This window comes from Brevibacillus sp. NRRL NRS-603 (assembly GCF_003013445.1).
Classification (GTDB): Bacteria; Bacillota; Bacilli; order Brevibacillales; family Brevibacillaceae; genus Brevibacillus; species Brevibacillus formosus.
This window is the reverse complement of the sequence record NZ_PXZN01000029.1, coordinates 1-57,671: the sequence shown is the minus strand read 5'-3', so window position 1 is coordinate 57,671 and position 57,671 is coordinate 1. Positions and strand designations below refer to the sequence as shown.

At 47.8% G+C, this 57,671-nt stretch carries 63 protein-coding genes (1 of these 63 running past the window's edge); 59 read left to right on the top strand and 4 right to left on the bottom strand.

Annotation, left to right across the window (positions count from 1 at the left end; genetic code table 11):
- From C7R94_RS21355 to C7R94_RS21260, 20 genes are all read left to right on the top strand, one after another.
- On the top strand, positions 1–23 hold the final stretch of the coding sequence (locus C7R94_RS21355; protein WP_106784449.1) for a CD1247 N-terminal domain-containing protein. The gene continues 457 nt to the left of window position 1, outside the view; the window shows 23 of its 480 coding nt (coding positions 458–480); its start codon lies beyond the left edge, outside the window; the stop codon is at positions 21–23.
- A gap of 138 nt (positions 24–161) precedes the next feature.
- The gene (spoIIIAA, locus tag C7R94_RS21350) at positions 162–1,124 is read left to right on the top strand and encodes a stage III sporulation protein AA (protein ID WP_106784447.1); all 963 of its coding nucleotides are present in this window, start codon (positions 162–164) and stop codon (positions 1,122–1,124) included.
- Positions 1,112–1,630, top strand: coding sequence for a stage III sporulation protein SpoIIIAB (gene spoIIIAB, locus C7R94_RS21345; RefSeq protein ID WP_012686020.1), 519 nt, complete (start codon positions 1,112–1,114; stop codon positions 1,628–1,630). The genes spoIIIAA and spoIIIAB overlap by 13 nt, the downstream gene beginning before the upstream one ends.
- Before the next feature lie 16 nt (positions 1,631–1,646).
- The gene (spoIIIAC, locus tag C7R94_RS21340; RefSeq protein WP_007725726.1) at positions 1,647–1,850 is read left to right on the top strand and encodes a stage III sporulation protein AC; all 204 of its coding nucleotides are present in this window, start codon (positions 1,647–1,649) and stop codon (positions 1,848–1,850) included.
- Positions 1,851–1,863: 13 nt separating this feature from the next.
- On the top strand, positions 1,864–2,253 hold the full coding sequence (gene spoIIIAD, locus C7R94_RS21335) for a stage III sporulation protein AD (protein WP_016739903.1): 390 nt from the start codon (positions 1,864–1,866) through the stop codon (positions 2,251–2,253).
- Positions 2,254–2,269: 16 nt separating this feature from the next.
- The gene (gene spoIIIAE / locus C7R94_RS21330) at positions 2,270–3,466 is read left to right on the top strand and encodes a stage III sporulation protein AE (RefSeq protein WP_106784445.1); all 1,197 of its coding nucleotides are present in this window, start codon (positions 2,270–2,272) and stop codon (positions 3,464–3,466) included.
- Positions 3,467–3,474: 8 nt separating this feature from the next.
- Complete coding sequence (gene spoIIIAF, locus C7R94_RS21325; RefSeq protein WP_047068843.1) at positions 3,475–4,152, top strand: stage III sporulation protein AF; 678 nt, start codon at positions 3,475–3,477, stop codon at positions 4,150–4,152.
- Between the two features lie 31 nt (positions 4,153–4,183).
- Positions 4,184–4,879 carry a stage III sporulation protein AG gene (gene spoIIIAG, locus C7R94_RS21320; RefSeq protein WP_106784443.1) on the top strand — a complete coding sequence of 232 codons (696 nt, stop codon included), beginning with the start codon at positions 4,184–4,186 and terminating at the stop codon, positions 4,877–4,879.
- A gap of 13 nt (positions 4,880–4,892) precedes the next feature.
- Complete coding sequence (locus C7R94_RS21315; RefSeq protein ID WP_106784441.1) at positions 4,893–5,567, top strand: SpoIIIAH-like family protein; 675 nt, start codon at positions 4,893–4,895, stop codon at positions 5,565–5,567.
- Between the two features lie 207 nt (positions 5,568–5,774).
- Positions 5,775–6,272, top strand: a complete 498-nt coding sequence (gene accB / locus C7R94_RS21310; protein WP_047069477.1) for an acetyl-CoA carboxylase biotin carboxyl carrier protein — start codon at positions 5,775–5,777, stop codon at positions 6,270–6,272.
- 16 nt (positions 6,273–6,288) lie between these two features.
- Complete coding sequence (gene accC / locus C7R94_RS21305; RefSeq protein WP_047068847.1) at positions 6,289–7,644, top strand: acetyl-CoA carboxylase biotin carboxylase subunit; 1,356 nt, start codon at positions 6,289–6,291, stop codon at positions 7,642–7,644.
- Between the two features lie 69 nt (positions 7,645–7,713).
- A complete protein-coding gene (locus C7R94_RS21300; RefSeq protein WP_012686027.1) occupies positions 7,714–8,130 on the top strand; it encodes an Asp23/Gls24 family envelope stress response protein in 417 nt (138 codons plus the stop codon).
- Positions 8,131–8,283: 153 nt separating this feature from the next.
- Entirely contained in the window at positions 8,284–8,841 is a 558-nt protein-coding gene (gene amaP, locus C7R94_RS21295) for an alkaline shock response membrane anchor protein AmaP (protein ID WP_106784438.1), read from the top strand.
- A gap of 12 nt (positions 8,842–8,853) precedes the next feature.
- Positions 8,854–9,066, top strand: a complete 213-nt coding sequence (locus C7R94_RS21290) for a DUF2273 domain-containing protein (protein WP_012686029.1) — start codon at positions 8,854–8,856, stop codon at positions 9,064–9,066.
- 47 nt (positions 9,067–9,113) lie between these two features.
- Complete coding sequence (gene nusB, locus C7R94_RS21285; RefSeq protein ID WP_069844622.1) at positions 9,114–9,518, top strand: transcription antitermination factor NusB; 405 nt, start codon at positions 9,114–9,116, stop codon at positions 9,516–9,518.
- A 19-nt stretch (positions 9,519–9,537) separates the two neighbouring features.
- Positions 9,538–10,500: a tRNA (adenosine(37)-N6)-threonylcarbamoyltransferase complex transferase subunit TsaD gene (locus C7R94_RS21280; protein ID WP_106784436.1), complete on the top strand. Its 963-nt coding sequence runs from the start codon at positions 9,538–9,540 to the stop codon at positions 10,498–10,500.
- A gap of 88 nt (positions 10,501–10,588) precedes the next feature.
- Positions 10,589–11,443: a bifunctional methylenetetrahydrofolate dehydrogenase/methenyltetrahydrofolate cyclohydrolase FolD gene (gene folD, locus C7R94_RS21275; protein ID WP_106784434.1), complete on the top strand. Its 855-nt coding sequence runs from the start codon at positions 10,589–10,591 to the stop codon at positions 11,441–11,443.
- A 112-nt stretch (positions 11,444–11,555) separates the two neighbouring features.
- The gene (xseA, locus tag C7R94_RS21270; protein ID WP_106784432.1) at positions 11,556–12,938 is read left to right on the top strand and encodes an exodeoxyribonuclease VII large subunit; all 1,383 of its coding nucleotides are present in this window, start codon (positions 11,556–11,558) and stop codon (positions 12,936–12,938) included.
- Positions 12,907–13,161, top strand: a complete 255-nt coding sequence (xseB, locus tag C7R94_RS21265) for an exodeoxyribonuclease VII small subunit (RefSeq protein ID WP_047068855.1) — start codon at positions 12,907–12,909, stop codon at positions 13,159–13,161. Before xseA ends, xseB begins: the two co-directional genes overlap by 32 nt.
- Positions 13,158–14,060 (top strand): polyprenyl synthetase family protein, encoded by a 903-nt coding sequence (locus tag C7R94_RS21260; RefSeq protein ID WP_106784429.1) that lies wholly within the window; start codon positions 13,158–13,160, stop codon positions 14,058–14,060. Before xseB ends, C7R94_RS21260 begins: the two co-directional genes overlap by 4 nt.
- Positions 14,061–14,113: 53 nt before the next feature.
- Here the strand turns inward: C7R94_RS21260 and C7R94_RS21255 are convergent, their stop codons facing one another.
- A complete protein-coding gene (locus C7R94_RS21255) occupies positions 14,114–15,808 on the bottom strand; it encodes a M3 family oligoendopeptidase (RefSeq protein ID WP_106784427.1) in 1,695 nt (564 codons plus the stop codon).
- A gap of 248 nt (positions 15,809–16,056) precedes the next feature.
- Here C7R94_RS21255 and dxs point away from each other — a divergent pair, with 248 nt between their 5' ends.
- The 8 genes from dxs (at position 16,057) to C7R94_RS21215 (ending at position 25,396) form a co-directional block, all read left to right on the top strand.
- Positions 16,057–17,943, top strand: a complete 1,887-nt coding sequence (gene dxs / locus C7R94_RS21250; protein ID WP_106784425.1) for a 1-deoxy-D-xylulose-5-phosphate synthase — start codon at positions 16,057–16,059, stop codon at positions 17,941–17,943.
- Positions 17,940–18,758: a TlyA family RNA methyltransferase gene (locus tag C7R94_RS21245; protein WP_047068859.1), complete on the top strand. Its 819-nt coding sequence runs from the start codon at positions 17,940–17,942 to the stop codon at positions 18,756–18,758. The genes dxs and C7R94_RS21245 overlap by 4 nt, the downstream gene beginning before the upstream one ends.
- Before the next feature lie 127 nt (positions 18,759–18,885).
- Positions 18,886–19,743, top strand: coding sequence for an NAD(+)/NADH kinase (locus tag C7R94_RS21240; protein ID WP_106784423.1), 858 nt, complete (start codon positions 18,886–18,888; stop codon positions 19,741–19,743).
- Positions 19,744–19,748: 5 nt separating this feature from the next.
- Positions 19,749–20,198: a transcriptional regulator AhrC/ArgR gene (gene ahrC, locus C7R94_RS21235; protein WP_047068862.1), complete on the top strand. Its 450-nt coding sequence runs from the start codon at positions 19,749–19,751 to the stop codon at positions 20,196–20,198.
- Positions 20,199–20,214: 16 nt separating this feature from the next.
- Positions 20,215–21,939 carry a DNA repair protein RecN gene (gene recN, locus C7R94_RS21230; RefSeq protein ID WP_106784421.1) on the top strand — a complete coding sequence of 575 codons (1,725 nt, stop codon included), beginning with the start codon at positions 20,215–20,217 and terminating at the stop codon, positions 21,937–21,939.
- Positions 21,940–22,178: 239 nt separating this feature from the next.
- On the top strand, positions 22,179–23,513 hold the full coding sequence (gene spoIVB, locus C7R94_RS21225) for a SpoIVB peptidase (RefSeq protein ID WP_088907136.1): 1,335 nt from the start codon (positions 22,179–22,181) through the stop codon (positions 23,511–23,513).
- A 260-nt stretch (positions 23,514–23,773) separates the two neighbouring features.
- Positions 23,774–24,562, top strand: coding sequence for a sporulation transcription factor Spo0A (gene spo0A / locus C7R94_RS21220; RefSeq protein ID WP_007720793.1), 789 nt, complete (start codon positions 23,774–23,776; stop codon positions 24,560–24,562).
- A gap of 162 nt (positions 24,563–24,724) precedes the next feature.
- Positions 24,725–25,396 (top strand): hypothetical protein, encoded by a 672-nt coding sequence (locus tag C7R94_RS21215; protein WP_106784418.1) that lies wholly within the window; start codon positions 24,725–24,727, stop codon positions 25,394–25,396.
- 183 nt (positions 25,397–25,579) lie between these two features.
- On the opposite strand, the gene C7R94_RS21210 is transcribed toward C7R94_RS21215, so the two are convergent.
- Positions 25,580–26,017, bottom strand: coding sequence for a hypothetical protein (locus tag C7R94_RS21210; RefSeq protein ID WP_106784416.1), 438 nt, complete (start codon positions 26,015–26,017; stop codon positions 25,580–25,582).
- 95 nt (positions 26,018–26,112) lie between these two features.
- Between C7R94_RS21210 and C7R94_RS21205 the strand changes: the two genes are divergently transcribed.
- The 3 genes from C7R94_RS21205 (at position 26,113) to C7R94_RS21195 (ending at position 28,126) form a co-directional block, all read left to right on the top strand.
- A complete protein-coding gene (locus tag C7R94_RS21205; RefSeq protein WP_106784414.1) occupies positions 26,113–26,583 on the top strand; it encodes a hypothetical protein in 471 nt (156 codons plus the stop codon).
- 114 nt (positions 26,584–26,697) lie between these two features.
- Positions 26,698–27,276 carry a beta-class carbonic anhydrase gene (locus tag C7R94_RS21200; protein WP_197237513.1) on the top strand — a complete coding sequence of 193 codons (579 nt, stop codon included), beginning with the start codon at positions 26,698–26,700 and terminating at the stop codon, positions 27,274–27,276.
- On the top strand, positions 27,269–28,126 hold the full coding sequence (locus C7R94_RS21195; RefSeq protein ID WP_106784408.1) for a metallophosphoesterase: 858 nt from the start codon (positions 27,269–27,271) through the stop codon (positions 28,124–28,126). Before C7R94_RS21200 ends, C7R94_RS21195 begins: the two co-directional genes overlap by 8 nt.
- A 7-nt stretch (positions 28,127–28,133) precedes the next feature.
- Here the strand turns inward: C7R94_RS21195 and C7R94_RS21190 are convergent, their stop codons facing one another.
- The gene (locus tag C7R94_RS21190) at positions 28,134–29,000 is read right to left on the bottom strand and encodes a LysR family transcriptional regulator (protein ID WP_106784406.1); all 867 of its coding nucleotides are present in this window, start codon (positions 28,998–29,000) and stop codon (positions 28,134–28,136) included.
- A gap of 100 nt (positions 29,001–29,100) precedes the next feature.
- Here C7R94_RS21190 and C7R94_RS21185 point away from each other — a divergent pair, with 100 nt between their 5' ends.
- The 9 genes from C7R94_RS21185 to C7R94_RS21150 all read left to right on the top strand — a co-directional run bounded on the left by C7R94_RS21185 (position 29,101) and on the right by C7R94_RS21150 (position 34,886).
- The gene (locus C7R94_RS21185) at positions 29,101–29,910 is read left to right on the top strand and encodes a class I SAM-dependent methyltransferase (RefSeq protein WP_106784403.1); all 810 of its coding nucleotides are present in this window, start codon (positions 29,101–29,103) and stop codon (positions 29,908–29,910) included.
- Positions 29,894–30,268 carry a VOC family protein gene (locus C7R94_RS21180; protein ID WP_047068874.1) on the top strand — a complete coding sequence of 125 codons (375 nt, stop codon included), beginning with the start codon at positions 29,894–29,896 and terminating at the stop codon, positions 30,266–30,268. Before C7R94_RS21185 ends, C7R94_RS21180 begins: the two co-directional genes overlap by 17 nt.
- A gap of 2 nt (positions 30,269–30,270) precedes the next feature.
- Positions 30,271–31,074: a class I SAM-dependent methyltransferase gene (locus C7R94_RS21175; RefSeq protein WP_106784399.1), complete on the top strand. Its 804-nt coding sequence runs from the start codon at positions 30,271–30,273 to the stop codon at positions 31,072–31,074.
- 115 nt (positions 31,075–31,189) lie between these two features.
- A complete protein-coding gene (locus C7R94_RS21170) occupies positions 31,190–31,366 on the top strand; it encodes a DUF2759 family protein (protein WP_083995031.1) in 177 nt (58 codons plus the stop codon).
- Entirely contained in the window at positions 31,367–31,498 is a 132-nt protein-coding gene (locus tag C7R94_RS30870; RefSeq protein ID WP_255577127.1) for a hypothetical protein, read from the top strand.
- A gap of 57 nt (positions 31,499–31,555) precedes the next feature.
- Positions 31,556–32,722, top strand: coding sequence for a putative cytokinetic ring protein SteA (gene steA, locus C7R94_RS21165; RefSeq protein WP_106784396.1), 1,167 nt, complete (start codon positions 31,556–31,558; stop codon positions 32,720–32,722).
- A gap of 25 nt (positions 32,723–32,747) precedes the next feature.
- Entirely contained in the window at positions 32,748–33,302 is a 555-nt protein-coding gene (locus C7R94_RS21160) for a copper transporter (protein ID WP_106784395.1), read from the top strand.
- On the top strand, positions 33,289–33,981 hold the full coding sequence (locus tag C7R94_RS21155) for a glycosyltransferase family 2 protein (RefSeq protein ID WP_106784392.1): 693 nt from the start codon (positions 33,289–33,291) through the stop codon (positions 33,979–33,981). The genes C7R94_RS21160 and C7R94_RS21155 overlap by 14 nt, the downstream gene beginning before the upstream one ends.
- Positions 33,963–34,886 (top strand): UDP-N-acetylmuramyl pentapeptide phosphotransferase, encoded by a 924-nt coding sequence (locus C7R94_RS21150; RefSeq protein WP_233220626.1) that lies wholly within the window; start codon positions 33,963–33,965, stop codon positions 34,884–34,886. The genes C7R94_RS21155 and C7R94_RS21150 overlap by 19 nt, the downstream gene beginning before the upstream one ends.
- Here the strand turns inward: C7R94_RS21150 and C7R94_RS21145 are convergent.
- Entirely contained in the window at positions 34,883–35,143 is a 261-nt protein-coding gene (locus tag C7R94_RS21145; RefSeq protein WP_007720834.1) for a DUF2627 domain-containing protein, read from the bottom strand. The two genes, C7R94_RS21150 and C7R94_RS21145, sit on opposite strands and share 4 nt — an antisense overlap.
- 214 nt (positions 35,144–35,357) lie before the next feature.
- On the opposite strand from C7R94_RS21145, the gene C7R94_RS21140 reads away from it, so the two are divergent.
- From C7R94_RS21140 to C7R94_RS21045, 19 genes are all read left to right on the top strand, one after another.
- Positions 35,358–37,427 carry a sigma 54-interacting transcriptional regulator gene (locus tag C7R94_RS21140; RefSeq protein ID WP_106784386.1) on the top strand — a complete coding sequence of 690 codons (2,070 nt, stop codon included), beginning with the start codon at positions 35,358–35,360 and terminating at the stop codon, positions 37,425–37,427.
- Positions 37,428–37,660: 233 nt separating this feature from the next.
- A complete protein-coding gene (locus tag C7R94_RS21135) occupies positions 37,661–38,752 on the top strand; it encodes a Glu/Leu/Phe/Val dehydrogenase dimerization domain-containing protein (protein ID WP_047068882.1) in 1,092 nt (363 codons plus the stop codon).
- Positions 38,753–38,892: 140 nt separating this feature from the next.
- On the top strand, positions 38,893–40,314 hold the full coding sequence (gene lpdA / locus C7R94_RS21130; protein ID WP_106784384.1) for a dihydrolipoyl dehydrogenase: 1,422 nt from the start codon (positions 38,893–38,895) through the stop codon (positions 40,312–40,314).
- Between the two features lie 18 nt (positions 40,315–40,332).
- Entirely contained in the window at positions 40,333–41,325 is a 993-nt protein-coding gene (locus C7R94_RS21125; protein ID WP_047068884.1) for a thiamine pyrophosphate-dependent dehydrogenase E1 component subunit alpha, read from the top strand.
- A gap of 13 nt (positions 41,326–41,338) precedes the next feature.
- Positions 41,339–42,322: an alpha-ketoacid dehydrogenase subunit beta gene (locus tag C7R94_RS21120; protein WP_007720847.1), complete on the top strand. Its 984-nt coding sequence runs from the start codon at positions 41,339–41,341 to the stop codon at positions 42,320–42,322.
- Positions 42,323–42,342: 20 nt separating this feature from the next.
- Positions 42,343–43,689 carry a dihydrolipoamide acetyltransferase family protein gene (locus C7R94_RS21115; RefSeq protein WP_106784382.1) on the top strand — a complete coding sequence of 449 codons (1,347 nt, stop codon included), beginning with the start codon at positions 42,343–42,345 and terminating at the stop codon, positions 43,687–43,689.
- Positions 43,690–43,932: 243 nt separating this feature from the next.
- Entirely contained in the window at positions 43,933–46,068 is a 2,136-nt protein-coding gene (locus C7R94_RS21110) for a copper amine oxidase N-terminal domain-containing protein (protein ID WP_106784379.1), read from the top strand.
- A gap of 332 nt (positions 46,069–46,400) precedes the next feature.
- A complete protein-coding gene (mce, locus tag C7R94_RS21105) occupies positions 46,401–46,817 on the top strand; it encodes a methylmalonyl-CoA epimerase (RefSeq protein ID WP_106784377.1) in 417 nt (138 codons plus the stop codon).
- Positions 46,818–46,908: 91 nt separating this feature from the next.
- Positions 46,909–48,030, top strand: a complete 1,122-nt coding sequence (locus C7R94_RS21100) for a M20/M25/M40 family metallo-hydrolase (protein WP_047068888.1) — start codon at positions 46,909–46,911, stop codon at positions 48,028–48,030.
- A gap of 147 nt (positions 48,031–48,177) precedes the next feature.
- Complete coding sequence (locus C7R94_RS21095; protein WP_106784374.1) at positions 48,178–49,377, top strand: DUF3866 family protein; 1,200 nt, start codon at positions 48,178–48,180, stop codon at positions 49,375–49,377.
- A 160-nt stretch (positions 49,378–49,537) separates the two neighbouring features.
- Positions 49,538–50,095, top strand: coding sequence for an NUDIX domain-containing protein (locus tag C7R94_RS21085; protein ID WP_106784461.1), 558 nt, complete (start codon positions 49,538–49,540; stop codon positions 50,093–50,095).
- A gap of 4 nt (positions 50,096–50,099) precedes the next feature.
- Positions 50,100–51,272, top strand: coding sequence for an endonuclease Q family protein (locus tag C7R94_RS21080; RefSeq protein ID WP_106784372.1), 1,173 nt, complete (start codon positions 50,100–50,102; stop codon positions 51,270–51,272).
- 67 nt (positions 51,273–51,339) lie between these two features.
- The gene (gene spoIIM, locus C7R94_RS21075; protein ID WP_016739960.1) at positions 51,340–51,966 is read left to right on the top strand and encodes a stage II sporulation protein M; all 627 of its coding nucleotides are present in this window, start codon (positions 51,340–51,342) and stop codon (positions 51,964–51,966) included.
- Positions 51,967–52,060: 94 nt separating this feature from the next.
- A complete protein-coding gene (gene fur, locus C7R94_RS21070; protein ID WP_007720739.1) occupies positions 52,061–52,525 on the top strand; it encodes a ferric iron uptake transcriptional regulator in 465 nt (154 codons plus the stop codon).
- Positions 52,526–52,681: 156 nt separating this feature from the next.
- Positions 52,682–52,921, top strand: coding sequence for a YqzK family protein (locus C7R94_RS21065; RefSeq protein WP_047068892.1), 240 nt, complete (start codon positions 52,682–52,684; stop codon positions 52,919–52,921).
- 93 nt (positions 52,922–53,014) lie between these two features.
- Positions 53,015–53,902: a site-specific tyrosine recombinase XerD gene (gene xerD, locus C7R94_RS21060; protein ID WP_106784369.1), complete on the top strand. Its 888-nt coding sequence runs from the start codon at positions 53,015–53,017 to the stop codon at positions 53,900–53,902.
- Positions 53,903–54,021: 119 nt separating this feature from the next.
- A complete protein-coding gene (deoB, locus tag C7R94_RS21055; protein WP_106784366.1) occupies positions 54,022–55,194 on the top strand; it encodes a phosphopentomutase in 1,173 nt (390 codons plus the stop codon).
- Positions 55,195–55,254: 60 nt separating this feature from the next.
- Complete coding sequence (locus C7R94_RS21050; protein WP_047068895.1) at positions 55,255–56,064, top strand: purine-nucleoside phosphorylase; 810 nt, start codon at positions 55,255–55,257, stop codon at positions 56,062–56,064.
- A 24-nt stretch (positions 56,065–56,088) separates the two neighbouring features.
- Entirely contained in the window at positions 56,089–57,396 is a 1,308-nt protein-coding gene (locus tag C7R94_RS21045; RefSeq protein WP_106784363.1) for a pyrimidine-nucleoside phosphorylase, read from the top strand.
- The last annotated feature ends 275 nt before the right edge of the window (positions 57,397–57,671 follow it).

Here is a 57,671-nt window from a genome sequence, read left to right as displayed (position 1 = left end):
ACAAGAAAACGAATAATCAATGATCCCATTGGGGAAAGCTTGCACTCGTGTTCTAGCACGAGAGCAAGCTATTTTTTTTGCATAAATCTCGTCCACCTCTGCATAGGATGGAGGTAAGTCAAAGTGGACAAAGGCAGAATGCTGCAAAAGGAGGGTACCTGATGAATGAGATCTTGGCGATTTTGCCAGCAACTTTACGCACGATTTTGACGGCCCTTCCTATCGCGGTAAGAGAGAATTTGGAAGAGATTCGGCTTCGGCAAAACCAGCCGCTGGAAGTCCGGTTTGGCCAACAATCCAGCTATGTGACATCGTCGGGGCAAATCACCTCAATACCCGCGCAAGGTTGGCTTTTTTCAGCAGAAGAGGCTGCAAAGCTCTTAAACCAGGTCAGCCAGCATTCTCTCTATGCCTTGGAAGAAGAGTTGAAAAGGGGTTACATCACGGTGGTTGGCGGTCATCGCATTGGCATTGCGGGGAAAGTGGTGCTGGACAAAGGAGAAGTGAAGGGAATCAGAGATGTGACCAGCTTCAACATCCGGATTGCTCGCGAGAAAAAAGGCGCGGCCAAGAAGGTCATGCCGTATTTGTTTGAGGATGGCAAACTGCAAAACACGCTTCTCATCTCCCCACCCCAATGCGGGAAAACAACCTTGTTGCGTGATATCGCACGAACCATCAGCTACGGGAGTGAGTGGTCTTCAAGTCGCAAGGTAGGAATTGTGGACGAGCGTTCTGAGTTAGCGGGATGCTTGCAAGGAGTTCCTCAGCGAGATGTCGGTCCGCGAACGGATGTGCTGGACGCTTGCCCGAAAGCTGTAGGGATGATGATGCTGATTCGCTCCATGTCTCCTGATGTTCTGATTGTGGACGAGGTGGGAAGAGCGGAGGATGGCGACGCAGTCTGGGAAGCGATTCATGCAGGTGTAGCCGTCATTTGCTCGGCGCATGGAGCGAGCGTTAAGGAAGTAGCCGAACGCCCCATGCTGGGCAAGCTGATTCGATATGGAGCCTTTTCCCGCTATATCGTACTCAGCCGCGCAAAAGGTGTCGGAACGATCCAGGCCATCTACGATCAAAGGATGAACCTGGTGGAAAGGGAGAAGGTTGCATGGTCAAGCTGATGGGAGCCGTACTCATCCTGTTTTCGGCGTCGATGGTTGGTTGGCAGATCGGCAAGTATTACGCGAATCGTCCCGTTCAGCTTCGGGCTCTGCTCGTTGCTCTGCAAATGCTCGAAACGGAAATCGTGTTTGGGATGACTCCATTACAGCGGGCGTTTGTGAAGGTCGGTCATCGCGTTTCCGAAGAGGTGGGGAAAGTATTTCTTCTGGCCGCGGAATTCCTTCAGACAGAAAAGGCGCATTCGGCTGAGGAAGCCTTGCAACAAGCCATGAATAGACTCTGGACCCAGACAGCCTTGCGCAGACAAGAGCGAGAGGTGCTTGAGAGTCTAGGTCAGGTACTCGGATCATCCGATCGGGAAGACCAGCAAAAGCATTTGCGCCTAGCTGTCACCCACCTGCGAGGGCTGGAAGAGGAGGCTCGAGCAGAACAGGAAAAGTACGAAAAAATGTACAAGAGTTTGGGCTTTTTAGGTGGACTCTTGGTCGTCATCCTGATGTTCTAAAGGCGAGGTGTTCACAGTGGATTTTGATTTGACACCTGTTTTTCAGATAGGAGCAGTAGGGTTCATTACAGCCATCCTGCATACGGTCCTGAAGCAGGCGGGCAAGGAAGATATTGCGCATTGGGCAACTCTGGTCGGATTCATCATTGTCCTGTACATGGTGTCCCATTACATCGGTGACTTGTTCTCCGAAGTAAAACGCGTCTTCCTGTTCAACTGAGGAGGGGCTCCAGATGGAGATTGTACAAATTGTCGGACTAGGACTGGTGGCTACGATTCTCGCGCTAGTCATTAAGGAACAGAAGCCGATGTTCGCCTTTTTGCTGGCGATCGCGAGCGGAGTCATCATCTTTTACTTTCTCGTCGGAAAAATAGCAGATGTCATTCGGATTTTGGAAAGATTGGCGGTTCAAGCAGATTTGAACCTTGTGTTTCTGGAAACGATTCTAAAAATCATCGGAATTGCCTATATCGCTGAATTCGGTGCACAGATGACCCGGGATGCTGGACAAGGTGCGATTGCTTCGAAAATTGAGCTCGCTGGAAAAGTCCTCATATTGGTTATGGCTGTACCGATCATCCAAATCATTATTGAAACAGTGATCGACTTGTTGCCGGCATAAGGGAGGTGGGATGTCCATGGCACACACTTGCAAGCTGATCCTGTTCTGGTTCCTGCTCCTTGCCTTGTTTCCAGTTACCGTGTCAGCTGCTGCGACAACCACTGTGGCACCCGCATCGGGTCCGATTAATCAAATCGTGCAACAACAGGTCGATCACTTGCAGCTAGACCGAGTTGAACAGTATTGGAATCAGTTGCAGCGCGATTATAAAGGGTACTTGCCCGATTTGAAATCGGAAGGCTTTATCCAAATTCTCATGCAGCAAGGTGAACTCAGTATTTCAGGAGTCCTGCAAGGAATGGGCAAGTTCATCTTTCATGAGATTTTGATGAATGGCAAGCTGCTCAGCTCCATCATTATCATTACGGTCTTCGCGATGATTCTTGAAACGATGCAGAACGCCTTTGAACGCAATGCGGTATCGACAGTAGCGTACTCGATTACTTATCTCGTCTTGATGGTACTTGCGATCAACAGCTTTCATGTCGCCATTACCTATGCAAAAGACGCAATCGCGAACATGTCTGATTTCATGCTGGCCATGATCCCGCTCGTCATCGCGCTGCTTGCTTCGGTAGGCAATCTGGCATCCGCCACAATGTTTCACCCGCTGATTATCTTCATGATCAACACCAGCGGGATGATTATCTCTTATGTCGTGTTCCCGCTTCTGTTTCTATCGGCGATGCTCTCTATCGTCAGCCTGTTTTCTGAGAGGTACAAAGTTACGCAGTTAGCGACCTTGCTACGCAATATTGCAATGGGTGTCCTTGGCTCGTTTCTGACGATCTTTCTCGCCATCATTTCCATACAAGGAGCGACTTCAGCCGTTGCGGACGGGGTTACTCTCCGAACAGCGAAATACATTACTGGCAATTTCATCCCGATAGTAGGCCGTGTGTTCTCCGATGCGGCAGATACCGTACTCAATGCCTCGCTCCTGGTCAAAAATGCGGTGGGCTTGGCGGGAGTTTTGATCCTGATCATGCTATGCGCGTTTCCGGCTTTGAAGATACTGGTACTGGCTCTGATCTACAATCTGTCATCTGCCGTACTCCAACCGCTTGGAAACAGCCCGATCATCAGTGCGTTAGGTACGATTGGGAAAAGTCTTTTGTTCGTCTTCGCTGCTTTGGCAACGGTCGGCTTGATGTTCTTCCTAGCGATAACGATCATTATTGCGGCGGGCAACATCTCCATGATGGTTCGGTAGGTGATGAGATGACGTGGTTAACACTGTGGTTGAAAAAAATTATCCTGCTCGTCCTTTTGGCTGCCTTCCTCGATCTGATCCTGCCCAATACGACACTGCAACGCTACGTAAAAATGGTGATGGGCTTGATTCTCCTGCTGACGATCATTTCCCCTGTGTTCAGTCTGTTCAGCCTCTCGCAGGAAGATTTGGCCTTTCGTCTGGATCGATACCAACAAGAGCTGAACAAGCCTGCTTCGGCAGAGTGGAAACGCATCACTGACAAGCTGCTCGGTCAACAAAACGAACAGATGACCGCTTACGTCCAGTCACAGGTAGCGTCCTCAGTAAAAGCCAGTGTCAAAGAGCAGTATGGCGTAACTGTCGAAGATGTCACGATTACCGTCAATCAGCAAAATCCGGAACAGCCCACCCTTGAGCGAATCGAGCTGGTAGTCGGTGACGCGAACAAGGAAGAGCAAAAAGGGCAGAGCACGATTGAACCGATTAAACCTGTCCAGCCTGTTGAAATTACGATTGGCAAACCCATTGAAATACAACCTGATCCCAAAACAGAAATGGCAGCAACAGCTCATCATGACAATCCTCTTTACGCCCAAATCACAAACGATGTCGCCAAAGAGTGGGGGCTCTCGAAGAGCCAGGTCGTCATCAAAGACGAATCGAGAGAAAGAGAGAAACAGTAGCGGATCCAGTCAGTGAAGCGAGGTGAAAACAATGAACCAATTATGGGAAAAGCTGAAAAGTCTGTTTATGAAGCAACAAGGCGAGACGATGCAGGAAGAAAAGAAAATCGCAGTAGGGAGCAAGGGGAAAAACCAGAAACTGAAGCCGCTGCATTATTTCATCGTCATTTTGGGAATTGGCGTAGCTATCATGATTCTGACGGACTTCCTCAGAGTGGAAAAAGACCAGCCACTCGGATTTGGAGATATAGGGAGTGAGGCGCCAGGTCCTTCTGGAGGCGATGCTGCTTCCCAGGTGTTGGGGGGATCACCGACTACCGATGTCATTGCAGAATATGAAAACATTTACGAGACGCAGCTTCGCGATATCCTCGCTTCTGTTGTCGGCGTCGGCGAAGTAGAGGTCATGGTCAATCTGGAATCAACACCAGAGCTGGTTGTGGAAAAAAACCGCAATATTCGTACCTCAACCAATCAGGAAATGGACAAAGAAAAGGCAACCCGCAATCAAAATGACCAGTCACGAGATGAGCAGGTCGTCATCGTGCAAGGCGGCAAGCAGGATGCCCCCGTTATTGTGAAGACGCTAAAGCCGAAAATCCGCGGGGTCCTGGTAGTAGCGAAAGGGGCCGATAACATCCAGGTTAAAGCGTGGATCACTGAAGCCGTTCAAAAGGTTTTGGATGTTCCCGCTTATAAAATATCCATTTTGCCCAAAAAAGGGTAGGAGGTAATGGCGAATGATTCTGCGAAAACAAACGGTATGGTTGTTGACAATGCTTGCTGTCATGGTTGTGCTCTCTGGATACTACCTGGTGAAGGGGCCGCAAGAACAGGTCCCAACATCAGGACAAGAGCAAGCCGTCCAGAAGCAAGAGCAAATTTCTGGTGTGGTTGTTGAATCCAAGCAAGTAGATCAAGCCCCGAAAGCAACGCCTGTCGATCAAGCGCCAAAGGCAAATCCGGTAGACGGAAAAAGTGGCGCGCAGGAAGCCAAGACTCCTGCTGCGCCAGAAGCGAAACCAGCCGCAACGAACACGGTCGTCCCAGTAGCAGAAACGGCGAGTGAAATTTTCCAAGGCTACAAAATGAAGCGTGAAGCAATATTGGCGCAACAAAAAGACGAACAGCTAGCAATCGTAAACAATACGGATTCCTCTCCGCAGGCAGTAGCAGAAGCGATGGCCAAGTTTGAAGAACTGTCCAATATGGAAAGTGCTACGATGACTGCAGAAGAAATGCTCAAGGCGAGTGGCTACCAGGATGCGGTCGTAACTGTCCAAAATGACAAGGCGACAGTCATTGTACAAAAAGATAAATTAAGCGCAAACGAGGTCGTGGAAATTATTGCAAACGTAAAGCAGCACTTGAATATTCCCGCGACAAACATTAACGTACAATACAAGTCATCCTAATCAAGCTACAGTATTTTCTCGTTATAAGGGATAGGAGAAACGGGCATGATGGTAAGGATTTTCTCGCTTCTGTTGGAAAAGAAGCGGGGAAATCCTTTCTTGACGTGGTATTGGCAACAGGCTACCATGGATTTATGGTTTGCCAAAAGGATACATAATGGACTCCACGAACCTCTATTGAAAGAAAAGAAGGAGTGCTTGTTCGTAATGAAAATGCATGAAATCCGCGAAATTATTAAGTTAATTGATCAATCATCCATTCAAGAATTTAACTTGGAAACAGAAGGTGCCAAGGTGTCTCTGAAAAAATCCAATGGTACGGAAACGATTGTCGTCACGCAACCAGCGGTTCAAGCTCCTGTTGCAGCACCAGTAGCACATATCCCGGCTCAGCCAGTTGTCGCAGCAGCACCAGTCGCAGCAGAAGCTCCGAAAGCAGCTGTACAAGCATCGGATGACGCAAATCTCCACAAGATTGTATCTCCAATGGTAGGGACTTTCTATAGCGCACCAGAACCAGGCAAGCCGCCTTACGTACAAGCTGGTGACAAAGTGACTGCGAGCAAAGTCGTTTGCATCGTGGAAGCCATGAAGCTCTTTAACGAAATCGAAGCAGAAGTTAGCGGCGAGATCGTGAAAGTGCTCGTAGAAGACGGCCAATTGGTTGAGTATGGCCAAGCATTGTTTTTGGTGAAGCCAGAATAAGGTGGGGGAGAGCGGAATGTTTCAAAAAGTATTGATTGCCAATCGCGGGGAGATTGCCGTGCGTATTATCCGGGCATGCCGCGAGCTGGGCATTCGTACGGTCGCCGTCTACTCCGAAGCGGATCGTGAAGCGCTTCATGTGAAGCTGGCCGACGAAGCCTACTGTATTGGTCCCAAGGCATCCAAGGAAAGCTATTTGAATATAGCAAACATCATGAGTGTAGCGACCAAGGTAGGGGCAGACGCCATCCATCCTGGTTATGGCTTCTTGGCAGAAAACGCTGACTTTGCCGAGATTTGCACCGCCTGCAACATTACCTTTATCGGTCCAGACCCAGAAGCCATCGTGAAGATGGGGGACAAGTCCACGGCCAAGGATACGATGAAAACGGCAGGTGTTCCTACTGTACCAGGTACGGAAGGGCTGATCGAAGATGTGGCGGACGCTGTCGTCACCGCAAACGAGATTGGCTATCCTGTCATGGTCAAAGCGACAGCGGGTGGCGGCGGACGCGGCATGCGCGTAGCTGTAGACGACGAAGATTTGGAAAAAGCGATCCGTCAGGCGCAAAACGAAGCGAAAACAGCTTTTGGCAATCCAGGAGTTTACTTGGAGAAGTTCGTGGAAGGTCCACGCCATGTGGAAATTCAAATCATGGCAGACAAGCATGGCAATGCTGTATACCTGGGTGAGCGCGACTGCTCCATCCAACGTCGCCACCAAAAGCTGATCGAGGAAGCTCCATCTCCAGCATTGAGTGAAGAGCTGCGCCGACAAATGGGTGAAGCTGCTGTTGCGGCGGCGAAAGCCGTTTCCTATCATGGGGCGGGCACTGTCGAGTTTTTGCTGGACAAACACGGAAAGTTCTACTTCATGGAAATGAATACACGTATTCAGGTAGAGCACCCGGTAACCGAGCTGGTGACTGGCTTTGACCTGATCAAGGAGCAGCTGACCGTAGCGGCAGGCCAACCATTGTCCTTTACGCAAGAGGATATCAAAATGGATGGCTGGGCTATTGAATGCCGTATTAATGCTGAGAATCCCGCGAAAAACTTCATGCCTTCGCCAGGTCGTATCACGGAATATTTGGCGCCAGGCGGCTTTGGTGTGCGCGTAGACAGTGCAGCATATGCGGGATATTCCATTCCGCCATACTACGACTCTATGATCGCCAAGCTGATTGTGTGGGGCAAGGATCGTAACGAAGCGATTGACCGTATGAAGCGTGCTTTGGGCGAATTTGTCATAGAGGGTATTACGACAACGATTCCATTCCATTTGAAAGTATTGGAGCACGAAGTATTTGTCAGCGGGCATTTCGATACGAAATTCTTGGAAACCTACGACTTGAACCTGGATGAAGAGTAAGTAGGGCTGATTTGTAAAAATACGGTGTGCTTGGTATAATGAATTACAAATTAGAGGGAGGTGCGAAGCATGGAAGAGTTTACTCCAGACTTAGACAGAACAGAACTTGGTAAGGTCCAGATCGCTCCCGAAGTGTTGGAAGTGATCGCCGGCATGGCTGCGTCCGAAGTAGAAGGTGTGGCGCAAATGAGCGGCGGTTTCGTAGGAGAAATAGCTGAACGTTTAGGCCGTAAAAATATAGCGCGTGGTGTGCGTGTAGAGGTTGGCTCCCGTGAAGCAGCAGTGGATGTTTCGATCATTGTCAAATACGGACATCGCATCCCGGAAGTCGCTCGAAATATTCAAGATAGTGTACGCAATGCAATTGAGAGCATGACAGGTCTTTCTGTAGTGGAAGTAAACGTACATATCGTTGATGTTGAGTTAAAAGCAGAAGAAAAAGTACCGGCTCCAGTACCGGTTGAAGAACACCAGCGCGTGCGCTAACAAGCAGCGGATGGATGCCCCCTACGAACAGGGGGCATTTTCCTCATTTGAAAACATTGATTTTGTTTAGGCTTTGAGCGTAAATTCATGGAGTTTTCCGGAGCGTGCCGTGTTTGTCTCCTTTTTCAAACATGGCTGAAAGGAGAGGTGCTTGTGAACTTGTTTGACCGCTTTATCTTGACGATTTATAGCTTTGCCCTCATTGTTTTGTCCTGCATCGCGATAGCAGCGACCAGCGGATTGATCCCGCAAGATTTTTTCCGTCCATATGTGGATCAGATGCTGGCGGGTACGAACATCACCTATCTCATTGTCGCGATTATTTTCCTCGTAGTCAGCCTTCGCTTCTTTTTCAGTTCTTTCCGCTCTAACAAGCCTAAAGTAGAACGGGGAATCCGTCAGCGCAGTGATTTGGGTGAGGTCAACATTACGATTCAGACGATCCAGACCATTGCAGAGCGTGCAGCCCGCCGAGTGAAAGGAGTGCGCGATATGAAAACGATAGTCAAAGCACTCGAGAGCGGCAATATGATCACCCTGCGTGTTTCGGTAGATGGAGAAACGCCATTGCCTGAACTGACTCAGAAGCTGCAGGCTGACGTGAAAGAGCAAGTCGAGGGGATTGCTGGTGTTGACATTTCTGAGGTGGCCATCGTCGTGACGGAAGTAGCTCAGCAGGAAAACTACGCGGCTCGTAAACGTGTGGAATAGAAGGTGAAGTAAATGATGCGGGAGTTAATGTGGGAACACAAGGGGAAGCTAATGGGGGTTTTTGCCGGACTTTTTTTAGGCATCATCTACCTTCTCGTGGGATTTTGGGATACACTGGTTTTTGTTGTGTTTGTCGGTACTGGGTATTATATTGGTCGCAAGCTCGATCATAAGGAAGACTTGCGTGAAATACTCGACAAGATTTTGCCAGGCAAGTTTCGGTGACATTAGAAAAGTCCGAGCTCATTTTAATTAGTAGGTGAATGAATGGTATGAAACGAAGAACAGCACGAGAAAAAGCAGTCCAATGTCTTTTCCAAATCGATATGGCAGAGGTTCCATTAACCGATGCGGTTGCCCTCGTCATGGAAGAATCCGAGGAAAATGCACAGTATTTGCGTTATCTCCTTGATGGTGTATTGAAAAACTTGACTGAGATTGATTCAGAAATCAAGAAGTATCTGCGTGGATGGCAATTGGAACGCATCGCCAATGTAGACCGCGCTATTCTTCGTCTGGCTTTTTACGAGATCATGTTTGAGCAAGACACACCTGACAAAGTCGTGATGAACGAAGCGATTGAGATCGCGAAGCTCTTTAGCGACGAGCAGTCCCATCGGTATATAAATGGTGTGTTGTCGAGCTTCTTGCAATCACGTGAAACCAAGCAGGCGTAATTAGGTAGGAGATACAAGCATGAGTAAGGTAATGTTGGGAATCGACACGAGCAATTACCGGACATCACTGTGCTTGGCTGAGGAAGACGGCCGAATTGTCGCAGAAGCAAAACGCCTTCTGAAAGTAAAGGAGGGCAAGCGCGGACTGCAACAATCCGAAGCCGTCTTTCAGCATGTGATGAACCTGCCGGAATTAAGTGAAGAGATGAAGTGGAAGGACTACGAGATTGCAGCGATTTGTGTAAGCGAGAAGCCGCGTCCGCAAGACGGATCGTATATGCCTGTATTTAAGGTAGGAGAGGGCCTGGCGAAATCGTTGGCGACTTATTTGCGCGTTCCCCTGCACTTGACGACTCATCAAGAGGGGCATATTGCGGCGGGGGAATACACCGCTGAGGTGCGTCCGACAGAAGACCGCTTTTTGGCTGTACATTTGTCCGGGGGTACCAGCGAGTTGCTGCTGTGCGAGCGTCATGCAGCTGGTTATGCCATTGAGAAAATCGGTGGGACGATTGATCTGCACGCAGGTCAACTAGTCGATCGGATTGGTGTTGCACTCGGTCTGTCCTTTCCTGCGGGTCCTGCGCTGGAGCAGTTAGCAAAGGGAGCAACAGGTGCGTTTCGGATTTCTTCAGCGGTTGACGGGCTTTCCTTTAGTTTTTCTGGACCGGAAGCCTCGCTTTTGCGGGAAGTGGAGAAGGGGAGTACGAGCCCTGCTGAGATTGCGCGGGCGACAGAGCAATGTATTGCCAATACATTAGAGAAGTCATTGCGCCATGCAGTAGAGCAAGGCTGCCCGAAGGACATCTTGATTGTTGGAGGAGTAGCTGCCAATTATTACATACGTGAGCGGCTGATCAAACGTCTGGAACACCCTGCCGTGAAGGCGAAACTGTACTTCTGTGACCCCGTTTACTCCGGTGATAATGCCTACGGAGTCGCTATGTTGGGGTGGATGAAGCAAAAGGCGAACATTAAATAAATGCGAACTTTTTATAATTCGCCTTTACAGCTGAGGGGGAAATCGGTACACTTAACGTATCGACGTTGATAAAGGAGGCATTTTCTCCATGGCTGCAACCATTCTCCAGGGAAAAGAAGTAGCACAGAGTATTCGGGCCGAATTGGCGAACGAAGTAGCTGAATTGAAAAAACAAGGGATCGTACCGGGTTTGACCGTTGTCATTGTGGGAGACGACCCAGCTTCTCACTCCTATGTGCGGGGGAAAGCAAAAGGCTGCGAGGAAGTCGGAATTTCATCCGAGATCATTATGAAGGACGCTGACATCACAGAGGAAGAGTTGTTGGTTATCATTCAACAGTTGAACGAAAATCCGAACGTTAATGGGATTTTGGTTCAGCTTCCTCTTCCTGCTCATATTTCAGAGCATGCGGTAATTGAAGCCATTGCTCCTGAAAAAGATGTGGACGGTTTCCATCCGATTAGCATAGGCAACATGGTATTAGGAAATGATACGATGCTTCCATGCACGCCGCACGGGATTATTGAATTGATCAAGCGCACAGGCACCCCGTTGGCAGGCAAACATGCAGTGGTGATCGGACGCAGCAACATCGTTGGCAAGCCAGTCTCATTGCTGTTGCAACAGGAAAATGCTACGGTAACCATGTGTCATTCTCGCACGCAAAACCTCGAGGAATACACGCAGAAGGCGGACATCCTCGTCGTTGCAACCGGTAGGGCTCATATGATCGGTAAGGAGCATGTCAAATCGGGAGCTGTCGTCATTGACGTTGGTGTGAACCGCATCGAAACGGGTAAGCTGGTTGGAGATGTCAAGTTCGACGAGGTCAAAGAAGTGGCTAGCTTTTTAACCCCAGTTCCAGGCGGTGTTGGCCCTATGACGATTACCATGCTGCTGAAAAATACCGTTGCGGCAGCGAAAAAGCAAGCAAAACAATAGAAGAAAATCGGCAACTTATTATAGAATGGATAAGGCATAAGCTTTATCCATTCTTTTGCATAGTCCTTGTTACATGCACGGCAAAGCCAAGTTTTTGTAAAGGAGGGGCCGCATGGCATTACAAGATATCTTATCCGTCAGTGATCTCAATCGTTATATTAAGCTGGTGCTGGAAAAGGAACCCTACCTGCAAGATATATGGGTGAGAGGGGAAATCTCTAATTTTACCCATCACTCCAGCGGTCATATGTATTTCACGCTAAAGGACAAGCAATCACGCATCAAAGTCGTCATGTTTGCGAGTCATAACCGCTTTCTGCGTTTCTTGCCCAAAGATGGAGCAAAAGCGATTGTGCGCGGGTCTATTTCTGCATATGAACGGGACGGGGCGTATCAGCTGTACGCCAAAGAGATGCAGCCAGATGGTCTCGGCTCGCTTTATTTAGCATTTGAGCAGCTAAAAGAAAAATTGGCCCAAGAGGGGTTGTTTGCAGCAGAGAGAAAACGGATGCTCCCGCGTTTTCCCAAACGTGTCGGTGTTGTCACTTCTCCGACAGGAGCTGCCATCCGAGATATTTGCACAACGATTCGCAGGCGATATCCGCAGGCAGAGATCGTACTTTCACCAGCCGTTGTCCAAGGTGCGGATGCACCCGCATCGATTGTCTCCGCTATTCGGATCATGAACGATCAGCCTGACATTGATGTTCTCATTGTAGGGCGAGGTGGTGGTTCCATTGAGGAGCTGTGGGCGTTTAATGATGAAAACGTCGCAAGGGCAATTGCTGCATCACTCATCCCCGTCATCTCCGCTGTAGGACATGAGACGGATGTGACGATCGCCGATTTCGTAGCAGATGTCCGTGCAGCTACGCCGACAGCGGCTGCTGAATTGGCTGTACCGCATTATTTGGAGTGGGTCGAGAGAGTACGGCAGCTCGAAATACGGATGCATCGAGCAGTGCGCGGCACAATGACTGAGCAGAGAAACCGTTTGACACGATTGAGCAATTCGTATGCGATGCGCCAACCGGAGCGTAGGCTGGAGGAAGCCGCAGAACGATTGGATCGGGCACATTTGCGGATGCGCCAATCGATGAAGCATTTGCTGGACAGAAGACGCGAACGCTATACGCGATTAGACGAACAGATCAAGCGCTATCGCCTCGCTGATCAAATCGAGGATAAAAGAAAAAATCTGTCTAAACTCCGCGCCACCTTGGACGAACGGATGCTGGGGCGTCTCAATCAAAAAAGGATGGCATTCGCAGCTCGCATAGCTACATTGGAAGCATTGAGTCCACTGAAGGTCATGCAGCGTGGATTCTCACTCGTATACACCGATGACAGACTCGTGAAATCGGTGGAACAGTTTGCCCCTGGCGACGAGATCATGGTACGATTAAGTGATGGCAGTGCGACTGCACGTGTGGAAAAAGTGAACCGGAAGGAGGAGAAGCAGAGTGGCTCGCAAGAAAACGGAACAAGAGACTGATATGCAGTTCGAGGACGCGATGAAACGCCTGGAAGAAGTCGTCAATCGACTTGAGGAAGGAGATATTCCTCTCGAAGAAGCGATTACCCTATATCAAGAAGGAGTAACTCTTTCCAGAATTTGTGGTCAAAAGCTGGATGCAATCGAAGCAAAGATTACCCAGTTGGTGGAAGAAGACGGACAAGTAAAGCAGAAGGCTTTTCGCGTGGAAGGAGAATTATGATCGGCGTGCATACATTCGAGAGTTATTTGGTAGAGAAGACCGCCTATATAGAACAAAGACTCCTGCCAGCGCTTGAACAGCAAGGAGTTCCGGTAAACTTGTACGAATCCATGAAGTATTCGCTCATGGCAGGCGGAAAAAGGCTGCGTCCCATGTTGGTGTTGGCAGTCCTCGAAGCGCTGGACAAGCCGATTGAACGGGGTGTGGCATTTGCGGCTGCCCTGGAAATGATACATACGTACTCCTTGATTCACGATGACCTCCCTGCGATGGACGACGATGATCTTCGTCGCGGAAAACCGACCAATCACAAAGTATTCGGTGAAGCAACAGCGATACTCGCAGGAGATGCCTTGCTGACTAGAGCATTCGCATATATCGCAGAAGCTTACATGGATCGCACCGATGTTTCAGCGGCTACTACTGTGAAACTGATTGCGGAGCTGGGAAAACGTGCAGGAGCAACTGGCATGGTCGGCGGACAGATGGCTGATATCGAAGGGGAGAGCAAGCGCCTTAACCTGGATCAGCTCGAATTTATCCATCGGCACAAAACGGGTGATCTCTTGATCGCAGCTCTGCGCGGGGGAGGCTACCTCGCAGAAGCATCCGAAGGCCAAATGGAAGCATTGACACGCTATGGTGTTTGCATTGGTCTGGCTTTTCAAATTCAGGATGACATCTTGAATGTGGAAGGGGATGCCCAAGAGCTGGGGAAAGCAGTTGGCAGCGATGCCGATAGGGAAAAGGCGACGTACCCATCGCTTCTTGGTCTAGCCGAATCGAAGGCGCGTCTTGACGAATTGATTGCGGAGGCAAAAGCAGCGCTTGCAGATGCGGGAATCGAGAATTCAGCACTAAGCCCTTTGGCGGACTATGTGCGTGATCGCAATAAATAAGGGAAAGCTGGCAGCCCATACGGGGATTGCCAGCTTTTTTGTATCCCTACCTATTACAAGCTTTTATCGTCAATGCTGTTTAAGAATTGTTCAATCTCGCCAATCACCGATGGAATGCAGTCGTCCTCAAATGGAGAATAAAGCTTCGCCACTTGTACCAGCTCGAGGAACGATTTGCTTCCGCCTTCGCGGCAAAGCGTCAAATAATCCGCCCAAGCTTGTTTTGGCTCAGATTGAGATCGTTTCCAAAATTGGAACGCGCAAATTTGGGCCAGTGTGTAGTCGATGTAATAGAAGGGACTTTGGAAAATATGCGTTTGCTGCTGCCAGAACCCGCCCTCCTCAAGATACTCGTTTTGGGCATAATTGCGATGCGGGAGGTACTTGCGCTCAATTTCACGCCAAGCCTGTTTACGCTCTGCCGGTGTCATATCTGGGTTTTCGTAGACAACGTGCTGGAACTCATCAACAGACACGCCATACGGAATGAACTGGAGTCCGCTACTCAGATGAGAGAATTTGTATTTGTCGGTATCTTCCTTGAAAAAACGCTCCATCCATGGCCACGTCAAAAACTCCATGCTCATTGAATGTATTTCACATGCCTCATAGGTTGGGAAATGATATTCAGGCACCTCAAAATCTCGGCTTACATACACCTGAAACGCATGTCCTGCCTCGTGCGTAAGTACGTCGATATCTCCGGATGTACCATTAAAGTTGGCGAAAATAAAGGGGAGCCTGTACTGGCTGATGTATTCACAGTAGCCGCCAGTAGCTTTTCCTTTTTTACTCAAGAGATCTAAACAGTCGTTGTCCAGCATGAAGTTGTAAAATTCGTCCGTTTCAGGTGACAACTCGGCATACATCTTTTTCCCGTTTTCCACAATCCATTCCGGCGAGCCTTTCGGGCTTGGATTCCCTGTAGCAAAATCAAAGGAAAGATCGTAATACTCAAGTGTATCGACACCAATGCGTTGTCGCTGACGTTCGACGAGCTTTGACGCTACGGGAACGATGTGCTCGAGCACTTGCCGGCGGAATTTGGCAACCATTTCTGCATTGTAATCGGTACGGTTCATACGTGCATAGCCTAGCTCCACAAAGCTATTGAAGCCGAGTTTTTTGGCGATGCGTGTGCGTACCTTGACGAGCTGATCGTAGATGCGATCAAAATCATCCGTATGTTGCTGCATAAAATCATACTTCGCTTCATTAGCGCGCTTGCGCATGTCTCTATCCTTCGCAATTGTAAAAGGAATCATCTCTGAAAGATTTCGCTCTTCTCCTTCAAACATGATTTTGGCCGAAGCTTTCAGTGCGACATATTGACTCGCCAAACGGTTTTCTTCCTGCAAATCAGAAATGACTTCGGGCGAAAATGTACGGAGTGTGCTCTCCGCTATGCGGAACAGCTGTGCTCCCCATTTTTCCTCCAATTCAGCGCGGAAGGAAGAATCGACGATCGCCTGATAGTAGCGGGAAACGATTCCGGTATACAAAGGAGTTGCTTCATCCCAATAGTCCTGCTCCGCTTTGTAAAAAGGATCTTCTGTATTGATCGTGTGGCGGATTTGTGCGACATTCCGTGCAGACTCCACTTCTTGTCGCAGTTTGTTCAATTGAGCCATGATCGTATCTTGCTCAGAGAAGCTTGCAGCATGTTGAAACGCTTCCAATAATTGCGTGAATTGTTCTTCAACTTTGTCCATATCCATGCGCTCATACTGAATTTGTGAGAACTTCACGGATGTCCACCTCTTTTGTTCGGAGTATGTATTCAAAAACATCTTACCAGAAAATGCAAGATATCGCCTTCATATTCGTATATGTTGATCAAAAGTGGTGTTTTTATTAAGAAACCGTTATAATGAATCAAGCTGAAAATAAGCGGAATCGGCTATAGCAATAAGGAAAGCCGGGTTTTCTAGTGGCTTGATTGATATGCAGCATGCACAATCGCCGGAGAACGAACAGTGGAAAGTGAGGAATACCAATGCTGCTTACTACTATAAATGATCCTCAAGACCTGAAAAAGTGCACGCAACCACAGTTACATACATTGGCATCCGAGATCCGTCAGTTTCTAATCGAAACGCTCTCGAAAACAGGCGGACATCTCGCGCCGAATCTGGGAGTTGTCGAGCTGACGCTAGCACTGCACTATGTTTTTGACAGTCCCAAGGACAAGCTGATCTGGGATGTTGGACATCAAGCATACGTACATAAAATGCTGACAGGACGCCGGGAGATGTTTCCGACCTTGCGTCAGTACAAGGGTTTGTGCGGGTTCCCTAAAATGGTGGAAAGCCCGCATGACGTCTGGGAAACAGGGCATAGCAGCACGTCGTTGTCTGCCGCAATGGGGATGGCGACTGCACGGGATTTGAAAAAGGAAAAGAACCACGTCGTTGCAGTGATCGGAGACGGTGCGCTGACTGGCGGTATGGCTTTAGAGGCATTGAACCACATCGGTCATGAGCGCAAGAATGTCATCGTTGTACTCAATGATAACGAGATGTCTATTGCGCCAAACGTTGGTGCCTTGCACAACTACTTGGGGAAAATTCGCTCCACTGAGAACTATCAGTGGGCGAAGGATGAGGTCGAAGGCTTGTTGAAATCGATACCGGCTGTAGGGGGCAAATTAGCTCACATGGCTGAACGCTTTAAGGACAGCATGAAGTATTTGCTCGTATCTGGCGTTCTTTTCGAGGAGCTAGGCTTTACGTATATTGGCCCAATCGACGGACATAACATGGAGCTTTTGCTCGATACATTGAAGACAGCCAAGCATACAAAAGGACCTGTTTTGATCCATGCCATCACGAAAAAAGGACTGGGCTATGCGCCAGCTGAAGCTGACTCGGTCAAGTGGCACGGCATTGGAACGTATAAAATCGAGTCAGGCGACACACCGAAATCTGCACCAACGTATACATCCGTTTTTGCGGATACGATGATGAAGCTCGCAGATGAAGACAATTCAATTGTGGCTGTGACCCCTGCGATGCCGGCGGGCTCCGGCTTGATCCCATTCGGTCAGAAGTACCCGGACAGACTGTTTGACGTCGGGATTGCGGAGCAGCACGCATGTACATTTGCGGCAGGATTGGCGACACAAGGATTGAAGCCGGTCTTTGCGATTTATTCGACCTTTTTGCAAAGAGCCTATGATCAGTTGATCCACGATGTCGCACGCCAAAAGCTCAATGTGATTTTTGCCGTTGACCGTGCTGGTCTCGTTGGAGCAGACGGGGAGACACACCAAGGCATGTACGATGTGGCATTCATGCGCATCATTCCGAATATGGTCATTATGGCACCAAAGGATGAAAATGAGCTGCGTCATATGATGAAGACAGCAGTGGAATATAAAGGCGGTCCGATCTCTTATCGTTATCCACGATTGCCGACTCGTGGCGTCAAAATGGATGAAGATCTGCAAGTGCTGCCAATCGGCAAAGCGGAGATTGTGCGCGAAGGCAAACACGTGGCGATTCTCTCGTTCGGTCACGTATTCGAAATTGCTGAGTCGGCTGTTAATCAGCTTCAAGAAGAAGGAATCAAACCGATGCTGGTCAATGCACGTTTTTGCAAGCCGTTGGACGAAGAGCTTCTATTCCGACTGGCTAAGGAAGGCTACGATATCATTACAGTTGAAGAGGGCTGTGAAATGGGCGGCTTCGGCAGCGCTGTCATTGAATGCTACAATCGTGCGGGCTATCACGGCATGAATGTACAAGTTGTCGCGGTACCTGATTATTTTGTTGAGCATGGAAGTGTGAAAGAACAGCGGCAAGAGGTAGGGCTCACAGCTGATCATATCGCTGCTAATGTCCGTTCCTTAATGCCAATTTCGAAGGGCGTAGTGGAAGCATGAGTGTAAGAAAAGAACGGGTTGATGTTCTCTTGGTCGAAAGAGGCCATTATGAGACCAGAGAAAAAGCAAAAGCAGCCGTAATGGCAGGCCTTGTGCAAGTAGCTGGCGAGCGCTGTGACAAGCCGGGAACCAAATTTGCCGAGGATGTTGCGATTACGGTGAAGGGCGAGGTACACCCGTATGTGAGTCGCGGTGGCCTCAAGCTGGAAAAGGCATTGCGTGTCTTTGAAATCGACATGAAGGATCGTGTCATGATGGACATCGGGGCATCCACTGGCGGATTTACGGACTGTGCGCTGCAAAACGGTGCGCGCCTTGTATACGCCATTGATGTCGGGTATGGACAACTCGCGTGGAGCTTGCGACAAGATGAACGAGTGGTCGTCATGGAACGGACGAATTTCCGTCATATGGACCCGGAAGCGTTTGAATATGAACGCCCAAACGCGGCATCGATTGACGTATCGTTTATTTCTTTGCGATTGATCTTGCCGGTGTTGTACCGTTTTCTGACGGATGGCGGTGACGTCGTTGCGCTGGTCAAGCCTCAATTTGAAGCAGGCAAGGATAGAGTCGGGAAGAACGGAATCGTTCGTGATCCAGACGTACACGAGAGCGTACTGACTGACATCGGTCAATTTGCCAGTGGTTTGGGTTTCGCGTTGAAGGGCTTGGACTACTCTCCAATTACAGGGGGAGAAGGAAACATTGAATTTGTTATGCATGTCCAGAAAAGTGAGGGCGGCATGGATTCGGAAGCGTGGTTGCAATGCGTAACAGAGGTAGTTGCGTCTGCTCATGCGAATTTGAAATAGGATAAAAACCAAAGCCTCGGGAGTTTTGTCACAATCGAGGCTTTTTATTTATGCATGTGAAGTTGTATACTTGTATATGAGGTTGTTCAAGAAGGATTTCCAACCAACCAGTTTTGGGGTGGACCATGTGAAGAAAATTGGAATCATAGCGAACAAAGGAAAACCCGAAGCACGTATCGTTGCACGGGAGCTCCTGTATTTACTTGAGGACAGAGGGGCGCAGGTATACCTGGATGAACATATCGCATCAGATGTAGGGCATCCAGAACTGGGCGCATCTGTAGAAGAGATGGGGAAGCAGACGGATTTGGTTTGTGTATTGGGAGGCGACGGCACGCTACTCAGAATTGCTCGTCAGCTTGCCGGTCACTCTATCCCGATCTTTGGAATTAATTTAGGCACATTGGGCTTTTTGTCGGAAGCGGAACCGGAGCATCTGCCTCAGGCAGTAGACAATCTCCTTTCTGGAAAGTACGACATTGAAAAGAGAGCCATGCTGGAAGCTTGTTTGGTGCGAAAAGGAATCAAACTAGGGACATACACGGCCATGAATGATATAGGAATTGCCAAAGGGTCATTTTGCCGAATCATTCAATGTGCGGTCTTTCTCGATGATGAGTACGTCGCAACGTTCAGCGGAGATGGTGTCATTGTCTCTACGCCGACAGGATCAACGGCATACTCACTCTCTGCAGGCGGTCCTATAGTGGCCCCTAATGTGGACATGCTATTACTGACACCAGTGGCTCCTCATTCCTTGACGGCTCGGCCAATGGTATTGTCGGGCAATCAAACGATCCGGGTTGAAGTGGATGCCATTCATCAAGAGATGGGATTGTCCATTGACGGGCAATTTGGTTATCGACTTGAGGGCGGCGATCAGATTTACATTAAAAAGTCACCGTGTGTTACCCCGCTGATTAAGTGGAAAAAAGGTGGCTTTTTCGAAGCAATACGAACGAAATTACAAGGGGAATGGGAGTAATCCATATGAATAAAGGGCAACGACATATTCGTATTCGGGAGATCATCAGCAATCAAGAGGTGGAAACACAGGATGATCTGGTGGACCGCTTGCGGACTGCTGGCTTTAACGTGACGCAAGCAACTGTATCCCGAGACATCAAGGAGCTACACTTGGTAAAAGTGCCCCTCCCTGATGGACGATATAAGTATTCAATGCCTGCTGAACAAAAATTCAATCCACTGCAAAAGCTGAAACGCATGCTTGTGGATTCCTTTATTAGCATTGACCAAGCCGATCATTTTATTGTACTGAAGACGCTTTCGGGACATGCGAATGCGGTAGCTGAACTGATTGACAACCTTCCTTGGGAAGAAATCATGGGGACTATCAGTGGCGACAACACCATCCTGATTATTTGCCGTTCCAAAGAAAATACCAATGAAGTGACGAAACGCTTAATGGAAATGTTGTAGAAGGTGGTCGCTCGCGATGCTAGTGGAACTCTCGATCCGAAATTTTGCCATCATCAAATCAGTAACGGTCTCTTTCCAAAAAGGGTTAAACATCCTGACAGGGGAGACTGGTGCCGGGAAATCCATCATTATCGATGCACTAGGACTGTTGTTAGGGGGCCGGGCTTCGGCAGATTTTGTCCGTTACGGTGAGCCTCGTGCAGAAGTGGAAGGGCTGTTTGAATTGCCGCCTGGTCACCCCGGACTTGACGTTTGCAAGAATGTCGGCGTCCAGATTGAGCAAGACGGCATGCTTGTGGTACGCCGAGATATATCGAATCAAGGGAAGAGTATCATTCGAATCAATGGCCAGCTCGTAACCCTTGCTATGCTGCGTGAGTTAGGGCCATGGCTGGTTACGGTGCATGGACAACACGATACGCATATGCTGATGCAGTCGGACAAGCATATCAATTGGCTAGATGCATACGGGGAAAGTGCGTTGGGAGCTGCGAAGCAAGAGTACACAACCCTGTATACAGCGTACCGAAAAACAAAGCAAGATCTGGAGCGCATGGCGCGCAATGATCGGGAGCTGGTACAGCGTATCGATCTATTGCAATATCAGCTCGATGAAATTGAGGCGGCAACCCTCACGCCTGGTGAAGACGAGAAGCTCATGCAGCAGCGGAAAAAGTGGATGAACATTGAAAAAGTTTATTCAACGATTCAAGATGCATACCGCGCATTGCATGGTGACCAGAAGGGCATGGATTGGTTAGGACATGCGATGGGCGAGCTTGAGCGTGGTGTGAACTACGAAGAACAGCTCGTTCCGATTTTGGAGATGGTCCAATCGGCTTATTATCAGATAGAAGATGTGGTTCATAACCTTCGTCAATTGTCGTACCAAATGGATTTTGAACCGGAGCAGCTGGCAGAAGTAGAACGCCGCCTTGATCAAATCCAATCTTTAAAACGCAAGTATGGCAAAAGTGTAGACGACATTTTGGAGTACGCTGCCACGATTCAGGATGAATTGGATGACATGCATCACTACGAAGATCGCCTTCAGCAGGTGGAAAAGCAGTTGCAGGAGCTTGCGGCCGATTTGGCCGTGGAGGCATTGGAGTTGTCGGTTATTCGTTCCGAATGTGCAGGAAAGCTCGCACAAGAAATCGAGCAGCAGCTAAAAGAACTGCACATGGAGCGTGCTCGTTTTGCCATCGACGTCAGACAGACACCGGATGATGACGGGGTAGAAATCGACGGAATCAAACGCTTCGTAGACGCGAACGGAATGGATCAGATCGAATTTTTAATCTCACCTAACCCTGGTGAGCCATTGCGACCCTTGGCGAAGATTGCTTCTGGCGGGGAGCTGTCTCGCGTCATGCTGGCCATTAAAACGATTTTGGCGGGCACTGATCAAGTGGAGACGCTCATTTTTGATGAAGTCGATACGGGTGTAAGTGGAAGAGCCGCTCAAGCGATAGCAGAAAAGCTCGCCCGAGTAGCTGGGCAGCGCCAGGTCCTGTGCATTACGCACTTGCCGCAGGTCGCCTCCATGGCAGACGCGCATTTTCTGATCAAAAAGGAAATGAGCGAGAATGAAACAGAGACGCGGGTGAATCGTTTGTCTGATGATGAACGGGTATCAGAACTGGCTCGCATGCTGAGCGGGGCAGAGGTAACTGCGAAAACAGAAGAACATGCACGCGAGATGATCCTTCTCGGCCGTGAACGAAAGACTGTCAGCTAATTCGGTTGGCAGTCTTTTTTTTATTGCAGATAGTACAACGATGGTCTCGCCAAGGGCTTGTGAAGGCTGGTTTTCTAATGTTTTGAGTGGGTTATTTTCCTGACATAATCCGCTTGGCTGGTGGCAACATTAAAGGTACACAAGGTGGAGGTGTCCCTCATGACCGCTTGCGGTCAATCAAAACGGACTGACCGTTTTGTTTTGTAGGTGTAGGTAGGGAACGGTAGGAGTGATTACTGGTGATCCGACAAAACAAAAGAAAATGGATGGGAAGTCTCCTTCTCCTCATCACGGCTCTTGTCGTGAGTTCCACCCCGTTCCGCGATCTGTCCTCCTTTCCCCGTGAATTGCGTTTGATGGAAGGGTCCCTCGAGCAACTGCGGGTCTCTGTGCCGGTAATGGGCACGCTAATCAATAGCAATCCTGATATTTTGCACGTTAACGGGACAGAGGCGCGTGAGGTATCCGTTGATTTGAGCAGGCCTATGTCTGTAGAACCGCGTAGGGCTGGGGAAGCCCAATTGCAGGTGAAGTGGCATAACATTCCGCTGACTGCTGTAAAAGTAAATGTATTGCCAGATCTGCGGTTGTACCCTGGTGGACAGTCAATCGGGGTGAAGCTGCAAACAGCGGGTGTTTTGGTTGTCGGTCATCATTTAGTAGACGATGGGAAAAACAAGTTTTCTCCAGGTGAACAGGCAGGTATACACGTCGGTGACATGATTATCAAAATGAACGACATGTACATCAACGACATGAACGACGTTAAGAAATTAATTAACGAAACGGGGAAAAAGAATCATTCCGTTCAATTGCTTGTCGTTCGTGGCAAGGAAAAGCTATCGCTCACTTTGCACCCGGCAAAAGATAAAAAAGACAGTGAATACCGTATGGGCCTCTACATTCGGGATTCCGCGGCAGGAGTAGGGACACTGACCTTTTATGATCCAAATTCCAAAGCGTACGGGGCATTAGGGCACGTCATTTCTGACGTTGATACTGGCCAAGCTATTGTCGTGGGAGATGGCCAGATCGTGCAAGCAAGTGTCACATCGATTGAAAAAGGACAAAGTGGAAACCCAGGGGAGAAATTTGCTCGTTTCTACAATGAAAGTGAAGTTCTTGGAAATATAACCAAAAACACCCCTTTTGGCATTTTCGGCAAAATGAAGGACGAGCCCAAACGCAGCTATTATCAGGAGCCGTTACCAATCGCTCTTGCTGAGCAGGTAGAGGAAGGGCCGGCCAAAATTCTTACTGTTGTGGAAGGCCAAAAGGTAGAAGAGTTCGATATTGAGATCGCAAACGTAGTCAAGCAGCATTTTCCTGCAACCAAAGGGATGATTATTAAAGTCACAGACAAACGCCTTTTGGAAAAGACAGGTGGCATTGTGCAAGGGATGAGCGGCAGTCCGATCATTCAAAAAGGCAAGATCGTCGGTGCCGTCACGCATGTGTTTGTCAATGATCCTACTTCGGGATACGGCTGCTACATTGAATGGATGCTTCAGGATGCTGGCGTGAACGTCCGAGATACTGCCGAATCCCGAACCCATACAACGAAGGCTGCCTGAAAGAAGTGCCGTCACGCAAACGAAGCGAGGCGGCTTTTCCGATTTTTGCAGTCCTTTGACGAATCGGTTCATGAATGAAAGGAATCTTTGTCGAAATATCAGTTAAATCATTCAATCTTTCGTCATTGGCAGGAATGGAATTTGCTTTGTCGAATTATTTTTGTAGAGAAAAAGTTGGTATGGATAATCCTTTTAGATTTGTTAACTTCTAGAACGCCACCTTCTTTCCAAAAGACCGTCCATTGTTAGGAGGAACGACCTTGAGCAAGATTGAAGTGTTGTTGGCAGATGATAACCGAGAATTTGTGAATCTGTTAGAAGAGTACATCAGTAGCCAGTATGACATGAATGTTGTGGGTGTTGCTTACAACGGCAATGAGGTAGTTCGACTGCTGCAGGAACGTGTACCCGATGTATTAATTTTGGATATCATCATGCCGCATCTGGATGGCTTGGCTGTTTTGGAGCAAATTCAGGCCATGCGCTTAAGTCCTCAACCTAAAATTATCATGTTGACTGCTTTCGGGCAGGAAGAGATTACAAAGAAAGCAGTAGAGCTGGGAGCAGCATACTACATTTTGAAACCGTTTGATATGGAGGTGCTGGCTCAGCGCATCCGCCAAATCATTACAACCAAGCCTGCCTCTTCTTTTGTTTCTTCTGTGAAACCGCAAGCTACCCTGCAAATCCGCGGGCGTAATTTGGACGCGAGCATCACTAGCATCATTCATGAGATTGGAGTTCCTGCGCACATCAAAGGTTATTTGTATTTGCGGGAAGCGATTACAATGGTATATAACGATGTCGAGCTGCTCGGCTCGATTACCAAAGTCCTGTACCCGGACATTGCTAAGAAATTCAATACAACCGCAAGTCGTGTAGAACGTGCCATCCGTCACGCGATTGAAGTAGCATGGTCCCGTGGTAATCTGGACTCCATCTCCAGCTTGTTTGGTTATACGATTTCCAACACCAAGGCGAAGCCAACCAATAGTGAGTTTATTGCCATGGTGGCGGACAAGCTGCGGATTGAGGCGAAGATTAGCTAGGATGTAGATACTCAAAATTATTTACAAGATCCTTAACTAATACAAAAAGACATTAGCACTTACTTGCTAGTGTCTTTTTGTATTGGTAGGATTCTATATGGTTGGGGAATTTTTCCTTACCGTAAAATTGTAAATGCAAAGTATAGATTATTGGAGGCAGTTTTGAAAATCCAAATCCTACAAAAAGAAATCTGGTTACAGCATAGAAAGTACATTGTTCTAACTCCTACATTTCATACGAAAGATATATTCGCATGTGAATTTGATAAGGACATGTTTATGATTTTTGGAAATCAACAATCGTTGCAGTATTTAGCTTGTGTTCTACTTATAGGTGCAGATCACAGAGATATGATCATTTATGTAACAAGTATGGAAAAAGATTTACCTATACACTTGCATAGATTTTCGCATACGAAAAAGAATAATGAACTTGTTTTCCTGCATCATTCCCTACAGTTTAATACTCATCAGTGGAAAGAGCTAAGACAGAAAGTACATCAGCAAAAGGGAAGAGCTAGAAGTTTTGAAGTGAATCCAAGAAAATTTTCTGATTTAGATTATGAAGATTATTTAATGTTCCATTATAAGGAAAATAAAGATAAGATATTAATGAAGCGGGACTATGACACTCTTTTTATAATAGGGAGCAAATTAGCATTTGAATACGCTTCTGGTTTATTTGAGCCACTTTCAAGAACGGGAGCAGGTTCGTTTCTTAGGACTTTTGGTCATGATCACTATCATTTAGATCTATTTACGCGAAACAATCAAGGTCTTTGTGTTGATTACTATGACAAAGCATTGTGGAATAAACATTTTAAAGATAAATGAAATATCAAAATAAAGCGAGGTAGGAAAAGGGAGGCAAGCTGGTGATGCGGCAGTGTTTCCTTTAGGCAATCCAAGTGTTAACCTGATGAATTGGCTATTGTATCGGGGCAAGAAATAAGCCAAGGTATTTTAACCCTGGCTCTAATTATCAATATACAATTTTACTAAATAGAATCACAGAGGTCACTTCGCTGTTTCTTTAGCTGGTGTAGTAGGTGGTTTTTCTGGGCTTGCTGCGGGTGCGTTTCTATATTCAAAGACCATTTCGGAAGTACTGCTTAATCCGGTTTGTTCCATGCCTTTACTGGTCAAGGCAATTCTGCCAAATGCCGTAACAGTGTGAGGAATCCTTCTATCTGGTTTGATAATGGTCACAGAAACGGAGTTAACTTCTTCTTTCTTGTCTTTCGCTAAGGTCCGAGTATTTTCCACTAAAGCGCGCAATTCCTTTTCATCATTTGATTCTGTCGCTAAAGCAACCATCCACATTCCGGTGCTTTCGTCAAATCGGTCAATGGCTAATACATATGCAGGTAGCGGCACTTCTGGTGTGCTTACCGTTTCACTACAGGCTGGAAGGATTAGTACTAGTGCAAGTATGAAGGCTAGTCTAAATTTCAATCTGCAACTCTCCTAATTATGTTTTTAATCATTTTACCAAAGTTGGGTTATTTTTACTATAACTAAAAAGTACTCTTTCTGGAGGAACTGAATCCATGTGCCTAGAATTATTCGTCATGATAAAAGAAACACCAGGAATTGAGCCTAAGCCGCTAGTCTCTCCTTATGTTTTGACAGGCAAGCTGTCACGTGAAAGAAGTCCTCATTTTTTCAAATGTTTTCCGAAAAAACAGGGCTGGTGGGTGACAACCGAAGAGGGTTGCGCTTGCAGATTTAGTATTTCCAAGCATCCTGATAAAGTAAAACTCGGGATGTACCCAGAAGAGGAGAGGCCCCGTCAGTATCAAAAATACGTAGAGGACTATCAAAAAAGGATGGACAGAATGATGCATCTCCGTGCATGGTGCGAAGAGTTGCTTGACCACGACAAGGCGCAGGTTGAACTGTATGGTCTATGGATAGGTGACAAATTCACAAAAAGAGAACCCATTTACTCAACGATTGAGGAACTCTTTTCTCCAAAAAAATTTCGTTTAGACGAGAAGCATTACATCCTGACAAAATGAACCATTTCATAATAAACTGCCAGAGTCCCTTGCGAGATTTTGGTCCTCCTAGGTAAAATAGAAAAGCATACAATACAAATACATACTACTAAGAGCGAGGCAGGTGCTGTGAAAGTGCGCAATTTGGATAAAATTCTCGCATTTAACCGTGAATTTGTAGAGAAACATGAATATGAAAAGTACCAGACCACCAAGTTTCCTGATAAACGACTGGTTGTGCTTTCTTGCATGGATACGCGGTTGGTGGAACTGTTGCCGAAAGCCATGAACATACACAATGGGGATATCAAGCACGTAAAAAGCGCCGGGGCAATCGTGTCCCATCCTTTTGGGAGTATCATGCGAAGCATTCTCGTGGCGATCTATGAATTGAATGCAGAAGAAGTGATGGTTGTCGGTCATTATGACTGCGGGATGAGCGCGATCGACAGCAAGCGCACCATGGAGAAGATGCTGGAGCGAGGAGTCTCGGCTCAAACGTTCTCCACGCTTCAACATGCAGGGATTAACTTACACAAGTGGCTGCACGGATTTGATCGTGTAGAAGAAAGTGTGAAAAATAGCGTAGATACGATTAAAAATCACCCGCTCCTCCCACCGAATGTGGACGTCCATGGTTTACTCATTGACCCGGTAACCGGAAGATTGGACGTTGTCGTGAATGGGTATGAGCGAATGAAGGACAGTGAGTGATCCTAACCTTGCTCCCATTTCGAGGAAAACATTTCTCCACAGAGTCACGAAATGGGTAGGGGGATTGATTGGTCTCGGTATAGCGACTGGCGTGTACGGTCATGTATGGGAACGAAAAGCACTTGATATCGTGCGGTTGTCCATCACGATACCGGGATTGCCGGAAAGCTTTAAGGGGACAAAGCTCATTCATTTCAGTGATGTCCATCTCGGTCATTATTTTGAAGTGAAAGAGCTGGAGTCGGTTATTGCCGTGATCCAGAGCGAAAAGCCGGATTTGATTTGCTTCACAGGGGATATCGTTGATGAAGTGACGCGACCTCTATTCGCCGCTGTTCCCCTTTTTAATCAGCTCCTAGCCCCATTAGGCAAATTCGCCGTTTTGGGCAACCACGATTATCGAGCTGGTGAACAGCAAAAAGTTCGGGATGGATTAGTCGCGTCTGGATTCGAAGTGTTGGATAATCGGCATGTTGTCGTGCACAAAGATGGCCAGCAGCTATACATGGCGGGAGTGGATGACCTTTTCTATGGTGCACCTGATCTTTCAAAAGCGTTAGAAAATATCCCGCCAGAGGGCAGCGTTATCTTGTTGGCCCATGAGCCTGATTTTGCTGATAGGGCGTCGGAGCATCCCGTGCATCTCCAATTGTCCGGCCACAGCCATGGCGGACAAGTACGCTTGCCCTTCATTGGTCATCTTTTGGTGCCGCAATATGGACGTAAATATGTACAAGGCCTGTATCAGGTAGGTAGCATGGCTGTGTACACCAACAGAGGATTGGGTACGACGATCTTGCCTGTTCGCTTATTTTGTCGCCCGGAGCTTACGGTACTAACCCTACAGTGAATTTTTCTTAATAATGTTCCTTTATCCATTGGACGAATTGCTGGAAAGCATCGTCCTCTTTTTTTGGGTGCAGGTAGGCGATGAGTGTGGGGCGCACTAATTCGCCGTTTGCGATATCGTAGGCAACCAATCTTCCGGTCGTTAGCTCTTGTTGTATAGTTCTTTCCGGCAGGATGGTGATCCCTAGCTGACGTTCGACCATTTTTTTAACAGCATTGAAGCTGTCCAATTCCATAATAATATTTGGAAAAACCCCCTGCTGGGCCAGATAGCGGTCAATCCGTTGGCGATAAGGAGCGGTCTGATTCCCGAACACAATCATTTCCTCGGTTCCCCATGCCTGAAAACCTGGAAACTCGCTTGCCCACGGATGGCTGGGTGCCATGACGAGCAGGAGTCGATCGCTGGGGAGGAATTCCTGGTGGATGTGCGGATGATACATCTCACTCCCGAGAAAGGCAATATCAGCCGTTCCCGTTAGCAGAGCGCTGAGGGACTCCTCGTACAACGTAGAGCGGACGTAGCAAGTAAATCCCGGATGGGCAATCCGGTACTCTCCAATCAGTCGCGGCAGTTCATAGGCGACAAAAGCTTTTCCTGCGACGATGTTCATTGATTGGCGCTGTTCTTTCTCTTGGATAAAGGAACGCATTTGCTCTACGATGTTCGTTGCAACCGGTAGTAACCGACGTCCTTCGCCTGTAAGACTCACTCCTGAGGCAGTACGAACAAAAAGCGTACTCCCAACCTGGCGCTCTAGCTGCTTCAATCGGTGCGTCAATGTTGATTGGGCCAAAAATAATGCCTGTGCCGCACGATTAATCGATCCATGACGAGCAATCGTCAAAAATACCTCAAGACTTTCTCGATCCATTGTGAGCTGCCTCCTATTCAAATTCTCGATAACTAGTTATCTGTATTCTATAACAAGGATGACAAACATTGGAATATGATGTAGGCAGGAGGTGTTCCTGATGAAGAATGAGGAGATCAAACGAGCTGTTCAAGCGCAATTTGGAAAAAATGCAGAGCAATACGTACAAAGCAAGACGCATGCAAAAGGCAGCGACTTGGAGCTGATGGTGGAGTGGATGCAGCCATCAGAGAAGTGGCGGGCACTGGATATCGCCACAGGAGGCGGGCATGTAGCGAGGACATTGGCTCCACATGTGAGCTTGGTCGTCGCCACGGATTTGACTCGCCAGATGCTTATGGCGGCGTCTACGGCCAATGAAACAGCGCTTGTCCACAATGTGATGTATGTTCAGGCTGATGCAGAATCTCTCCCGTTTCTCGATGAATCCTTTGAGATCGTCACATGCCGAATCGCGGCTCATCATTTTCCCGATCCGGCGGCTTTTGTTCGTGAGGTGAGTCGCGTGCTTTCCCCTGGTGGGCTGTTTCTCTTCATCGACAACGTTTCACCTGAAGAGTCGTCACTCTCGGCATTCATAAATGAACTAGAGAAAACTCGCGATCCCAGTCACGTTCGTTGTCTTTCCGTGAGTGAATGGCGCACTTTATTTGAATCGAATGGCTTGATTCCACAAAAGCAGCAGGAACGCAAAAAAAGGTTTGAATTTTTACCATGGGTTCAGCGTACTTCCGAATCATCTGAGCAAGAAGCTGCCGTCGAAAAAATGCTGCTGGATGCTACGGGTGAACAAAAAGAATATCTAGGACTTACCACAAAAGAAGGCAGAGTAAAGACCCATCAGATTGACGAATGGATGGTTCTGTGCAAAAAAAGAGGAGGACAAGAAGACGATGACAACAAAGCATGAATGGATTGGGCTCGATCATGTACAATTAGCAGCACCAGTAGGAACGGAGGACGTAGCTCGCAAGTTTTTCGGTGAGCTTTTGGGAATGCCGGAGGTTCCTAAGCCAGCGAAGCTTCTCGTTCGAGGTGGTGTATGGTTTCAATGTGGCGCTCAAATGATTCATATTGGGGTAGAGGAAGGTTTCATTCCCGCGAAAAAAGCACATCCGGCGTTCCTTGTTCAAAACATAGGTTCACTGATGGCGCATCTGCAAGCAAATGGGGTATCATTTCGGATTGACGAAGAAATTCCTCACCTTATTCGCTTTTTCACAGAGGACCCATTTGGGAACCGATTGGAGTTCATGGAGGCGAAATAGCAATGATAATGGATTTTCACGCGGAGAAAAACCAGTTGAGCTATACAGGGAGAACCGCTGACGATTCGTGGAGTCAGACGATCCTGTCACTTGTCAATCCTGTAGGCAAAAACATCGTGGACATCGGTTGTGGCGGTGGAATTTACAGTAAGGCTTGGTCTGGGCTAGGAGCCGCTTCTGTCACGGGCATTGACTTTTCTAGCGTGATGGTAGAAGCGGCGAGAGAGCAATGCGCCGATGATCCGAAGATTTCGTTTGCAAAGGGGGATGCCCGGGCAACCGGCTTGCCGAGTCAGTGCGCGGATATTGTGTTCGCCCGCGCCTTGATCCATCATTTCCCGGAGCAAGACTTGCAGAAGTTTTTTAAGGAAGTCATCAGGCTATTGGCACCGGGAGGAATTTGCTTAATCCAAGACCGGACGATGGATGATGTCAAAATGCCTGCCTCGCCGACTCATTTTCGCGGTTATTTCTTTACACGATACCCACGCTTGCTAACGATCGAGCAGACGCGAAGACCGGATGATAAAACGGTGCAGAACACGATGAAGCTCGCGGGGCTTAAGCAGGTGAACAAGACGACGCTATGGGAGACAAGACGAGAATACAATAGCTGGTCTGATTTGGAAGCTGACTTGCTTTCAAGAAAAGGTCGATCCATTCTGCATGAATTGACCGATGACGAACTGAAAGACCTCGTTCATACCATCCATGATCAGGTAGGCGGGCAAGAAAACTGGAATGAGCAAGATTGCTGGAGTATATGGATAGGTAGGGCTGCTTGTGGCACAATAAAAGGGGAATAATTGTGAAATTTTTTGTTCACAAATTTGGATATGCTTGTCTCATAATACCTGAAGCTATATAATGGAATTGCCATTGTATTCCTGTTGCGTCATCATGGTGAAGGAGTTGTCGTTAATGAAAATCGTTTTATTTGACATCCTGATGTTTATCTTCACATTCTTTATCGCTTGGGGCTGTTTGAACTCCATTAAAGCGAAAAACACATTTGCAATCTTATTTGGCTTTGTATCTTTGCTGGTTTTCCTTTTCGCAGATGGTTTGATCATTTACTACCTGGCCAAGGGTGCGTAGATGAAACTGAAAACGCTTCGCTTAAAAGAGGTTGTGCATTTTGATGCGCAGCTTCTTTTTTTTGTGAAAAACATCTCGATGTTTTTCATTAAATATGACGGGACCGCTGGCGGTCTGCAAAAAACAGTCTGACCGTTTTTTTGCATGTGGGAAGGAAATATTTAGCATACTAAAGGCGGAGGTGGAAAAGTGGGCAAACAAAAAGGTTCTGCAGCACATTCATACACGGCTGTCGTAGCGGCTGATCTGAAGACGAAACAGTTGTGCAAACGTCTCCACTCCCATCATATCGCCATTATTAATCATCCGGACGTTGATGAGATAGCAGCACAGTCCTTGCTGGAAAGAGGGGTAAAAGTCATCCTCAACCTCTCGCCATTTATGACGGGGCAATACCCGGCTGAAGGGGCTCGCCAACTTTTAACAAACGGTGCCACACTCTATGAGGTACCGGATGTAGATGTGTCGGATTCGTTCATGGAATGGATCGAAGGCAAGTATGCAACGATACGTGAAGAAAATCTGTACATCCTATTGGAAGAGAAGTGGGTCCATGTATGCAGGTTGCAGCAGGTGACGGCTACCTCTATTTTGAACCGATGGCATGAAGCGCAGCATAAGTTGGATGACACACTCTCTTCGTTTATAGACAATACACTTTTGTACGCCAGCAAGGAAAAAGACCTATTTTTAAAACCGCTATGCCATGTACGATTACATACAGAAATGGAACAGCGACATGTCGTTGTCGTCGTTCGCGGGAAACATTACAGAGAGGATTTACTAACGCTATCCTCCTACATTCGGGAATATCGTCCTGTTTTGATCGGTGTCGATGGCGGTGCAGATGCCCTCATGGAAGCAGGGTATCGTCCGGACTTGATTGTGGGAGATATGGACAGCGTCTCGGACAGAGCGCTCCAAAGCGGAGCGGAGATCGTCGTGCATGCTTTTGTCGATGGGACAGCACCTGGAACGACTCGCGTAAAAGCTCTCGGTTTGCCTTATCATGTCTTGCCAGCGCCTGGTACGAGTGAGGATGTGGCGATGCTGTTAGCGTACGAAAAGGAGGCCGAACTGATCGTCACGATCGGTGCCCATACAAATATGATTGATTTTCTGGAAAAAGGCCGCAAAGGTATGGCGAGCACGTTATTGGTCCGCACGAAGATCGGGACAAAGCTAATTGATGCCAAAGGAGTCAGTCATCTCTATCGACCGAGCGAGTCATGGAAGCTGTGGGGTTGGTGTATAGTCGCAATGCTTCTCCCCGTTTCAGCCGCACTCGTCATTAATCCGATCGCCCGTCATGCTGTACAGATGATTTGGACCCAGTGGAGGACTTGGACTTTATGAACAACGCACATTCATGGAGGTAGACATGATACCCTTCCGCTATCATTTGATTTCACTGGCTGCCATATTTGTCGCACTTGGGGTAGGTATCTTGTTAGGAGGGACGGCGGGTCATTCATGGATTATGCAAGGAACAAAAGGCATTCTTTCCAATATGGAAGCAAAGTACGATCGCGCTCTCAAAAGCAACCATGAATTAAGACAGCAAATAAATCGATTGCTAAAGGAAGTTGCGCGCAGCAACCAAGAAGTCGTCCAACTTATGAGCATACGCTATGTGGATGAATTGGCAGGAAGCAAGGTGTATGTTTGGCAGGAGGATGGAAACGTGGCTGGACAGATTAAGCAATTGATGCATTCAGTAGGCATGGAAGTGGTTTCTTATCGCGATGGAAACAGCTGGGAAGATGGGGTTCTTTTGGTGGTAGCAAGGCAAGCCCCGCTTTGGCTACGGGAAAAACAGGTGAATTCCTGGATACAGGTCGCAGAGGTGCCTGACTCCCCTGCAAAACAATGGGCACTTTTGGAGCAAGTGCAAAATAGATTGGCTGAGAGGAAGGGCTCGCGTGGAAAAAGTTAGCGTTGTCATCCCAGCGTTCAATGAACAGGCTTCCATCGGTGATACACTCCGTGCTATCCGTGAACGCTTTTTTTGTGATGAATTGATCGTGGTTGATGATGGCAGTCAAGATGAGACGGCGCACATCGCAAGCAAGTGGGCGGATAAGGTAATTCGAGCGCCGCGCAATCAAGGAAAAGGTGCAGCTGTTCAATTGGGCTGGAAGTTCGCCAGTGGGGATGTGGTCATGCTTCTCGACGGTGATTTGAGAGACAGCGCAGCAGAAGCCGCACATTTGCTTACACCGGTGCTACAGGATGCCTGTGATATGGCGGTAGCTGTTCTGCCACCTCCCAAAGTGAAAGCAGGCCTCGGATTAGCAAAAGGCTTGGCCCATCATGGGATCCGGATGTTGACAGGTTTTGAAGCAAGAGCCCCTTTATCGGGACAACGGGCGATACGTCGCGAGCTTCTTGACCGGTTGGGCAGCCAGGATAAGGGATTTGGCATTGAGGTGGGGCTCACTGTCGATGCTTTGCGGGCAGGGTATCGTGTAGCAGAGGTCCCTGTCTTTTTTTCGCATCGTGAAACGAAAAACGATTGGGCAGGCTTCTGTCATCGCGGGAAAGAGTTTGTCGCGATCAGCCGAACGCTATGCTGGAAATGGTGGGAGGGGCAGGAGTGGAAACGAAAATCATAATGCTCATGATGCTCGTCGCAGTCGTTTTTCCGCTGGTGCTTGTCCGCCCGTTGTATAAAATCGGCATACAAAAGCTCAAGGCTCTGGGGATGAGTCGATTCAATTACGATGGGGAGCCAGTTCTGACAGCAGGAGGGCTCATCCTCGTATGTTCGAGCGCTATAACTGGGATTGTGCTGATCGGACTGCTTTCGCTCAGAGGGATGAATAGTGAGCTTGTCCTGCACGGATTATTATTTCTAACAGGTATGACCACAATGGCCTTTTGGGGATGGCGTGATGATCGCGCGTCAGATCGGGAGGCAAAAGGCTTTCGTGGACATTTCACTGTGTTATGGCGAGAGCGGCGAATGACCAGCGGTATGTGGAAGTTAATTGGAGGGACAAGCACGGCATTTTGTCTTACTCTATTTCTTTCGAACACGTTGTGGGCAGGCTTTGTTGCCTTTGGTTTGCTCGCGCTCTCACCCAATATCATCAACTTGTTTGATTTGCGGCCTGGCAGGGCGATTAAAGTATTTTGGTGCCTGACAACACTGGCAGGAGCTTTTGGACTATGGACAGTAGGAGCTAGCGCGGCGATGGCAAACTGGATTTTTTTGATCCCTGTCTTCATTACAAGTATGCTCATGTTTCCCCATGACGTTGGCGGCAAAATCATGCTCGGAGATACAGGGTCGAATGCATTGGGATTTGCAGCAGGCTTTTCCTTTGTCATCGGGACACCGATTTATGTACAGGCGAGTATGCTCGTGCTTTTCTTGTGTCTCCAGATTGCGGCAGAATTTTGCTCGTTTTCCCGCGTCATCGAACAGGTCGGTTGGCTCCGACGACTCGATCAATGGGGAAGAGCTACAGAAGCTGAAAATAAAAAAAACCAGACTGGCTCGTCCGGTTTGGTCTAGTCCTCGTCATCAGGTTCGGGAACCATGAAACGGGGCTGTACGCGATTTTTTTTACGTTCGTGATGGAGAATAAAGCCAGCAATAAACCATACAGGGATGGCAAAAGCCAGTATGCCTAGAATGAGTTTTCCCCATAAAAATCCAACATCTGGAGAGGCAGAATAGAAGAATGCATCACGGATTAGCTTGATTCCGTACATGGCGATTGCCGCCGGGATTACCATAATTAAGAGTGCAATGATTTTCTGAAAAACCAAGGGTTTTCACCCCTTTCTCGAAGGCGTAAACGACTACAACAACTACAGTACGGTCTTTTCATCATATCGAATACCAACAGCCTTGTCCACCGTACCTGTTGCACACGAACGAGCGCACGTTAGGGAAGAACGCCTGTCCATCAACGGTTTGTTGGAGTACAATGGTAACGGTAAGATCGTAAAGAGGTTGTTCAAAAAGTGAGGGGTCTCTCGCATGCACAAGCTGCTCATCGTTGGTGCGGGACGTGGTGGAACAGCACTCCTGCGGATGCTAGACCAGATGGACCGATTACAAGTCGTTGCTGTCGTCGATCAACGGCCGGACGCCCCAGGCATACTGCTTGCCCAATCATTGGGGATTCCGGTCGATCAGGATTATCGGCCTTATTTGGATGAGGATCTGGATGTCATTTTAGAAGCTACAGGGGACCTGGGGGAGTATGAGCACCTCAGGCAATTAAAGAAAGACAAGACAGTGCTCATCCCAGGAACGTTTACAAGAATCGTCATGAAATTGATTCGGGAACGCGATAAGCTGATTGCGGTATTGATGCAAAATCAGCGGGAACGGGAAACGATGCTAAACTCCACGCATGACGCGATCATCGGCGTCAATCGCCAAGGAATTATTACGTTGTTCAACAAAGCCGCAGAGCGATTGATGGGCATCGAGGCGAGTGAGGTGCTGGATACAAAAGTTTCAGAGCGTATACCGAACACTCGGTTACATATTGTACTAAAGACAGGCTCTCCCGAATTAAATCAGGAGCAAGTCTTGCCGAATCAGACGCGCATTATTACAAACCGCGTGCCCGTTCGTAATGATCGAGGAGAAGTTGTCGGAGCCGTTGCCATTTTTCGTGATATTACAGAAATCATGGCATTGGCGGAAGAAGTGACGAACTTGAAAGATTTGCAGAGCATGCTGCAAGCGATTATTCAATCGTCGGACGAAGCGATATCAGTCGTTGACCAATACGGGAATGGACTTTTGATCAACCCGGCCTACACGAGGCTTACGGGTTTTTCGCAAGACGACATTATCGGGAAACCAGCGACGGTCGATATTTCTGAAGGCGACAGTATGCACATGCAAGTCCTGAAAACGAAGAAGGCAGTGAGAGGCGTCCCTATGAAACTGGGACCAAAGCGCAAGGACGTCGTGGTCAATGTTGCACCTGTTGTGGTCGATGGGGAGCTGAAAGGCAGCGTTGGCGTCATTCACGATGTCTCCGAATTCAAACGCTTGTCAGAAGAGCTGGAGAAAGCTCGTCGTATCATCCGCAATCTGGAGGCAAAATATAGCTTTGCAGACATCATTGGCTATAGCGAGTCCATGCAGCAAGCGATCGAGCAAGCCAAAAAAGCGGCGTCAACACCAGCAACGGTCCTTCTTCGCGGAGAATCGGGAACAGGGAAAGAGTTGTTTGCCCACGCCATACATAATGCAAGTGAACGAAAATACAACCAATTCATCCGGGTCAATTGTGCAGCGATCTCAGAGAGCCTCTTGGAGAGTGAGCTTTTCGGTTATGAGGAAGGCGCGTTTACAGGTGCGCGTCGAGGAGGGAAGCGGGGGCTGTTTGAGGAAGCGAGCGGTGGAACCATCTTTTTGGACGAGATCGGCGAGCTGTCCATGAGCATGCAGGTCATGCTTTTGCGCGTCCTGCAAGAGCGTGAGGTTGTGCGAGTCGGTGGAACGAAGCCGATCAACATCGATGTTCGCGTCATTGCGGCTACCCATGTGAATCTGGAGGCAGCGATCGGAGCGGGACGTTTCCGTGAAGACCTGTATTATCGCCTCCACGTCGTACCGATTCATATTCCTCCACTCAGACAGCGCTTGGAAGATATTAAGCCGATTGCTATGCACCTGCTACGAAAAGCCAATCTGGAGTACGGAAGAAATGTAGAAGAGCTGCATGAAGAAACATTGCAGATGCTTCTGTCCTACCACTGGCCAGGCAATGTACGCGAGCTAGAGAATGTACTGGGCAGGGCGATGATTCATATGCGGATCAATGAGCGAATCATTATGCCGGAGCATTTGCCCCCACTAGAAAGAAGAATCGTTTCGAACAAAAAAGAAGAGGCCCAGCATGAGGGTTCCACTGGCATCACATTAAAAGAAGCGGTGGAAAAGGCAGAACGTCAACACATATTGCGGGAACTGGCAGCAGCCAAAGGCAATCGCACCCTTGCAGCCAAACGCCTCGGAATCGCGATTCGCAGTTTGTACTACAAGATGGAAAAATTGGGCATCATGGATGTGCAGGAAGAGTAAGGAAATGGGCATGCAAAATATTGCACGCAAATCTTTGCGCGTATATGCAAAAAAATGCAGACTTGACGTAGGGACAATAATCCCGCGTTCTCTAAAATAAAGCGCTTTCACAAGTTTGGTTTTGTTGGCATGACTTTTGCATATACCTCTTGGCGGGAAATTCTCCAAATGGAGCCCACTGTTACGCCAGCTTACTTAAGCGGAAAACGAAAGATACTAGGGAGGTTTCTTCAGTGAACATCTTTGACTACATGCAAAAGTACGATTACGAGCAATTGGTATTTTGCCAAGACGAAAATTCCGGTTTGAAAGCAATCATTTGCATTCATGATACGACATTAGGACCAGCACTCGGCGGTACGCGCATGTGGCCGTATAAAACAGAAGAAGAGGCGATTGTGGACGTACTGCGCCTCGGTCGTGGGATGACCTACAAAAACGCAGCAGCAGGACTGAACATCGGTGGTGGTAAAGCTGTCATCATTGGCGACCCGCGCGAGCATAAGAGCGAAGAGCTGTTCCGTGCTTTTGGCCGCTATATTCAAGGGCTGAATGGCCGTTACATCACAGCTGAGGATGTAGGAACAACGGTAGCAGATATGGATATGATCCACTTGGAAACAGATTTCGTCACAGGTGTTTCTCCTGCATTCGGTTCCAGTGGCAACCCATCCCCTGTTACAGCTTACGGTGTCTACCGTGGAATGAAAGCCGCTGCTAAATTGGCGTTTGGTTCCGACTCTCTCTCCGGACGAGTGATTGCTGTACAAGGTGTAGGAAACGTAGCGTACAATCTGTGCCGCCATCTGCATGAAGAAGGCGCGCATTTGATCGTAACGGATATCAATCAAGAAAACGTAGATCGCGCAGTGAATGATTTCGGTGCGAAAGCCGTTGGTGTTAACGAGATCTTTGGCGTAGAGTGCGATATCTTCTCGCCTTGCGCATTGGGTGCAATCATCAATGATGACACCATTCCACTCTTCAAAGCAAAAGTGATTGCAGGGGCAGCTAACAACCAGCTGAAGGAAGAGAGACACGGCGACCAAATTCACGAAATGGGTCTGATCTACGCGCCTGACTATGTGATCAATGCTGGTGGTGTAATCAATGTGGCAGATGAGCTGCAAGGCTACAACCGCGAGCGTGCATTGAAAAAAGTAGAAACAATCTATGACAGCATCCTGAAAATTTACGAAATCGCTGAGCGTGATGGCATGGCTTCCTACAAAGCTGCTGACCGCATGGCGGAAGAGCGCATTGCAAGTGTTGCAAGATCACGTAATACTTTCCTGCAAAACGGCAAGACTGTTTACAAGCGCTAATCTCGTTTTTTCTATTTAAGTTCATACTCCTGTCCGCTCTTTTTGTGGAGGGCGGTCAGGAATACATAAACGATTTTCTTTGAATATTCATATTCTCGTTAATACGCAGGTTAGCTTTCCGAATGAAAGGAGAGATCGTGGTGTCTCAAGAGTTTGATCTAGTCGTCCTCGGGGGAGGTACCGGCGGTTATGTAGCGGCAATCCGCGCTTCCCAATTGGGAATGAAGGTAGCAATCGTGGAAAAAGAAAAGCTCGGTGGTACTTGCTTGCACCGTGGTTGCATCCCATCCAAAGCGCTATTGCGCAGTGCAGAAGTATTCTCCACCCTGAAGGAAGCTGACAAATACGGAGTCTCGGCAGGTGCTGTAGGCTATGACTTCACAAAAATACAAGAGCGAAAGCAAGGCATTATCGACCAACTTCACAAAGGGATTCAATACTTGATGAAAAAAGGCAGCATTACTGTCTTTGAAGGCTTTGGAAGAGTCATGGGGCCTTCCATTTTTTCTCCGCAGGCAGGTGCTGTGCGCATTGAAAAGGAAAACGGGGACCAAGAAATGATCGTTCCACGATTCCTTTTGCTGGCAACAGGTTCTCGTCCACGCACACTCCCAGGTCTGGTCATCGACGGAGCTTATGTGGTAACAAGCGATGAAGCGTTGCAGTGGGAGCAATTGCCTGCTTCTGTTGTCATCGTTGGTGGAGGTGTCATCGGGATTGAGTGGGCTTCCATGCTCAATGATTTCGGTGTAGAAGTGACTGTTGTGGAGTACGCCGACCGTATATTGCCGTTTGAGGATGAAGAAGTGAGCAAGGAATTGGCACGCCTGTTGAAAAAGCGGAAAGTCAACATCGTGACGGGAGCAAAAGTGCTGCCTGAATCGTTGGAAAAAGGAGAAGGCAAAGTCTCTATTCAGGCGGAAGTCAAGGATGGAGTCCAAACCTTTGAAGCCGAAAAGGTACTCGTATCAGTAGGACGCCAAGCGAATGTAGAAAACATCGGTTTGGAAGCAACGGAAATCAAAGTCGAGCGTGGCGTAGTCGTGGTTAATGAATTCTTCCAGACCGCAGAGTCTCATATTTATGCGATTGGTGACGTTATTGGCGGTCTGCAATTGGCGCATGTTGCTTCACATGAAGGGATACTCGCGGTAGAGCACATGGCTGGACAAAACCCGCACCCGATGGATTACACCAAGGTTCCGAAATGTACGTATAGCCGACCTGAAGTCGCAAATGTCGGACTCACTGAAAAAGAAGCAAAAGAACAAGGCTACGATGTGAAAATCGGCAAGTTCAGCTTTAAGCCGCTGGGCAAAGCACTGATCCACGGTGAGAATGACGGCTTTGTGAAGTTGGTCGTTGATGCCAAGACCAATGATTTGTTAGGGGTTCACATGATCGGTACACATGTGACAGATATGATTTCCGAAGCGGGCTTGGCCCGTGTGCTGGATGCGACTCCGTGGGAGATCGGTCAGACGATTCACCCGCATCCATCCTTATCCGAAGCAATCATGGAGGCAGCGCACGCTGTCGACGGAAAAGCGATACACAATTAGCAAGGAGGGAATGTAACGATGACAACCAAGCGACATGAGCAAGTGGGATTAACCGATGCACAAGTCCTTGACATGTATTATTACATGCTATTGGCCAGAAAAATTGACGAGCGTCAATGGCTGTTGAATCGTGCGGGCAAAGTACCGTTCGTGATTTCCTGCCAAGGTCAGGAAGCAGCGCAGGTGGGGGCAGCTTTTGCGATGGAAAAAGACAGAGATTTCTTGTGCCCGTACTATCGCGATCTTGGTTTGGTGCTGGTCTTTGGCCAAACAGCCCGTGATTGCATGCTGTCCGCTTTTGCGAAGGCAGAAGACCCGAATAGCGGTGGAAGACAGATGCCAGGTCACTTCGGTGGCAAGAAGTACAATATTTTGACGGGCTCTAGCCCTGTTACTACCCAAGTGCCACACGCAGTCGGTATGGCCTTGGCAGGTAGAATGAAGCAAAAAGATTTTGTTGTGTATGCATCGTTCGGAGAAGGCTCCAGCAACCAGGGGGACTTCCACGAGGGTGCCAACTTTGCGGGTGTCCACAAGCTCCCGGTTATCTTTTTCTGCGAAAACAACAAATACGCGATCTCTGTACCACTGAAAAAGCAGCTGGCTTGTGAAAGTGTAGCAGACCGTGCGATCGGTTACGGCTTCCCAGGAGTCAGTGTGGACGGAAACGATCCAATTGAAGTATATCGTGTCATGAAAGAAGCGGTTGAACGTGCTCGCAGTGGTCAAGGGCCAACGCTGATTGAGGCGGTAATGTATCGCCTTGTTCCGCACTCCAGTGACGATGACGATCGTGTGTATCGGACGAGAGAAGAAGTGGAAGAAGCGAAGAAAAAAGACCCGTTGATTGTTTTTGCTGAGTATTTAAGAGAGATTGGACTTTTGGACGAACACAAGGAAGCAGATATGCTTGCTCGTGTACAGTTGGAAGTGGATGAAGCCACTGAATATGCAGAAAACGCGCCATATCCAACACCAGAATCGACAATGACATACGTATACGGGGAATAAGGGGGGAGCTTTTATGGCAGTCATTTCTTTTATTGATGCAATTACAATGGCGATGCGTGAAGAAATGCGTCGCGATTCCAATGTGTTTATCCTCGGAGAAGACGTCGGCGTACGCGGTGGGGTTTTCCGTGCGACAAACGGGTTGATTGAAGAGTTTGGCGAGGAGCGCGTGATTGATACACCACTGGCTGAATCCGCAATTGTCGGTGTAGGGATTGGTGCGGCAGCTTACGGTATGCGTCCAATCGCAGAGATTCAGTTTGCGGACTTTATCATGCCAGCTGTGAACCAAATTGTCAGTGAGGCGGCGAAAATGCGCTATCGTTCGAACAACGACTGGCATTGCCCGATCACGATTCGTGCCCCATTCGGCGGCGGGGTTCACGGTGCACTGTACCACTCGCAATCTGTGGAAGCGATGTTCACGAACACACCTGGTTTGAAAGTAGTGGCACCTTCGACACCTTATGATGCAAAAGGTCTTCTGAAAGCGGCCATCCGCGATGAAGATCCGGTGCTCTTTTTCGAGCACAAGCGCTGCTATCGTTTGATCAAGGGCGAAGTGCCTGAGGACGACTACGTGCTGCCGATTGGCAAAGCGGACGTCAAGCGAGAGGGTACAGACATCACAGTCATCTCCTACGGCTTGACTTTGCACTTCGCCCTGCAAGCTGCGGAAAAGCTCGCACAAGAAGGCATCAGCGCGCATGTTCTCGATTTGCGCACACTGTATCCGTTGGACAAAGAAGCGATTGTAGAAGCGGCTTCGAAGACAGGTAAAGTATTGATCGTACACGAGGACAACAAAGAAGGCGGCGTTGGCGGTGAGGTAGCTGCGATTGTAGCAGAGCATTGCCTGTTCGATTTGGATGCACCGATTAAGCGTCTATGTGGTCCAGATGTACCAGCTATGCCATACAGCCCGCCGATGGAAAAATACTTTATGCTGAACCCGGAAAAAGTATTGGAAGCAATGCGCGAGCTGGCCAACTTTTAAGGCGAGGAGGACCAAGGATCATGGCAACGAAAGTACTAATGCCCCAGCTCGGAGAGAGCGTGACCGAGGGCACTATTAGCAAATGGTTGGTCAATGTAGGCGACACGGTCAAGAAATACGACTCGCTGGCTGAAGTGACGACGGATAAAGTAAACGCAGAGGTTCCTTCTACCGTTTCAGGACGTGTTACTGAGATCGTCGTGCCAGAAGGTGAGACGGTTGCTGTCGGTACATTGATCCTATATATAGAAGAGAGTGGTGCGGAAGGTGCAACGAATACTGCACCTGCTAGCACGACGGAAACCACGGCTCCACTAGCGCCTGCAACCGAGCAGCCAAAGGCAGCGACGCCAGCTGTATCCATTCAACAAGCACCAGTCGGCGATGGGCCAAAACAACGCTATTCACCCGCGGTTGTCATGCTCTCACAGCAACATGGCATTGATTTGTCCCGTGTTGCAGGGACTGGAGCAGGTGGTCGGATTACCCGCAAAGATGTCCAAGCGATTATCGACGCGGGCGGTCAAAAGCCAGCTGAGACCGTGAAAGAAACAGTCGCGCAGGCTCCTGTGGCAGCAGTCGAACAAACTACTGTCGTTTCAACGCCTGCGCCGGCAGCACCAGCCCCAGCTTCGACTCCTGCTGTTTCCGTAGATATTCCGGTTGCAAGCGGTGATCAAGTTGTACCTGTAACGTCTATTCGTCGTACGATTGCAAACCGAATGGTACAGAGCAAGCATGAAGCTCCACATGCTTGGACGATGGTCGAAGTAGATGTGACCAATCTCGTTAACTTCCGCAATCAGGCAAAAGGCGAATTTGCGAAAAAAGAAGGGCTCAACCTCACGTTCCTGCCGTTCTTTATCAAAGCGGTGGTAGAAGCGTTGAAAGAGTACCCGATGATCAATTCCACATGGGCACATGACAAAATCATTGTGAAAAAGGACATCAACATCTCCATCGCAGTAGCTACGGAAGATGCTCTCTATGTTCCTGTCATCAAGCATGCTGACCAAAAATCTATTTTGGGCATAGCTAAAGCAGTCGATGATCTGGCAGCACGCACCCGTGCAGGGAAATTGACGATGGATGACATGACGGGCGGAACCTTTACGGTTAACAACACAGGCTCCTTTGGCTCTGTTTTGTCCCAGCCGATTATCAATGCTCCGCAAGCTGCGATTCTTAGTGTCGAGTCCATTGTGAAACGCCCTGTCGTTATTAACGACATGATCGCAGTGCGTTCTATGGTCAATCTGTGCATGTCCTTGGATCATCGCGTGCTGGATGGTCTGATTTGTGGGCGATTCCTGCAAAGTGTGAAACAAAAGCTCGAGAATGTAGGACCGGATACCAAGCTGTATTAGAGTGTCATTGAAGACCAGGTCAAGTAATGACCTGGTTTTTTGATGAAAGAAATGCAAAAAAAATTTTTCCAAATCGATCATTACGTATGTAACTTTTTCAGAGGCATCATCGTCTTACCAATTGAAGCCGGTAAGTCTCTGAAATGATCTAGAAGAGATTCCCACCAGATAGCATTTGTGGTAGACTGATAGCGTCCTGCTAGAGAGATTTTCCAGATCAACGGTAAATATGGGAGGAAAAACATGGAGAAAAGTAAAAAAGCACTACCAATAGTGCTAGCATCAGCGCTGGCCGCTACACCTTTTGTTGCAGTACCGCAAGCATATGCAGTTGAGAAATTGGATGTATCAGCTGACAACGATGGTGCCGGGAAAGAAAGTGAATATGATATTAAATTCACGCTAGAAGAAGACCTGGCGAGCGGAGATACCATCACGGTTGAGTTCGACGATGATTTCGATGTGGATGATAGTATCAGTAAGAAAGATATTTCCGGTATAGATGTTAAAAAGGTAGATGTGGATGACAATGAAGTGACCATCACGGTGGATGAGGATTATGATGAAGGCGATAAAATCTCGTTTACCATTAAAAAGGGAATCACAAACCCGGATGACAAGGGTACATATGATGTAAGTGTAGAAACCGAAAATGAGAGCTCTGACACAGACGAAGTTGAGATCAAAAAAAGTAGCTCCAGCAGCAGTAGCAAGTCCAAAAACGATTACAGCGTAACGCTGAGCAGCAAAGCAGCAGGCGAAAAAGTAAGCCTCAAGCTCGGCAAAATTTCTCTGAAAGGTAGCGATGAGCTGGAGACGAGCTCCACGATTACCGTCACTTTCCCAGAGAAAGGCATGTTGCCTTCAAGCATTGATGAGGACGATGTAAAAGTAAACGGTTATACAGCGAAATCCGTCAGTATTAGCGGTAGCTCGGTAGATATCAAGATTCCGAGTGGAGCAGACTCGGATGATTACATTACGTTGGAATTTGACAAATCTGCTGGCATTGAGAACCCTAGTTCTGGCGACAAATATGTTTTCAAAGTGAAATACGATGGTACGACATATGAGTCAGATGAATTCGAAATTACGAAAAACGGCTCCAGCTCAAGCAGCGCTTCCGACAGCTTCACGGTTAATCTGTCCGATCCAGGGGCAGGAGCTCGTACTAGCTACACGTTTGATGCTGACTTCGGCAGCAAAGAGTTGAAAGAAGATGGAGAACTGATTCTTGAGTTCCCGTCCTCTGATATGGTACCGGGCATTTTGACAGCATCAGACTTTTTACTCAATGGGAAAGCAGCGAAGAAAGCTAGTGCAGTCGGAAACAAAGTGGCATTGGTTGCACCAACCGGCTTCAAAGCGACTAGCAAAGTGAAGGTTGAAGTTACTTTCGGAGCGTGGATTTCGAATCCAAAAACGGCTGGCAGCTACACGTTGAAGGCTACTGTATCCGGAAGAACTCTGGAATCCAAAGCCTTCAGCATCGGTGGCTCTTCGGTGAACCCGACGCCAACTAATCCAACCAACCCGACCAATCCAGTTCCTGTACCAAATACAAATACGAACAACAGCACTGCAACTATCGCGTTAACACAAAATGCACTTGGCAAGCAGACGGGTGTGAACGTGGCAATCAAAGGATTGGGTGTTGGTCTGCAAAAGCAACGCGATTTCATCGAGATCGTATTCCCGGTAGGCTACAAGGTGCCGGCTTACATCGCGCCAGCTAACATCTCTGTGAATGGTGTAGGTGCGAATTTCGTTGCAGTTCGTGGACAAAACGTTCTGATTTATCCGTCTCAGGATATTCCTGCGGCAACAAATGCTAATGTCGTGATCAATCCAGCGGCGAACATCGTAAACCCTGCTGTGAAAAACACATATAGCATCAGCGTATTTACATCCGAAGAAAGAGGTTTGCTGTTTGCTCGTGCTGTTGGTGTAGGGATGCCTTCCCCGGCTCAACCAAAGCCTGCAACGCCAACGCCGCAACAACCGTCGACAGCAATTCCAGCAAACGCGGCTTCCTTTAAAGTAAATACAGCAAGCTTCACCCTGCAAGGCAAAACGTATCCTCTCTCTGTAGCTCCTTACATTGAAGGAAATACGACCATGGTTCCAGCCCAATTCTTTAAAGAAGCAATGGCACTGACTACGCAATGGAACAATACAAGTGTCGCTGTTATCAGTGGAACCAAAGTCGTGAAGTTTACAGTTGGGTCGAAAAAAGCAAAGGTAGGCAATACGGAAATTCAACTGCCAACACCTGTTGTCCTCAAAAACGGTATGCCAATGATTCCAATCCGTACCGTTACGGATAATCTTGGTTACAAAGTCGGCTGGGCTGCTCCAAGCGTATACGTATACAAATAAAAACAAGCTGGGATAAACGAAAAACCCCTTTCCGCTTTTCGGTCGGAAAGGGGTTTTTACTTGTTAATCATCCCTCGTTCATTGAAAGTAAAAAAACGTGGGAACGATGAGTGAGAGTATTAGAATACCGATCAGGATTTTGGCAAAGAGCGATTGATGTCTCATTCTAATCAAACCTCCTTTCAAGGTAAAGAGGAAATTATCAGGTGATTCTGTAAGTGGCTGTGCTAGAATGAAGAAAAGGATATCATTGGCTTTCTTTTTTCGTCCATGCTGAAATTGTACCGAATTGTAGCCAATGAGACAACCCACTTACAAAAGGATGATGATTCATGAGCGCACCGAAAAAAATTGCCCATATTGGCATTGCGGTAAAAAGCTTGGAAAAGACGCTTCCCTTTTATACCGAGCAATTGGGATTGGAGTTGGTTGGAACCGAAATCGTAGAGAGCGAACAAGTACAAGTGGCATTTTTAAAGATCGGGGAAAGCCATATTGAATTACTAGAGCCGTTGAGTGATGAGAGTCCGATAGCAAAGTTTATGGAAAAACGAGGAGAAGGCATCCACCACATTGCTTTTGATGTAGACGATGTTACTGGTCGTTTAGCCACATTAAAAGAGCAAGGTGTACCTCTTATTCACGAGATCCCCAAAGCGGGTGCGCACGATGCGTTGATTGGATTTTTGCATCCGAAAGCAGCGAATGGCGTTTTGTATGAGCTGTGCCAATATCCGAAAGAATCATAGGCGTTTACGTAGTAGAAAAAATTTTTTTGCGGTATACTGGAACTTGTGAATATGTACCAAAATCGGGCAGTACGATCAGGAGGTAACGAGTGTGAGTACGATCAACCAAGAGCGTTTGTTAAATGAATTTTTAGAGCTCGTCCAGATTGACAGTGAAACGAAGAACGAAGCAGAGATCAACAAGGTGCTTAAAGAAAAACTGATTGCGATGGGCTTTACCGTAGAAGAGGATGACGCAGCAGCGAAAACCGGACATGGTGCCAACAATCTGATCGCAACCTTGGAGGGAACTGGAAAAGGTCCAACCATCCTGTTTAGCAGCCATATGGATACGGTTGTACCAGGAAACGGAATCAAGCCTCAAATTCGCGATGGCTACATTTATTCTGACGGAACGACGATCCTCGGTGCCGATGACAAAGCAGGAATCGCGGCGATCTTTGAAGGGATCCGCAGCATGAAAGAGCAAAACCTGCCTCATCCAACGATCCAAGTCGTATTGACTGTAGGAGAAGAGTCCGGACTAGTAGGCTCCCGCGCAATGGATTCCAGCCTGCTGAAAGCAGAAATGGGCTTCATTCTCGATTCGGAAGGTCCAGTTGGAAAAATTACAGTAGCTGGTGCTGGTCAATACCGCATCGTAACTAAAATCCATGGCAAAGCAGCGCATGCAGGTGTGAATCCAGAGGATGGCATCAGTGCTATAACGGTTGCTAGTAAAGCAATTTCCCGTATGCCACTGGGCCGTATCGATGCAGACACAACTGCAAACATCGGTCGCTTTGAAGGTGGTAAAGCGTATAATATCGTAACCGATTATGTAGAAATTTGGTCCGAGGCTCGCAGCTTGGTTATGGACAAGCTGGAAGCTCAAGTGAAGAAAATGACGACAGCATTTGAAGAAGTGGCAGCCGAGATGGGGGCGACTTGCGAAAATGAGGTTATTTTTATGTACCACGGCTACAAATTCAATGAAGAAACGCCTGTTGTACAAAAAGCGATTGCAGCGGTTAAACGTGTAGACCGCAATCCGGAGCTCGTTGCAAGCGGCGGCGGAAGCGACGGTAACGTATTTAACGGTTACAACGTGCCAAGCGTAAACTTTGCCATCGGCTATGAAGAAATCCATACAAAAAACGAGCGCATGCCAATCGCAGAACTGAACAAAGCGGCTGAGCTGGTTCTTGCTGTTATTGCAGAAGTGCAAGAGTAACCAAAAGACAGGTCGGAATCTCCTTGAGAGGGGGTTCCGGCCTTTTTGTTTGTTCGCTTACTTGTTTGGATGATTGAGACAACCACTGTTCATCATAGACTGAATAGAAAGCTCGAGGACGAGGCAGGAAAGAAAGGGGGAAGCTGAGTGCTCCGTTTGGCGGTGGGGACGGTCCAAAAAGTTCTGGAAAAGCAAACAGGGATACAGATACTCGAAGTCCGGACAGAATCGATTGCTGGATACAAGGTGGAGAGAGTGCTGTCTTTTTTACAGGAGGATTATAACAGTGGCGATTTACTTTTGATCAATACAACGGCTGTTCATCTTGAATTGGGGACAGGTGGGTATCACTTTGTAGTAGGAAAGGTTACCCAACCAGAAGAATCCGATGTCCTTCCGAATGAGTGGGGGCATGTCATGAAAATGCGCTATTCGCCATGGCAGCTCGCGGTTGATGCGGTAGAAGAACAGGCTAGCCCATATCACCCCTTGTTTGTACAAGAAGATTTATCCCTGGAAGGTACTCCTGTTTTGATCAGCGAGCTACACAGTCTTCTACCTGTTGCTGTCCTTGCTTTGCATAAAGAAAATCCTAATGCCCGTATCGTATATGTCATGCCAGACGGCGCATCCTTGCCGATTGCCTTGAGTCAGCACGTCCATCAATTAAAAGCAGTCGGGAGCTTGGCTGCGACAGTGACAACAGGACATGCGTGGGGTGGAGATCGTGAGTCATTGACGATTCATAGTGGCTTATTGGCAGCGCGCCATGTAGAGCATGCCGATATTATCATTTGTATGTTGGGACCTGGGGTAGCAGGTACGGGTACATCTTATGGCTTCTCGGGAATTCAGTTAGCTGAGGTCATTCATGCCGTATCTACCCTTGGAGGAACACCCATTTTTATTCCCAGAATCAGCTTTGGGGACACACGTACCAGGCATTACGGTGTCAGTCACCATACCATCTCGATATTAAACAGATTTGCTCTTTGTCCTGTTCTGGTTACAATCCCGATTTTCGGGGATGAAAGAGATGAAGTCCTTTCACGGCAAATGAAAACAATAGAAGTTGCGGGGAAGCATATTTTCATAAAGGGAAAAGTCCCAGACCTGTCAGAACTGGCTTTGCTGGAAAAGGGGTATGGCTTGTCCTTTTCTACAATGGGGCGTAATTGGCAAGAGGACCCTGCACCTTTTCAAACGGCATGGATGGCGGCCGATTTTGTAGGGAAAAGTGTGGGCTACATCATCCAAAGCGTTATCGACGCCCCGCATTCGCCCGCTTCATTAAGTACTCTTGAAGAGTTAGGTCTTTATTTGACCAGGAACGAAGGGAAGCCTTGATCTCCCAAGCTTTCCCGACCATACGCAATTGCTTTTCGCTAACATATGTTTTCATTCATGATCTCCTCCGATACAATAAGGTGGACAAGCTCTATGCTCCCAACTTATGGAGGAAATTGATGATTTAGAACGACTTCATGGAAAAAGGATGATGACGATAGTGGGTAAATATGATCACTTATATGAAAAAACCATTTCCAGTCAACCGATTTACGACGGAAGAATTATTAAGGTGAAGGTAGATGAGGTGCTTCTGCCCAATGGCAACACAGCCAAGCGAGAAATCGTGAATCATCAAGGAGCGGTTGCCGTGTTGCCGATTACAGATGATAACAAAATGGTTGTGGTTCGACAGTTCCGCAAGCCATTGGAGCGTACGATCGTGGAAATCCCAGCAGGAAAACTGGAGCCAGGGGAAGAGCCACTTGCATGTGCAATGCGCGAGTTGGAGGAAGAGACGGGCTACGTTGCAAGTCAGTACACACCGCTCAGCTCTTTTTACACATCGCCAGGCTTCGCGGATGAAATTTTACATGTCTTTGTCGCCACTGGTTTGAAAAAAGGAGAAAGCAAGCCAGACGAGGATGAGTTCGTTGATGTGCTGGAAGTGACACTCGAAGAAGCACATGCCCTGCACCAAAGTGGAGAAATACGGGATGCCAAGACAGTCGTGGCATTGTTTGCGTGGGAAAACCAAATGCTGCGCGAACGTGGGTAGAACCATGCTTCCTTCCTATTTTTGCGACATGCATATTCACATCGGTGGTACGTGGACGGGTAAACCTGTGAAAATAACGGCTTCTCGCCAAATGACACTCACCAAAATTTTGGAGGAAGCCTCAGAGAAAAAAGGGATGGATGTCATCGGGATTATCGATGCACATTCGCCGGAGGTTCAGGATGAGCTGGTAGATCTGTTGGAAAAGGGATTAGCGACTGAAAAGGAGGATGGAGGAATTTCCTACAAAGATACGTTGCTAATCTTGGGGTGCGAAGTAGAAATCAAAGAGCCAGGGCGTGGTGCAGCACATTTTCTCGTTTATTTGCCGAAGCTGGAAGATATGAAGCAATTTACCGCATGGCTGTCTGAACGCTGCAAAAATGTGCAATTAAGCTCTCAGCGTATCTACACATCACTGAAGGAATTGCAAGCCTGTGTCCATCAATTGAAGGGCCTTTTGATCCCGGCACATATTTTTACGCCGCATAAAGGGTTGTACGGGAGCTGTACGGATTCGATGGCCGAAGTGCTTGATCCTTCGTTCATCTATGCGGTTGAGCTGGGATTGAGTGCGAATACCATTATGGCTGACCGTATATCCGAGCTACATGACAAAACCTTTCTCACAAACTCAGATGCCCATTCTCTGGCGAAGATAGGCCGGGAATATCAAGCAATGTATATGCAAGAGCGCTCCTTTGAAGAGTGGGTGAAAGCCATTAAGCGCATCGGTGGAAGAGGGGTTCATGTGAATTACGGTCTACATCCTGAGCTTGGCAAGTATCATCAGACGGCATGCCAAGGTTGCCAGTCTTTGCTCGCGGCGGATGCTTCAGGAAAATGTCCGGAATGCGGCTTCCAACGAATTGTGCGAGGGGTTGCAGCGCGCATTGATCAGCTGGCGGATGTAGAGGTTGGCCAGCATCCGGTATTTCGTCCTCCTTATATCGAGCAAATCCCGTTGGAATTCATCCCGGGAATTGGTCCAAAATTGTTGGACAAGCTGTATCGGTCGTTTGGTACACAAATGAACGTATTGCATCGCGTCAACGAAGAAGAGCTCACCCATGTTGTCGGAGAGAAAATCGCTTCGCTCATCGTACAAGCACGCGAGGGAAAGCTCTCTGTCCAAAAGGGCGGCGCCGGTACTTACGGAAAGATCATCCCGATGTAGGTTGTCATAGGGGAGAACTCGTCCGCATAAGCTGTACAGTAATCAGCCAAGCGGGAGGCGACGAAGCGTGCGTTCACGAGTCGGACAAACTATCCAATCCTATGCGAGAGAGCATCAGTCACTCTACTGGTTCACGATCGTCCTGTTTACGATGGGCATTATTTTCGGAGCCGTCCTCGTCAATTCACTGCCATTGTCACAGAAGCAGGAGCTGTACGGTTTTCTGCAATATTTTTTTAACAGTCTTGGCAGTGATGGAATCCCTGAGACCAGTGCCCATTTTCAGCAGGCATTTGGTCATTATGCCAAAACCATAGCGATCATGTGGGTGCTAGGATTATCCATTATTGGGTTGCCGATGATTTTGTTGATGCTCTTCTTAAAAGGAGTCGTGGTCGGTTTCACCGTCGGTTTTTTGGTGAGTCAGCTCCAATGGCAAGGTGTAACATTTGCCATGGTGGGTGTTCTCCCGCAAAATTTATTAGTCGTTCCTGCCCTTTTTATTGTAGGCGTCAGCGGAATTTCTTTTTCTCTTCGACTCATACGAACTAGAGTGCTGAGCAAAAGAGATGTTATCATGCCGCACTTTATGGGCTATACCGTCCTTGTTCTTAGCATGCTGGCGGTATTGACGATTGCAGCCTTGTTTGAAACCTTCATTTCCCCTAGGCTGATGCAGCTCGTACTTAATTAAGAATAATTCTCAGGTAAGAACTTATGCATTTGACTTATTCGATGCCCCTCTACTATAATAGGAACAGGTTTCATGCGAGCGGGGAGGGGCATTAATGTTGGAAGAAAAATTAGAGAAAATTAAGCAGCAGTTGCATTCACAGAACTACAAGCTGACACCACAGCGTGAAGCCACTGTTCGCGTGTTGTTGGAGAATGAAGAAGATCACTTGAGTGCGGAAGATGTTTACTTGTTGGTGAAGGATAAAGCACCGGAAATCGGGCTTGCTACCGTATACAGGACATTAGAGCTGTTGAGCGAACTGAAGATCCTTCATAAAATGAATTTTGGCGATGGCGTAGCTCGTTACGATCTTCGTGATGATAATGCTGCCTATCACCATCATCACCTCATTTGCCTCAATTGTGGTACGGTGGATGAAATTTTTGAAGATCTGCTTGTCACAGCAGAAGAAAAAGTCAAGAATGTTTACAACTTTTATATTACCGACCACCGATTGACCTTCTACGGGATCTGCAATCGTTGTGTAGATAAAGTGAACGTGGAGGACTTCAAATAAAGTCGACTTCTCTGGGAACGGAGAAGTTTTTCTTTTTTCATTGGGAGCTTTTGTAATGGCAGACCTAATCCTGTGGAATCCTAAGAGAGGATCGATCCGAATGGAGCGAGGGACAAGTGCATATAAATGAAAGAAAGTCTGTAAGGAGGCTCACGGATGAAGGTCTCTTATCGTCGCTTGATGGAGGGTCTTCGTTTCTTGCTTCTTTTCATTACCTGCACCTTGCTCTCCTACGGCATCATTACCTTGCTGGCGGACAAATTTCTCCCGGCAAACCCTTATCATGAACCACATGGGAATGCGGTGAAGGTAGTAAAAGTCATCAACACCTCTCAGGCGCAGGATTTTGACGGATATGTCGCACGTCTACAGCTCTTTTATTTAACGGGAGAGTAATGCAAGTGTGAGTTTTTTTCGAGAGAAGCAGGAGTTTTCTTTTTCTTTGTGGAAAGCAATACACGATACTTATCAGCTGAAGGGGACAGCTTCATGGACAGTCTGATTGATCAGTTTATTCATTTCCTGACTGTGGAGAAAGGGTTATCGAGAAATACCCTGGAATCCTATCAACGGGATATGGTGGCCTTTACCTCGTACTTACAAGAGCAAGGTGTTGCTCGAATAGAGGATTCTACTCGGACGCACATCATTGGGTACTTGCTTGTTTTACGGGAAAAAGGACGTGCTACAGCAACACTTTCTCGCAATATGGCATCGATACGAGCGTTTTATCAGTTTCTCATTCGGGATAAATACATAGATAAGGATCCATCCATTCATCTGGAAACACCGAAGATTGAAAAACGCTTGCCGAAAGTGCTTTCTGTTGAGGAAGTGGAACGTCTTTTGGAAAGTCCTCCTGTCAATCATCCTGCCGGGCTGCGGGACAAGGCGATGCTTGAGCTTTTATATGCGACAGGCATTCGCGTCTCGGAGTTAGTCAATCTGGATAGTGCTGATGTGAATCTGGATATGGGCTTCGTCAAATGCTTGGGAAAAGGCTCAAAAGAGCGAATCATTCCGTTAGGCTCGGTTGCCATTCAAATGGTTCGCCACTATTTGCAAGTAGGGCGTCCCAAGCTGGTAAAAGGAACTGGCGATACTGCATTATTTCTGAATCACTTGGGTAAACAAATTACACGGCAAGGTTTTTGGAAAATTATTAAACGCTATGCCCAAAAATCGAACATCCGTGCTGAGATTACGCCCCATACCCTTCGCCACTCTTTTGCCACTCACTTACTGGAAAATGGAGCCGATTTGCGCTCTGTTCAAGAGATGCTTGGGCATGCTGATATTTCAACCACCCAGATTTACACACATGTGACCAGAACGCGGATTAAGGACATCTATGCCAAGACGCATCCGCGAGCATGAGTATGAAAAAACGATCGACTCCGCCTGATTGTCGGGCGGAGAAAAATTTTCTGAATCAGGTCAGACGTCTGACGACTTGATTATGGAATTCGAATGACTGGTAAACAGGAGGGGTTAAGATGCAGTATTCACGAGTTTTTTTGATCGTCATGGACAGCGTAGGGATTGGCGAACAACCTGATGCGCCTAAGTTCAATGATGCAGGAGCGAACACCTTAGGTCATATCGCGGAACGAGTTGCAGGATTTTCATTGCCTAACTTACAAAAATTAGGCTTGGGAAATATAGCGCCACTCCAAAATGTCGCGCCAGTTGCAACTCCTATGGCCCACTATGGAAAAATGCAGGAAATCTCTATGGGGAAAGATACGACGACGGGTCATTGGGAAATCATGGGTCTGCATGTATCTACTCCGTTTAACACGTATCCAGACGGATTTCCACAAGAATTGATCTCAGAATTTGAGCAACGTATCGGTCGCAAGGTGCTCGGGAACAAAGTCGCTTCGGGGACAGACATTCTCGACGAGATTGGCGAAGAGCATATGAATACAGGGGCAGTGATTGTCTATACATCTGCGGACAGTGTATTCCAGGTGGCAGCCCACGAAGAGGTTGTTCCACTGGAAGAGCTGTATCATATTTGCGAAGTAGCTCGTGAGTTGACGCTTCGTGATGAATTCGCCGTTACTCGTGTCATTGCGCGTCCATTTGTTGGACAGCCCGGCAATTTTAGCCGTACCGCAAATCGTCACGATTATTCCGTGAAGCCATTTGCTCCGACAGTCATGAATCGATTGCAAGATGCTGGCCTTGCTTCTATTGCCATTGGAAAAATCAGCGACATCTACGCAGAAGAGGGCGTTACCCAATCTATCCGTACCAAAGACAACATGGACGGAGTGGATCAGATTCTGGGTACGATGAAACAATCGTTTACGGGCCTTTCCTTTGTCAATCTCGTAGACTTCGATGCGAAGTTCGGTCATCGTCGTGATCCAGAAGGGTATGGTCAGGCATTGATGGAGTTCGATGCTCGTATTCCTGAGCTTTTGGAAGCGCTACAAGAAAATGATTTGCTGGTCATCACAGCAGACCATGGAAACGATCCTGTACATCATGGGAGCGACCATACCAGAGAGTACGTTCCGTTGCTTGTCTATCACAAGGGTATTCAAGCTGGACAGCATTTGGGCATCCGTGAAACATTTGCGGACTTGGGTGCGACCATTGCAGACAATTTTGGGGTAACTGCTCCAGTGATTGGGAAGAGCTTCCTTAATCATTTATAAAGGTTAAGCAAAAATAAATATTTATATAATAGAAGAAACACAAAAAAGGAGAGAGTTAAATTGGCAAATTTCCATGACGCAGTAGCATATATCGAACCGAAATTGACAGAAAAACCAACCATTGGTCTCGTACTCGGATCAGGGCTGGGTGTCTTGGCAGATGAAATCGAAAATCCAGTGATCATTCCTTATCATGAAATCCCTGGCTTTACTGTGTCCACCGTTGTCGGCCACAAAGGACAACTCGTGATTGGTAAGCTGCAAGGCAAGCAAGTCGTTGCGATGCAAGGTCGTTTCCACTTTTATGAGGGACATGGTCTGGATGCGGTTGTTTTCCCAATCCGTGTCATGAAGCTGCTCGGTGTAGAAACCATTATTGTGACCAATGCGGCTGGTGGAATTAATGAAGGCTACAATCCAGGTGACCTCATGCTGATTTCCGATCACATCAACATGACGTTCCGCAATCCATTGATCGGTGCAAACGATGAACAATTGGGAGCACGTTTCCCGGATATGTCTGAGGCTTATTCCAAACAGCTCCGCAAGCTGGCTCATGAAGTTGCGTCCGAGCAAGGAATCCAGCTCCGTGAAGGTGTATATGCAGGTCTGCTAGGTCCTAGCTATGAAACTCCAGCAGAAATCCGTATGTTGCGTTTATTGGGTGGGGATGCTGTAGGGATGTCAACTGTACCAGAAGTAATCGTGGCACGACACATGGGTGTGAAGGTGCTCGGTATTTCGTGCATTAGCAACATGGCAGCAGGTATCCTGGAACAACCTCTGTCCCATGATGAGGTAATGGAAACAACAGAAAAGGTAAAATCGCAATTCCTGGCTCTGGTCAATGGCATCGTAGCCAAAATGTAAGTAACGGATTCGGAGGGATTAGCAATGCGTATGGTCGATATGATCGCCAAAAAACGTGATGGCGGAGAACTGACAACAGAAGAGATTCAATTTCTGGTGACAGGCTATACAGATGGAAGTATTCCTGACTACCAAATGTCCGCTTGGGCAATGGCAGTCTTTTTCCGTGGCATGACTGCGAGAGAGACAGGAGATCTAACCTTGGCAATGGCAGGGTCAGGCGAACAGCTTGACCTGTCTTCCCTGCAAGGAATTAAGGTAGACAAGCACAGTACAGGCGGAGTAGGGGATAAGACTACTCTTGTTGTTGCGCCATTGGTAGCGGCTGCAGGTATTCCTGTGGCAAAAATGTCCGGGAGAGGTCTTGGATACTCAGGAGGCACCATTGACAAGCTGGAGTCCTTCGCAGGTTTTGAAGTAGAGCGCACACGCGAGCAATTTTTGCAGCAGGTGCGTGATATTGGCGTGTCCGTAATCGGGCAGTCTGGTAACCTGACACCTGCCGATAAGAAGCTATATGCTCTGCGTGACGTGACAGCTACTGTAGAGGCTGTGCCGTTGATTGCAAGCTCCATTATGTCCAAGAAGATTGCCGCTGGAGCAGATGCCATCCTGCTTGACGTAAAAGTAGGCAAGGGCGCATTCATGAAAAGTATTGAAGAGGCAGAAACATTAGCAAATGCGATGGTTGCAATCGGCAGCCAAGTAGGGCGTAAAACGGTGGCGGTAATCAGCGATATGAACCAGCCGCTCGGTTTTGCTGTGGGCAATGCGCTGGAAGTGAAAGAAGCGGTGGAGACACTTGCAGGAAGAGGTCCTCGCGATTTGACCGAGCTAGTATTGGCTATTGGCTCCCGCATGCTTGTGATGGGTGGGCTTGTTGCAGATGTGGAAGAAGGACGTAAGAAGCTCGAAGACCTGATGGCTTCCGGAAAAGCAGTAGATAAACTGGCGGAAATGGTAGAGGCTCAAGGCGGCAATAAGCAGGACGTCTATGATTTGTCGCGATTGCCGCAAGCAAAGATCATTCGTACCGTTACAGCTGAACAGGACGGCTTTGTAAGCGCGATTGATGCGGAAGCGATTGGCCATGCGTCTGTTGTCTTGGGTGCCGGCAGATTGACAAAAGAAATGCCAATTGACTTGGCAGTAGGTCTTGTTCTGCACAAAAAACGCGGGGATCAGGTGAAGGCTGGAGAGGTTTTGGTCACCATCCATGCCAACGAAGAGCATCTTCTGCAAAATGCCTTGAAGGAAATGGAAGGAGCCTTCCAGATTTCGACGGCAATCGACGGAGAACAACCGTTGATTTACAAAATTATCGAAGCATAGAATGTCCGGATATTAGTTGATCAATCAAATAAAACAAGGCGTGCACAGCACATGAGCACGCCTTGTTTTATGAGTAAAAATACAGTTTCTCGAAAAAATATTGTTGATTAAATCTAGTTTTTCATATTCAATAGTAAGATGTAAGTCGTTTTTTTATTATATAAAATATATTTTATTTTTCGGATTGACTTTATAAAGTTTTATTATTTTACTTTTCAAATTTCGTTTACACCGCTATCATTTCAGATTACTTTTATTGTATTAGACTGTTTGTA

Excerpts from the sequence above, each read along its gene's own strand:
- spoIIIAA (WP_106784447.1), top strand. The coding sequence starts at position 162 with ATGAATGAGATCTTGGCGATTTTGCCAGCAACTTTACGCACGATTTTG.
- spoIIIAB (WP_012686020.1), top strand. The coding sequence starts at position 1,112 with ATGGTCAAGCTGATGGGAGCCGTACTCATCCTGTTTTCGGCGTCGATG.
- spoIIIAD (WP_016739903.1), top strand. The coding sequence starts at position 1,864 with ATGGAGATTGTACAAATTGTCGGACTAGGACTGGTGGCTACGATTCTC.
- spoIIIAE (WP_106784445.1), top strand. The coding sequence starts at position 2,270 with ATGGCACACACTTGCAAGCTGATCCTGTTCTGGTTCCTGCTCCTTGCC.
- spoIIIAF (WP_047068843.1), top strand. The coding sequence starts at position 3,475 with ATGACGTGGTTAACACTGTGGTTGAAAAAAATTATCCTGCTCGTCCTT.
- spoIIIAG (WP_106784443.1), top strand. The coding sequence starts at position 4,184 with ATGAACCAATTATGGGAAAAGCTGAAAAGTCTGTTTATGAAGCAACAA.
- C7R94_RS21315 (WP_106784441.1), top strand. The coding sequence starts at position 4,893 with ATGATTCTGCGAAAACAAACGGTATGGTTGTTGACAATGCTTGCTGTC.
- accB (WP_047069477.1), top strand. The coding sequence starts at position 5,775 with ATGAAAATGCATGAAATCCGCGAAATTATTAAGTTAATTGATCAATCA.
- accC (WP_047068847.1), top strand. The coding sequence starts at position 6,289 with ATGTTTCAAAAAGTATTGATTGCCAATCGCGGGGAGATTGCCGTGCGT.
- C7R94_RS21300 (WP_012686027.1), top strand. The coding sequence starts at position 7,714 with ATGGAAGAGTTTACTCCAGACTTAGACAGAACAGAACTTGGTAAGGTC.
- C7R94_RS21290 (WP_012686029.1), top strand. The coding sequence starts at position 8,854 with ATGATGCGGGAGTTAATGTGGGAACACAAGGGGAAGCTAATGGGGGTT.
- nusB (WP_069844622.1), top strand. The coding sequence starts at position 9,114 with ATGAAACGAAGAACAGCACGAGAAAAAGCAGTCCAATGTCTTTTCCAA.
- C7R94_RS21280 (WP_106784436.1), top strand. The coding sequence starts at position 9,538 with ATGAGTAAGGTAATGTTGGGAATCGACACGAGCAATTACCGGACATCA.
- folD (WP_106784434.1), top strand. The coding sequence starts at position 10,589 with ATGGCTGCAACCATTCTCCAGGGAAAAGAAGTAGCACAGAGTATTCGG.
- xseA (WP_106784432.1), top strand. The coding sequence starts at position 11,556 with ATGGCATTACAAGATATCTTATCCGTCAGTGATCTCAATCGTTATATT.
- C7R94_RS21260 (WP_106784429.1), top strand. The coding sequence starts at position 13,158 with ATGATCGGCGTGCATACATTCGAGAGTTATTTGGTAGAGAAGACCGCC.
- dxs (WP_106784425.1), top strand. The coding sequence starts at position 16,057 with ATGCTGCTTACTACTATAAATGATCCTCAAGACCTGAAAAAGTGCACG.
- C7R94_RS21245 (WP_047068859.1), top strand. The coding sequence starts at position 17,940 with ATGAGTGTAAGAAAAGAACGGGTTGATGTTCTCTTGGTCGAAAGAGGC.
- ahrC (WP_047068862.1), top strand. The coding sequence starts at position 19,749 with ATGAATAAAGGGCAACGACATATTCGTATTCGGGAGATCATCAGCAAT.
- recN (WP_106784421.1), top strand. The coding sequence starts at position 20,215 with ATGCTAGTGGAACTCTCGATCCGAAATTTTGCCATCATCAAATCAGTA.
- C7R94_RS21205 (WP_106784414.1), top strand. The coding sequence starts at position 26,113 with ATGTGCCTAGAATTATTCGTCATGATAAAAGAAACACCAGGAATTGAG.
- C7R94_RS21190 (WP_106784406.1), bottom strand. The coding sequence starts at position 29,000 with ATGGATCGAGAAAGTCTTGAGGTATTTTTGACGATTGCTCGTCATGGA.
- C7R94_RS21185 (WP_106784403.1), top strand. The coding sequence starts at position 29,101 with ATGAAGAATGAGGAGATCAAACGAGCTGTTCAAGCGCAATTTGGAAAA.
- C7R94_RS21180 (WP_047068874.1), top strand. The coding sequence starts at position 29,894 with ATGACAACAAAGCATGAATGGATTGGGCTCGATCATGTACAATTAGCA.
- C7R94_RS21175 (WP_106784399.1), top strand. The coding sequence starts at position 30,271 with ATGATAATGGATTTTCACGCGGAGAAAAACCAGTTGAGCTATACAGGG.
- C7R94_RS21170 (WP_083995031.1), top strand. The coding sequence starts at position 31,190 with ATGAAAATCGTTTTATTTGACATCCTGATGTTTATCTTCACATTCTTT.
- C7R94_RS30870 (WP_255577127.1), top strand. The coding sequence starts at position 31,367 with ATGAAACTGAAAACGCTTCGCTTAAAAGAGGTTGTGCATTTTGATGCG.
- C7R94_RS21160 (WP_106784395.1), top strand. The coding sequence starts at position 32,748 with ATGATACCCTTCCGCTATCATTTGATTTCACTGGCTGCCATATTTGTC.
- C7R94_RS21140 (WP_106784386.1), top strand. The coding sequence starts at position 35,358 with ATGCACAAGCTGCTCATCGTTGGTGCGGGACGTGGTGGAACAGCACTC.
- C7R94_RS21125 (WP_047068884.1), top strand. The coding sequence starts at position 40,333 with ATGACAACCAAGCGACATGAGCAAGTGGGATTAACCGATGCACAAGTC.
- C7R94_RS21120 (WP_007720847.1), top strand. The coding sequence starts at position 41,339 with ATGGCAGTCATTTCTTTTATTGATGCAATTACAATGGCGATGCGTGAA.
- C7R94_RS21115 (WP_106784382.1), top strand. The coding sequence starts at position 42,343 with ATGGCAACGAAAGTACTAATGCCCCAGCTCGGAGAGAGCGTGACCGAG.
- C7R94_RS21110 (WP_106784379.1), top strand. The coding sequence starts at position 43,933 with ATGGAGAAAAGTAAAAAAGCACTACCAATAGTGCTAGCATCAGCGCTG.
- mce (WP_106784377.1), top strand. The coding sequence starts at position 46,401 with ATGAGCGCACCGAAAAAAATTGCCCATATTGGCATTGCGGTAAAAAGC.
- C7R94_RS21080 (WP_106784372.1), top strand. The coding sequence starts at position 50,100 with ATGCTTCCTTCCTATTTTTGCGACATGCATATTCACATCGGTGGTACG.
- fur (WP_007720739.1), top strand. The coding sequence starts at position 52,061 with ATGTTGGAAGAAAAATTAGAGAAAATTAAGCAGCAGTTGCATTCACAG.
- C7R94_RS21065 (WP_047068892.1), top strand. The coding sequence starts at position 52,682 with ATGAAGGTCTCTTATCGTCGCTTGATGGAGGGTCTTCGTTTCTTGCTT.
- xerD (WP_106784369.1), top strand. The coding sequence starts at position 53,015 with ATGGACAGTCTGATTGATCAGTTTATTCATTTCCTGACTGTGGAGAAA.
- deoB (WP_106784366.1), top strand. The coding sequence starts at position 54,022 with ATGCAGTATTCACGAGTTTTTTTGATCGTCATGGACAGCGTAGGGATT.
- C7R94_RS21045 (WP_106784363.1), top strand. The coding sequence starts at position 56,089 with ATGCGTATGGTCGATATGATCGCCAAAAAACGTGATGGCGGAGAACTG.